This is a genomic window from Siccibacter colletis (assembly GCF_000696575.1).
GTDB lineage: Bacteria > Pseudomonadota > Gammaproteobacteria > Enterobacterales > Enterobacteriaceae > Siccibacter > Siccibacter colletis.
Genome location: NZ_JMSQ01000039.1, coordinates 1 through 56,107, shown reverse-complemented (window position 1 = coordinate 56,107; position 56,107 = coordinate 1). Strand labels below are relative to the sequence as shown.

The 56,107-nt window shown below is 55.0% G+C and carries 60 protein-coding genes (1 of these 60 cut by a window edge); 16 read left to right on the top strand and 44 right to left on the bottom strand.

All coding sequences use genetic code 11. The annotated features are described in order from the left end of the window. Both fepG and fepC read left to right on the top strand, forming a co-directional pair. A protein-coding gene (gene fepG / locus ET34_RS0119185) for an iron-enterobactin ABC transporter permease (RefSeq protein WP_031524759.1) crosses the window boundary here: on the top strand, window positions 1-639 show its 3' portion. The gene continues 351 nt to the left of window position 1, outside the view; the window shows 639 of its 990 coding nt (coding positions 352-990); its start codon lies off the left edge, out of view; it ends in the stop codon at window positions 637-639. Continuing rightward, on the top strand, window positions 636-1,421 hold the full coding sequence (fepC, locus tag ET34_RS0119180; RefSeq protein ID WP_031524757.1) for an iron-enterobactin ABC transporter ATP-binding protein: 786 nt from the start codon (window positions 636-638) through the stop codon (window positions 1,419-1,421). Before fepG ends, fepC begins: the two co-directional genes overlap by 4 nt. A gap of 116 nt (window positions 1,422-1,537) precedes the next feature. On the opposite strand, the gene ET34_RS0119175 is transcribed toward fepC, so the two are convergent. From ET34_RS0119175 to fes, 3 genes are read right to left on the bottom strand one after another with little or no spacing between them, the layout of a single operon-like run. After that, window positions 1,538-5,401 (bottom strand): enterobactin synthase subunit F, encoded by a 3,864-nt coding sequence (locus ET34_RS0119175; protein ID WP_031524755.1) that lies wholly within the window; start codon window positions 5,399-5,401, stop codon window positions 1,538-1,540. A gap of 25 nt (window positions 5,402-5,426) precedes the next feature. Then, window positions 5,427-5,660, bottom strand: a complete 234-nt coding sequence (locus ET34_RS0119170; RefSeq protein WP_031524753.1) for an MbtH family protein — start codon at window positions 5,658-5,660, stop codon at window positions 5,427-5,429. A 17-nt stretch (window positions 5,661-5,677) separates the two neighbouring features. After that, window positions 5,678-6,907 carry an enterochelin esterase gene (gene fes, locus ET34_RS0119165; RefSeq protein WP_031524752.1) on the bottom strand — a complete coding sequence of 410 codons (1,230 nt, stop codon included), beginning with the start codon at window positions 6,905-6,907 and terminating at the stop codon, window positions 5,678-5,680. Between the two features lie 277 nt (window positions 6,908-7,184). On the opposite strand from fes, the gene ET34_RS0119160 reads away from it, so the two are divergent. From ET34_RS0119160 to ET34_RS0119145, 4 genes are all read left to right on the top strand, one after another. Then, window positions 7,185-9,452: a TonB-dependent siderophore receptor gene (locus tag ET34_RS0119160; RefSeq protein ID WP_031524750.1), complete on the top strand. Its 2,268-nt coding sequence runs from the start codon at window positions 7,185-7,187 to the stop codon at window positions 9,450-9,452. A 36-nt stretch (window positions 9,453-9,488) separates the two neighbouring features. Continuing rightward, window positions 9,489-10,154: an enterobactin synthase subunit EntD gene (gene entD / locus ET34_RS0119155; protein WP_031524748.1), complete on the top strand. Its 666-nt coding sequence runs from the start codon at window positions 9,489-9,491 to the stop codon at window positions 10,152-10,154. 132 nt (window positions 10,155-10,286) lie between these two features. Further along, a complete protein-coding gene (locus ET34_RS0119150) occupies window positions 10,287-11,408 on the top strand; it encodes a YbdK family carboxylate-amine ligase (RefSeq protein ID WP_031524746.1) in 1,122 nt (373 codons plus the stop codon). 82 nt (window positions 11,409-11,490) lie between these two features. Next, the gene (locus ET34_RS0119145; RefSeq protein ID WP_031524744.1) at window positions 11,491-11,745 is read left to right on the top strand and encodes a DUF1158 domain-containing protein; all 255 of its coding nucleotides are present in this window, start codon (window positions 11,491-11,493) and stop codon (window positions 11,743-11,745) included. Window position 11,746: 1 nt separating this feature from the next. On the opposite strand, the gene ET34_RS0119140 is transcribed toward ET34_RS0119145, so the two are convergent. Then, the gene (locus ET34_RS0119140) at window positions 11,747-12,685 is read right to left on the bottom strand and encodes a LysR family transcriptional regulator (RefSeq protein WP_031524742.1); all 939 of its coding nucleotides are present in this window, start codon (window positions 12,683-12,685) and stop codon (window positions 11,747-11,749) included. Window positions 12,686-12,786: 101 nt separating this feature from the next. Here ET34_RS0119140 and ET34_RS0119135 point away from each other — a divergent pair, with 101 nt between their 5' ends. Continuing rightward, a complete protein-coding gene (locus ET34_RS0119135; RefSeq protein WP_031524740.1) occupies window positions 12,787-13,221 on the top strand; it encodes a DMT family transporter in 435 nt (144 codons plus the stop codon). Between the two features lie 9 nt (window positions 13,222-13,230). Continuing rightward, window positions 13,231-13,689, top strand: a complete 459-nt coding sequence (locus ET34_RS0119130) for a DMT family transporter (protein WP_031524739.1) — start codon at window positions 13,231-13,233, stop codon at window positions 13,687-13,689. A gap of 71 nt (window positions 13,690-13,760) precedes the next feature. Here the strand turns inward: ET34_RS0119130 and ET34_RS0119125 are convergent, their stop codons facing one another. Next, complete coding sequence (locus ET34_RS0119125; protein ID WP_031524737.1) at window positions 13,761-14,408, bottom strand: response regulator transcription factor; 648 nt, start codon at window positions 14,406-14,408, stop codon at window positions 13,761-13,763. A 70-nt stretch (window positions 14,409-14,478) separates the two neighbouring features. Continuing rightward, window positions 14,479-15,009 (bottom strand): fimbrial protein, encoded by a 531-nt coding sequence (locus ET34_RS0119120; RefSeq protein WP_031524736.1) that lies wholly within the window; start codon window positions 15,007-15,009, stop codon window positions 14,479-14,481. A gap of 585 nt (window positions 15,010-15,594) precedes the next feature. Here ET34_RS0119120 and ET34_RS0119115 point away from each other — a divergent pair. From ET34_RS0119115 to ET34_RS0119105, 3 genes are all read left to right on the top strand, one after another. Then, window positions 15,595-15,774, top strand: a complete 180-nt coding sequence (locus ET34_RS0119115) for a con-10 family general stress protein (protein ID WP_031524735.1) — start codon at window positions 15,595-15,597, stop codon at window positions 15,772-15,774. Between the two features lie 291 nt (window positions 15,775-16,065). Beyond that, a complete protein-coding gene (locus ET34_RS0119110; RefSeq protein WP_031524734.1) occupies window positions 16,066-16,572 on the top strand; it encodes a ferritin-like domain-containing protein in 507 nt (168 codons plus the stop codon). A gap of 33 nt (window positions 16,573-16,605) precedes the next feature. Next, a complete protein-coding gene (locus ET34_RS0119105) occupies window positions 16,606-17,487 on the top strand; it encodes a manganese catalase family protein (RefSeq protein WP_031524733.1) in 882 nt (293 codons plus the stop codon). A 75-nt stretch (window positions 17,488-17,562) separates the two neighbouring features. On the opposite strand, the gene ET34_RS0119100 is transcribed toward ET34_RS0119105, so the two are convergent. From ET34_RS0119100 to eitA, 4 genes are all read right to left on the bottom strand, one after another. Further along, window positions 17,563-18,174, bottom strand: coding sequence for a hypothetical protein (locus ET34_RS0119100; protein WP_031524732.1), 612 nt, complete (start codon window positions 18,172-18,174; stop codon window positions 17,563-17,565). 184 nt (window positions 18,175-18,358) lie between these two features. Further along, on the bottom strand, window positions 18,359-19,117 hold the full coding sequence (gene eitC / locus ET34_RS0119095; RefSeq protein ID WP_031524730.1) for a siderophore ABC transporter ATP-binding protein EitC: 759 nt from the start codon (window positions 19,115-19,117) through the stop codon (window positions 18,359-18,361). Continuing rightward, window positions 19,114-20,151, bottom strand: coding sequence for a FecCD family ABC transporter permease (locus ET34_RS0119090; RefSeq protein WP_051640582.1), 1,038 nt, complete (start codon window positions 20,149-20,151; stop codon window positions 19,114-19,116). The genes eitC and ET34_RS0119090 overlap by 4 nt, the downstream gene beginning before the upstream one ends. After that, entirely contained in the window at window positions 20,151-21,155 is a 1,005-nt protein-coding gene (eitA, locus tag ET34_RS0119085) for a siderophore ABC transporter substrate-binding protein EitA (RefSeq protein ID WP_031524727.1), read from the bottom strand. Before eitA ends, ET34_RS0119090 begins: the two co-directional genes overlap by 1 nt. Before the next feature lie 311 nt (window positions 21,156-21,466). On the opposite strand from eitA, the gene ET34_RS0119080 reads away from it, so the two are divergent. The 5 genes from ET34_RS0119080 to ET34_RS23055 all read left to right on the top strand — a co-directional run bounded on the left by ET34_RS0119080 (window position 21,467) and on the right by ET34_RS23055 (window position 28,617). Continuing rightward, window positions 21,467-22,708: an MDR family MFS transporter gene (locus tag ET34_RS0119080; protein ID WP_031524726.1), complete on the top strand. Its 1,242-nt coding sequence runs from the start codon at window positions 21,467-21,469 to the stop codon at window positions 22,706-22,708. A gap of 118 nt (window positions 22,709-22,826) precedes the next feature. Continuing rightward, window positions 22,827-23,387, top strand: coding sequence for a diguanylate cyclase (locus ET34_RS0119075; protein WP_081826956.1), 561 nt, complete (start codon window positions 22,827-22,829; stop codon window positions 23,385-23,387). Window positions 23,388-23,626: 239 nt separating this feature from the next. Further along, window positions 23,627-26,164, top strand: a complete 2,538-nt coding sequence (locus ET34_RS0119070; protein WP_031524722.1) for an autotransporter outer membrane beta-barrel domain-containing protein — start codon at window positions 23,627-23,629, stop codon at window positions 26,162-26,164. Window positions 26,165-26,609: 445 nt separating this feature from the next. Further along, window positions 26,610-27,245 (top strand): hypothetical protein, encoded by a 636-nt coding sequence (locus tag ET34_RS0119065; protein ID WP_051640581.1) that lies wholly within the window; start codon window positions 26,610-26,612, stop codon window positions 27,243-27,245. Window positions 27,246-27,375: 130 nt separating this feature from the next. Next, a complete protein-coding gene (locus ET34_RS23055) occupies window positions 27,376-28,617 on the top strand; it encodes a hypothetical protein (protein WP_031524719.1) in 1,242 nt (413 codons plus the stop codon). A 204-nt stretch (window positions 28,618-28,821) separates the two neighbouring features. On the opposite strand, the gene ET34_RS23050 is transcribed toward ET34_RS23055, so the two are convergent. The 34 genes from ET34_RS23050 to ET34_RS22170 all read right to left on the bottom strand — a co-directional run bounded on the left by ET34_RS23050 (window position 28,822) and on the right by ET34_RS22170 (window position 56,074). Beyond that, window positions 28,822-29,208 (bottom strand): HumD family translesion DNA polymerase, encoded by a 387-nt coding sequence (locus ET34_RS23050; protein WP_035891793.1) that lies wholly within the window; start codon window positions 29,206-29,208, stop codon window positions 28,822-28,824. Window positions 29,209-29,210: 2 nt separating this feature from the next. Continuing rightward, complete coding sequence (locus tag ET34_RS0119055) at window positions 29,211-29,450, bottom strand: hypothetical protein (protein ID WP_031524717.1); 240 nt, start codon at window positions 29,448-29,450, stop codon at window positions 29,211-29,213. Between the two features lie 275 nt (window positions 29,451-29,725). Then, window positions 29,726-31,456 (bottom strand): tail fiber domain-containing protein, encoded by a 1,731-nt coding sequence (locus ET34_RS23045; RefSeq protein WP_051640580.1) that lies wholly within the window; start codon window positions 31,454-31,456, stop codon window positions 29,726-29,728. Between the two features lie 56 nt (window positions 31,457-31,512). Next, entirely contained in the window at window positions 31,513-31,740 is a 228-nt protein-coding gene (cor, locus tag ET34_RS22185; RefSeq protein ID WP_031524714.1) for a phage exclusion lipoprotein Cor, read from the bottom strand. A gap of 112 nt (window positions 31,741-31,852) precedes the next feature. Continuing rightward, window positions 31,853-32,554: a hypothetical protein gene (locus ET34_RS22640; protein WP_031524712.1), complete on the bottom strand. Its 702-nt coding sequence runs from the start codon at window positions 32,552-32,554 to the stop codon at window positions 31,853-31,855. 311 nt (window positions 32,555-32,865) lie between these two features. Next, on the bottom strand, window positions 32,866-36,069 hold the full coding sequence (locus ET34_RS0119030; RefSeq protein ID WP_031524709.1) for a TipJ family phage tail tip protein: 3,204 nt from the start codon (window positions 36,067-36,069) through the stop codon (window positions 32,866-32,868). A gap of 12 nt (window positions 36,070-36,081) precedes the next feature. Further along, a complete protein-coding gene (locus ET34_RS0119025; protein ID WP_031524707.1) occupies window positions 36,082-36,696 on the bottom strand; it encodes a tail assembly protein in 615 nt (204 codons plus the stop codon). Continuing rightward, window positions 36,674-37,408, bottom strand: a complete 735-nt coding sequence (locus ET34_RS0119020; RefSeq protein ID WP_031524705.1) for a C40 family peptidase — start codon at window positions 37,406-37,408, stop codon at window positions 36,674-36,676. The genes ET34_RS0119025 and ET34_RS0119020 overlap by 23 nt, the downstream gene beginning before the upstream one ends. A 2-nt stretch (window positions 37,409-37,410) precedes the next feature. Beyond that, window positions 37,411-38,148 carry a phage minor tail protein L gene (locus ET34_RS0119015; protein WP_031524703.1) on the bottom strand — a complete coding sequence of 246 codons (738 nt, stop codon included), beginning with the start codon at window positions 38,146-38,148 and terminating at the stop codon, window positions 37,411-37,413. A 52-nt stretch (window positions 38,149-38,200) separates the two neighbouring features. Then, on the bottom strand, window positions 38,201-38,542 hold the full coding sequence (locus tag ET34_RS0119010; RefSeq protein ID WP_031524701.1) for a phage tail protein: 342 nt from the start codon (window positions 38,540-38,542) through the stop codon (window positions 38,201-38,203). Window positions 38,543-38,553: 11 nt separating this feature from the next. Beyond that, complete coding sequence (locus ET34_RS0119005) at window positions 38,554-41,379, bottom strand: phage tail tape measure protein (protein ID WP_051640578.1); 2,826 nt, start codon at window positions 41,377-41,379, stop codon at window positions 38,554-38,556. Between the two features lie 59 nt (window positions 41,380-41,438). Further along, a complete protein-coding gene (locus ET34_RS0119000) occupies window positions 41,439-41,657 on the bottom strand; it encodes a hypothetical protein (RefSeq protein ID WP_152548422.1) in 219 nt (72 codons plus the stop codon). A 117-nt stretch (window positions 41,658-41,774) separates the two neighbouring features. Further along, on the bottom strand, window positions 41,775-42,302 hold the full coding sequence (locus ET34_RS0118995; RefSeq protein ID WP_031524695.1) for a KilA-N domain-containing protein: 528 nt from the start codon (window positions 42,300-42,302) through the stop codon (window positions 41,775-41,777). Between the two features lie 233 nt (window positions 42,303-42,535). After that, the gene (locus ET34_RS23040) at window positions 42,536-43,351 is read right to left on the bottom strand and encodes a hypothetical protein (RefSeq protein ID WP_236633901.1); all 816 of its coding nucleotides are present in this window, start codon (window positions 43,349-43,351) and stop codon (window positions 42,536-42,538) included. 421 nt (window positions 43,352-43,772) lie between these two features. Beyond that, the gene (locus ET34_RS0118980) at window positions 43,773-44,222 is read right to left on the bottom strand and encodes a hypothetical protein (RefSeq protein WP_031524690.1); all 450 of its coding nucleotides are present in this window, start codon (window positions 44,220-44,222) and stop codon (window positions 43,773-43,775) included. 49 nt (window positions 44,223-44,271) lie between these two features. Then, entirely contained in the window at window positions 44,272-45,444 is a 1,173-nt protein-coding gene (locus ET34_RS0118975) for a phage tail tube protein (RefSeq protein ID WP_031524688.1), read from the bottom strand. A gap of 26 nt (window positions 45,445-45,470) precedes the next feature. Further along, a complete protein-coding gene (locus ET34_RS0118970; RefSeq protein ID WP_031524686.1) occupies window positions 45,471-45,863 on the bottom strand; it encodes a phage tail terminator-like protein in 393 nt (130 codons plus the stop codon). Then, entirely contained in the window at window positions 45,860-46,240 is a 381-nt protein-coding gene (locus tag ET34_RS0118965) for a hypothetical protein (protein ID WP_031524684.1), read from the bottom strand. The genes ET34_RS0118970 and ET34_RS0118965 overlap by 4 nt, the downstream gene beginning before the upstream one ends. 198 nt (window positions 46,241-46,438) lie before the next feature. Continuing rightward, window positions 46,439-46,822 carry a hypothetical protein gene (locus ET34_RS0118955; protein ID WP_031524680.1) on the bottom strand — a complete coding sequence of 128 codons (384 nt, stop codon included), beginning with the start codon at window positions 46,820-46,822 and terminating at the stop codon, window positions 46,439-46,441. Next, complete coding sequence (locus ET34_RS0118950; RefSeq protein WP_031524678.1) at window positions 46,822-47,214, bottom strand: hypothetical protein; 393 nt, start codon at window positions 47,212-47,214, stop codon at window positions 46,822-46,824. Before ET34_RS0118950 ends, ET34_RS0118955 begins: the two co-directional genes overlap by 1 nt. A 36-nt stretch (window positions 47,215-47,250) precedes the next feature. Then, window positions 47,251-47,463 (bottom strand): hypothetical protein, encoded by a 213-nt coding sequence (locus ET34_RS0118945; RefSeq protein WP_031524676.1) that lies wholly within the window; start codon window positions 47,461-47,463, stop codon window positions 47,251-47,253. 43 nt (window positions 47,464-47,506) lie between these two features. Beyond that, entirely contained in the window at window positions 47,507-48,520 is a 1,014-nt protein-coding gene (locus ET34_RS0118940) for a hypothetical protein (protein ID WP_031524674.1), read from the bottom strand. An 11-nt stretch (window positions 48,521-48,531) separates the two neighbouring features. Further along, window positions 48,532-49,233, bottom strand: coding sequence for a hypothetical protein (locus ET34_RS0118935; protein WP_051640577.1), 702 nt, complete (start codon window positions 49,231-49,233; stop codon window positions 48,532-48,534). A 105-nt stretch (window positions 49,234-49,338) separates the two neighbouring features. Further along, window positions 49,339-49,599, bottom strand: a complete 261-nt coding sequence (locus tag ET34_RS0118930; RefSeq protein WP_031524671.1) for a hypothetical protein — start codon at window positions 49,597-49,599, stop codon at window positions 49,339-49,341. Between the two features lie 65 nt (window positions 49,600-49,664). Further along, the gene (locus ET34_RS0118925) at window positions 49,665-50,708 is read right to left on the bottom strand and encodes a minor capsid protein (RefSeq protein WP_031524669.1); all 1,044 of its coding nucleotides are present in this window, start codon (window positions 50,706-50,708) and stop codon (window positions 49,665-49,667) included. A gap of 9 nt (window positions 50,709-50,717) precedes the next feature. Further along, entirely contained in the window at window positions 50,718-51,092 is a 375-nt protein-coding gene (locus ET34_RS0118920) for a Gp49 family protein (protein WP_031524668.1), read from the bottom strand. A gap of 2 nt (window positions 51,093-51,094) precedes the next feature. After that, window positions 51,095-52,555 carry a DUF4055 domain-containing protein gene (locus ET34_RS0118915; RefSeq protein WP_051640576.1) on the bottom strand — a complete coding sequence of 487 codons (1,461 nt, stop codon included), beginning with the start codon at window positions 52,553-52,555 and terminating at the stop codon, window positions 51,095-51,097. Window positions 52,556-52,561: 6 nt separating this feature from the next. Beyond that, window positions 52,562-54,046 (bottom strand): hypothetical protein, encoded by a 1,485-nt coding sequence (locus ET34_RS0118910; RefSeq protein ID WP_031524664.1) that lies wholly within the window; start codon window positions 54,044-54,046, stop codon window positions 52,562-52,564. Window positions 54,047-54,048: 2 nt separating this feature from the next. After that, window positions 54,049-54,648, bottom strand: a complete 600-nt coding sequence (locus ET34_RS0118905) for a hypothetical protein (RefSeq protein WP_031524663.1) — start codon at window positions 54,646-54,648, stop codon at window positions 54,049-54,051. Window positions 54,649-55,128: 480 nt separating this feature from the next. Then, window positions 55,129-55,302, bottom strand: coding sequence for a heme exporter protein CcmD (locus ET34_RS22815; protein WP_169738137.1), 174 nt, complete (start codon window positions 55,300-55,302; stop codon window positions 55,129-55,131). Continuing rightward, window positions 55,299-55,439, bottom strand: coding sequence for a hypothetical protein (locus tag ET34_RS22810; protein ID WP_169738136.1), 141 nt, complete (start codon window positions 55,437-55,439; stop codon window positions 55,299-55,301). Before ET34_RS22810 ends, ET34_RS22815 begins: the two co-directional genes overlap by 4 nt. A 7-nt stretch (window positions 55,440-55,446) precedes the next feature. Next, window positions 55,447-55,716, bottom strand: coding sequence for a hypothetical protein (locus ET34_RS0118890; RefSeq protein ID WP_031524661.1), 270 nt, complete (start codon window positions 55,714-55,716; stop codon window positions 55,447-55,449). Next, the gene (locus tag ET34_RS0118885; protein WP_152548421.1) at window positions 55,713-55,997 is read right to left on the bottom strand and encodes a hypothetical protein; all 285 of its coding nucleotides are present in this window, start codon (window positions 55,995-55,997) and stop codon (window positions 55,713-55,715) included. Before ET34_RS0118885 ends, ET34_RS0118890 begins: the two co-directional genes overlap by 4 nt. Next, window positions 55,967-56,074 (bottom strand): putative peptidoglycan-binding domain-containing protein, encoded by a 108-nt coding sequence (locus ET34_RS22170; RefSeq protein WP_413783775.1) that lies wholly within the window; start codon window positions 56,072-56,074, stop codon window positions 55,967-55,969. The genes ET34_RS0118885 and ET34_RS22170 overlap by 31 nt, the downstream gene beginning before the upstream one ends. Window positions 56,075-56,107: the final 33 nt, after the last annotated feature.

Sequence of the window (56,107 nt, the reverse complement as noted above, 5' to 3'; positions counted from 1 at the left end):
GCCCTGGCGGCAATGGCGGGCGGCATTATCACCTCGCTGCTGGTGTGGCTGCTGGCCTGGCGCAACGGCATCGACACCTTCCGGCTGATCATTATCGGTATCGGCACCCGCGCGATGCTGGTGGCGTTCAACACCTGGCTGTTATTGCAGGCTTCGCTGGAGACGGCGCTCTCCGCCGGACTGTGGAACGCCGGATCGCTCAACGGCCTGACCTGGAGTAAAACCCTGCCCGCCGCGCCGATTATTGTGGCGATGTTTATCGCTGCCGGACTGCTGGTGCGCCGCATGCGGCTGCTGGAGATGGGGGATGACACCGCCTGCGCGCTGGGCGTGCCGGTGGAGCGCTCGCGTCTGCTGCTGATGCTGACGGCGGTGCTGCTCACTGCCGCTGCCACCGCCCTTGCCGGGCCGATCTCATTTATTGCCCTGGTGGCCCCGCATATCGTGCGCCGCCTGTCCGGCACCACGCGGCTTGGGCTGACTCAGTCGGCACTGTGCGGCGCAACACTGTTGCTGGTGGCCGACCTGTGCGCCCAGCGTCTGTTTATGCCTTATCAGCTTCCGGTGGGCGTAATCACCGTGAGCATCGGCGGTATCTATCTCATCGCCTTGTTGATTCAGGAGTCCCGCAAGAGATGACGCACTCTCGTTTATACGGTCGCGATTTAACCCTCGGCTACGGTAAGCACGTGGTGGCTGATGGCTTAAGCGTGGCGATCCCCGATGGCCATTTTACGGCCATCATCGGCCCGAACGGCTGCGGCAAATCGACGCTGCTGCGCACCCTGAGCCGCCTGATGCAGCCGATGCGTGGTGAGGTGATACTCGATGGTCAGGCGATCGATCGCTACGCCACCAAAGAAGTGGCGCGGCGCATCGGCCTGCTGGCGCAGAACGCCAGTACACCGGGGGATATCACGGTGCAGGAGCTGGTGGCGCGCGGGCGCTATCCGCACCAGCCGCTGTTTACCCGCTGGCGTAAAGAGGATGAAGAGGCGGTGAACCGGGCGATGCAGGCTACCGGCGTGGAGGCGCTGGCAACCCAGAGCGTGGATACCCTCTCCGGCGGGCAGCGGCAGCGGGCGTGGATCGCCATGGTGCTGGCCCAGGAGACCGCCATCATGCTGCTGGATGAGCCGACCACCTGGCTGGACATCAGCTATCAGATTGACCTGCTGGAGCTGCTGCGTTCCCTGAACCGCGAACAGGGCTACACCCTGGCGGCGGTGCTGCACGATCTCAATCAGGCCTGCCGCTATGCCACCCACCTGATCGCGCTGCGCGACGGGAAAGTGGTCGCCGAGGGAGCACCAAAAGAGATCGTCACCCCCGAACTGATAGAGGCGGTCTACGGAATGCGCTGCATGATCATCGACGATCCGGTCGCACATACCCCGCTGATCGTGCCGCTGGGTCGTTGATCACCGTTGTCTTCGCTCTGACGGCGGGTGCGCAGGCTTACCCGCCCTACGCGCTGGGGCGTCAGTAACCGCGCGCCCCGCCAGGGTGGGTTAGCGTAGCGCCCCCACCCCACCGGTCACCCCAGAATCTGCCGTAGCACCGGCCCAATCGACTCAAACGCCTGCGGGGAAATAATCTCCACGTGGGCGCAGTCCTGCGGGTAAACCTCAAGCTCGCCGATCCACGGCGCCCAGGTGGTGTGCGGGTCCATGCCCGGCTTCAGGGTTTTCGTCGCGACAAACAGCGTTGCCTTGCCATCAAACCGGGCGCTGTGCGCGGTACTGAGCAGCCGCACGGCATCGGTGTAATTTCCCTCGATGGTATCGAACAGGCGATCCGACCCCTGCCCCTGCTGGGCGGCAAGAAACGCCTCGCGCTCGCGGTTGATCTCCGCCAGCACTTCCGGGTCGCGCTGGTCCGGATCTTTCCCGGCCCAGTTCTGCGACTCCGGCGGCCAGGTGTCGAGCAGCCCGAGAAATGCCACCGTCTCCCCGGCCGCCTGTAGCCGGGCGGCAATGCCCTGCGCCAGCGTCCCGCCCAGCGAGTAGCCAAACAGGTAATACGGCCCCTGGGGCTGCAACGCCCGCAGCCGTGCCAGATGGGCGTCGCACACGTCATCGAGCTTGGCGCAGGTCATCATCGGCCCGCCCGGACGCGGCGACTGGATACCGGTAATCGACCAGCGCGGGTCGAGGTAGCGCTGCAGAATGCTGAACTGCCAGGCGAACCCGGAGGCCGGGTGGAAGCAGAACAGCGTCGGGCCACTGCCCTGACGCAGCGGCAGCACCGCGTCAAAGCCAGCGCTGCTGGCTTCCTCCTCGCTGTGCGTCTCACTCAGCAGCGCCGCCAGTTTTTCTACCGTCGACGCCACCATCACCTGCCCCACCGTCACCGGACGATCGAGGGTGCGCTTCAGGCTGGCGGCAAGCCGCATCGCCAGCAGCGAGTGGCCGCCGAGGGCGAAGAAATCCGCCGCGGCGTCGGTGATGTCACTGCCGAGCAGCGCGGAGAAGGCCTGCGCAATGGTCTGCTCCAGCCCGGGTTGCGGCGGGCGGCCATCGGCGCGGGACGCCACCTGTGGTAGCGGCAGCGCTTTGCGATCCAGCTTGCCGTTGGCGCTGAGCGGGAAGGCATCCAGCGTCACCAGCGCCACCGGCACCATATGCGCCGGAAGCTGCGCAGCGAGCTGCTCACGTAGCGCCTGCGCGTCGAGCGCGACGCCAGCGGACGGCACCAGATAGCCCACCAGCTGACGCGCATCGCCGCCGCTGGCGGCTGCGGCATTGAGCACACAGGCGTTAGTCACCGCCTGCGCCACTCCAGGCAGGTTAAGCATCGCCTGGTCGATTTCGCCCAGTTCAATACGCTGCCCGCGAATTTTCAGCTGATCGTCACTGCGTCCGAGATACTCCACCGCCCCGTTTTCCAGCCAGCGCGCCACGTCCCCGGTGCGGTACATACGCTCGCCCGGCGCGAACGGATCGGCGATAAAGCGGCTGGCGGTGAGATCCGGCCGCCCGAGATAGCCCTGGGCCAACTGGATGCCGGTCAGGTAGAGATCGCCCGCCACGCCCGGCGGCACCGGACGCATCGAACCATCAAGAATGCGCAGGCCGGTGTTCCACACCGGGAAACCGATCGGTACGCTGCTGCCGCGCACCGCCGCCAGCTCCGGGCCGTAAGCCGGATACCAGCTCACGTCCACCGCGGCCTCGGTCGGGCCATAAAGATTATGCAGCGGCGCGGCGGTGAGCTGTTCCCATTCCCGGCACAGCGCGGTGGGCAGGGCTTCACCGCTGCAGAATACCCGCCGCAGCGTGGCGCAGCTGGCGATAGCGTCCGGCGTCGAAAGCGCGCCGACAAAGGCCGCCAGCATGGAGGGAACAAAGTGCGTGGTAGTGACGCGATAGCGGGCAAACAGCTGCTGCAGCGCCTGCGGATCGCGGTGCGCCTCCGGGGGAGCCATCACCAGCTGTGCGCCGGTGATAAACGGCCAGAAAAACTCCCACACCGAGACGTCAAAGCTGCACGGCGTCTTCTGCAACACAACATCATCATGGCGAAGCGGATAGTGGTTCTGCATCCACAGCAGGCGGTTAACGATGGCGGTCTGGCCGACCATCACCCCTTTCGGGCGGCCCGTTGAGCCAGAGGTGAAGATTACGTAGGCGGTATGTTCCGGACGGGACGCGCAGACCGGCGCATCGGCCACTGGCGGCAGCGGCGCGGTGTAGTGCAGCATCGGCTGCCCGGTGAAGCGCGCAGCCTGGCCCGGTTCGGTGATCAGCAGCCGCGGGGCGGCATCTTCCAGCATCATGCGCAGGCGCTCATCCGGGTAACCGGTATCGAGCGGCAGCCAGGCGGCACCCACTTCCACAATGGCCTGCAGTGCCAGCGACAGGAATACCGAGCGCGGCAGCGCCACGGCAACAACGTCGCCCGGCTGCACACCGCGCTGGACCAGCTCTGCGGCCAGGGCCTGCACCTGCTGGCGCAGCTCGGAATAGCTGAACTGATAGCGCTCATCCGCCAGGGCTGGCGCGTCGGGCGTCAACGCCGCCTGACGAGCAATCAGGCTGCTCAGCGTGGCTTCAGGCAGCATCATCGCGGTGTCATTCACCTGCGTCAGCAGCGCCTGTTCATCAGCGTGAAGCAGGTCGACATCAGCACAGCGCATCTCTGGCCGGGCAGCGCACTGGCGCAGCAGCAGCGGCAGGCGATCGAGGTGACGCTCCAGCTCGCGGGCGTCGTAGCGCCCGGCATTCGCCAGCAGCTCCAGCGCCAGACCGCCCTGCTCATCCGGCAGCAGCGCGATCTCCAGATCCTTCACCGGGCCGGTGGTCAGCGTGTGGGTGATGCCAGCGATGCCGTCCAGATCGAGCTGATAGTCGAACATTTTCAGGTTGATGACCGCCCCGTAGAGCGGCTGGTCGCCGGTGACGCGTCCGGCGTCGCGCAGGATCTGCTCGGCATCATAGCGCTGATGACGGCGCATCTTTTTCAGCTGTGCGCTGAGGCTGGCCGCCAGCTGCGCCAGCGTCGCGCCAGGGTCGAGGTGCACGCCCAGCGGCAGCACGTTCAATACCGGGCCGGTGGCGCACAGCGCGCTGGAGCCGAGACGGCGCATAAAGATAAACCCGGCGCTGAAATCGTTGCGTCCGCTGAGACGGCCGATCCACAGCGCGGTTAGCGCCAGCGCCATATCCGCCAGGGTCTGGCCGCCGCTGTGGGCGACCAGCCGGGCGAGATCCTGGCTGTCAAACCGGCGCTTAAAACGGTGCAGTGCGGTAGTGGAGAGATCCCCCGACAGGGGTTCGCCCGAGAGCGTGGCGGCCGGCGGCAGCTGGCTCAGCTGTTCGCGCCAGAAGGCGGCATCGCGGGTAAAGGTGTCGCTGTGCTGATAGCGCTGATACTCCTCCACCACCTCACTAAACGGGGTAAAGGGTGACGGCTCCGGCGTCTGCTCATGCCGCCATGCGGTGTAGATAGCCGCGATGCGGCGGGTGATGGCCGGGAAGCTAAAGCCGTCCACCGCCACGTGATGGTAGCGCTGATACCAGAACCAGCGCGCGTCACCGAGACGCAGCAGCGCGTGATGGTACAGCGGCTGGCCGCTTTCGAGCCGCAGATCCTGGCTGAGATCCGCCTGCATCACGGCATGGGCTGCGGCTTCCGGATCTGCCTGCGCCCGCAGGTCATGGATCACGGGCGCGGTAAGAATAAGGCTCTCATCCACCCACTGATACGCCTCGCCGTCCTGCTCCTCAATACGCAGCTTCAGGGTGTCGGCATCGTTCATGCCCGCCACAATGGCACGGGCCAACAGCGGCGCGTCGATCTCGCCGTGCAGCTCCACATAGTGCGCCACGCTCCAGGCACTGAGCTGGCGGGTCAGTTTGTCCGCCATCCAGATCCCCGGCTGCGCCGCGACCAGCGGCATCAGGCCGCTACGATTGTTTGATTGATCACTCACCGCCGATACCCTTTTGCTGTTGGTTTTTCACAAAGTTGCCCGGATGCAGGTTCGCCCGGTGCTGTTCCAGCCAGCGGTAGCATGCCTCCTGCGACTGTGGCTCGCACACCACCTGCCAGCCTGCGGGCAGCGCGCAGTGCTGCGGCCACAGGCTGTACTGCTGCTGCGCATTGACCAGCACCGCGAAGCGCCCGTGGGTATCGTCGAAAGGGTTACTCTGTTCCATGCCAAACTCCTGTCGAATTACGCGCCGTGCGGCGCGGTGAGCGGACTCCAGAGGGTTATCAGCCCCTCGGTGAGACCGCCACGCCAGCACAGCGCATCGTGCCCGCCGTCAACCTGACGCCAGAAAACCGGCTGCTGTGTCTGCTGTAAGAGAGAATAAAGCTGGGTATTGGCGGCGTGGATCAGCGGCTCGCGCACCCCAGCCTCCAGCCACAGGCGCGGCGCGGGCCAGGCCAGTTCGCCGCTGCGCAACTGCTGCACCAGTACGCCGCCCTGATCGCCGTGCTGGCGGTCCGGCCACCAAAAAGAGCCAGACTGGCTGAGCACGCAGCCGAAGCGTTCGGGATAGTGCAGCGCGGCATACAACGAGGCCAGGCCGCCAAAGCTCTGGCCGGCGACCACGGTAGTTGCCGGATCGTCCCGCCAGCGGGCAAAGCGCCGCACCTGGGGCAGCAGTTCTTCAATAATCGCCTGCCAGAACGCGGCATTGCAGGGCAGCTCATGGCTGCGGTGCACGGTGTCGATGGCGTCCACCAGCACATAGACGGCGGGCGGTAGTTTTCCTTCCCGGGTGAGCTTCGCCAGCGCTGGCCACACCGGCATGCTTTCCGCCCAGAACTGTCCGTCGAGCAGCAGCGCCAGCGGGCGCGTGTCGGGCTGCGCGTCGCCGGTGGTATAGATCCAGACCCGGCGCTTGTTACCCAGCACCGCGCTGTGCCAGGTGATGCACTGCGGCGGAATAACCGGCTCATCGCGGGCGTCCCACCCCGGCTGCGGCGGCGCGTCGGGCAGGTGGAGTGCCGAGACGGCGTGACCGCGTCCGCCTCTCCAGCTGTGCGGGTTGAGCGGGTCGGCAATGGCCTGCGGCAGCAGCGTGCGCCAGCCGGTGCGCAGCCCGGCGCGATCCGGCCCGTCGGGGCTGAACACCGAGGGCGGGAAATCATCAATGCGAATGCTGGGAGCCAGGCAGTAACTGCCGCGCCAGGTGGAAGGCAGTACCGTCTGCCAGCACCAGACGTCGGTGCCCGGCAGGCGGTGGAGTGACTGTGGGGTCGAGCGGTTGTGGTGATCGGTGACGCCGGTGATGTAGATCCAGACGCGCTGAATGGGTGAATCCACGTCGCTGCCCTGCGGGTCGCGCCACCAGATGGTGATGTGGCATGTGCCGTCGTCGCGCGGAATGACGGTCGGGCCGCCCTCTGCCTGTCGCGCCTGCCACCAGGCTTCACTTCCCGTTGTCAGCTCCATCGCAGCTCTTTAACCCCATGTTTTACGTGTAAAAATGCGTTTCCGTTCGGAAAACGTCGATAATATTATTGATAATTATTCGTATTTGCAATAGCGTATTGGCGCGCTGTGGGAAGCGCAACACGTATGTGTTCACTCACCCTCCTTTTGGTCGCTGCGGTCGCCGTCCTCTTTTCGCGCGCATACCGGCACTGAAATGGCGGACTGGCATGCCGCTTTTCCTCCCTCTGGGGCAGGATTGCAACGGGATAAGCGGCGGGAAAAGCAGGATATTACAATGAATAAAAAGCTCACTTACTCCCTGGCAATGATGGTGCATCTGGGGATTATCGGCGCAGCCGCGCCAGCGTTTGCGGCAGAAACCGCAGCGGTTAATGATGGCAAAGAGACGGCAGCGGACGACACCATTGTGGTGACCGCCGCCGAGCAGAACCTGCAGGCACCGGGGGTATCCACCATTACCGCCGATGAAATTCGTAAAAACATGCCGGCGCGCGACGTGTCGGAGATCATCCGCACCATGCCGGGCGTCAACCTGACCGGCAACTCCAGCAGCGGCCAGCGCGGCAACAATCGCCAGATTGATATTCGCGGTATGGGGCCGGAAAACACCCTGATTCTGGTGGACGGCAAACCGGTCACCAGCCGCAACTCGGTGCGTCTGGGCTGGCGCGGCGAGCGCGACACCCGCGGTGACACCAACTGGGTGCCGCCGGAGATGATCGAGCGTATTGAAGTCCTGCGCGGCCCGGCGGCAGCACGCTACGGTAACGGCGCGGCGGGCGGCGTGGTGAACATCATCACCAAAAAAAGCACTGGCGAGTGGCACGGCTCGTGGAACAGCTACTTCAACGCCCCGGAGCATAAAGCGGAAGGCGCCACCAAACGCACCAACTTCAGCCTCACCGGCCCGCTGGGCGGCGACTTCAGCTTCCGCCTGTTCGGTAACCTGGATAAAACCCAGGCCGACGCGCGCAACATCAACGAAGGTCACGAATCGCTGCGCACCGGCTCCTACGCCGATACCATGCCCGCCGGGCGCGAAGGCGTGATCAACAAAAACATCAACGGCCAGCTGCGCTGGGACTTCGCGCCGATGCAGTCGCTGGAGTTTGAAGCGGGCTACAGCCGCCAGGGTAACCTCTACGCGGGCGACACCCAGAACACCAACAACGACAACAGCACCAACGGCCTGGTGGACAAGTACTACGGCAAAGAGACCAACCGTCTCTATCGCCAGACCTGGGCCCTGACCTGGAACGGCGGCTGGGATAACGGCATCACCACCAGCAACTGGGCGCAGTACGAACACACCCGCAACTCACGTCTTGGTGAAGGCCTGGCGGGCGGCCTGGAAGGGTTGTTCAACAGCGATAAGTTCACCGACACCAACCTGTCGGATGTGATGCTGCACAGCGAAATTAACCTGCCGTTCGACATGCTGGTTAACCAGAACCTGACACTGGGCGCCGAGTGGAACCAGCAGCGCCTGAAAGACATGTCCTCAAACGGACAGGCGCTGCAGGGTGGCGCGCTGCCGGGCGTCAGCGATGAGCGCAGCCCCTATTCGCAAGCTGAAATCTTCTCGCTGTTCGCGGAAGACAATATGGAGCTGACCGACAGCACCATGCTAACCCCGGCGCTGCGTTTCGATCACCACAGCGTGGTCGGCGACAACTGGAGCCCGTCGCTGAACCTGTCTCAGGGATTAGGCGATGACTTCACCCTGAAAATGGGTATCGCCCGCGCCTATAAAGCGCCGAGCCTCTATCAGATCAACCCGAACTACATCCTCTACAGCCGCGGTCAGGGCTGCTACGCCAGCGCCAGCAACGTCGGCTGCTACATGCTCGGTAATGAGGATCTGGATGCGGAGACCAGCATCAACAAAGAGATTGGCCTCGAGTTCAAACGCGACGGCTGGCTGGCAGGGGTTACCTGGTTCCGCAACGACTATCGCAACAAGATTGAGTCCGGTTACTCTCCGCTTTACCAGACCGGCACCAGCAGGCTGAAAACCGATATCTACCAGTGGGAAAACGTTCCGAAAGCGGTGGTGGAAGGTCTGGAAGGCACCCTGAACGTGCCGGTGAGCGATACCGTCACCTGGACCAACAACCTGACGTACATGCTGCAGAGCAAAAACAAGACCACCGGCGACCGCCTGTCGATCATCCCGGAGTACACGCTGAACTCGACCCTGAGCTGGCAGGTGCGTCAGGACGTGGCGCTGCAGTCCACCTTTACCTGGTACGGCAAACAGCAGCCGAAGAAGTACAACTACAAGGGTGAACGCACCACCGGGTCAGAAACCAACGAAGTCAGCCCGTACAGCATTGTCGGCCTGAGTGCGACCTGGGACGTCACCAAAAACGTCAGCCTGACCGGCGGGGTGGATAACCTGTTCGATAAGCGCCACTGGCGCGAAGGCAACGCCCAGACCACCGGGAATGCCACCACCGGCGCGTACATGTACGGCGCGGGTGCCGCGACCTACAACGAGTCGGGCCGCACCTGGTATATGGGCATCAACACCCAGTTCTGATAGTCTCACCCTCCCCCCGGGGAGGGTTTTTCATTTATGCACACCACGCACACCACATTTCAGCTTGCCGGCCTGAGGGTACAGCGCCTCGATTTTCAGCCGCACAGCGTTTCTCCCGCCGATCTGCTGGCGCTTCCCCATGCCGCACTGCTCAACCACGCCGTGCCGACACGCCAGGCTGAACACCTTGCCGGTCGCCTTGCTGCCGCCATCGCCCTGCGCGACGCGGGTGCACAGGCCGTGATACCCGGCATCGGTGCGCACCGGGAGCCGCTGTGGCCCGCCGGATTTATCGGCAGCATCAGCCATTTTCAGCGCACGGCGCTGGCGGTTGCGGCCCGACAGCGCGCCTCGCTCAGCCTCGTCGGTATTGACGGCGAAGCCCTGCTCGATGCGGCCAGCGCGCAGGAGATCGTTGACGAGGCGCTCAACCCGGACGAACACGCGACGCTGCGGGCCAGCGGCCTGCCCTTTGCGCTGGCGGTAACGCTGATTTTTTCCGCCAAGGAGAGCCTGTTTAAAGCGCTGTTTCCGCAGGCGGGTGACTGGTTTGGCTTTGACGCGGCAAGCGTTGTGGCGCTCAATGCCGAACGTTTTTCACTGCGCCTGAACTATCCCGTGGGTCCTTTTCCTGCCGGGGCATGTTTTGAGGCTCATGCCTTATGCAGCGAGGCACACCTCGTTACGCTGGTGCGCGGGTAAAACCAGCGCCTGGGCAAAAAACCATCAGGCAAACGTTTACCAAGTGCGGCGATCGCATTTCCGGCAATATCAAAACGCCCGCAGAGGCCGCCGCTATACTTACTGACACCTCTTTATCGCAGTGAGCTAATTATGTCGTTAACTCCATTCCATCTCTCCGACCCCTTCACCCTCGGCGTTGAACTTGAGCTGCAGGTGATCAATCCGCCGGTATTCGACCTGAGCCAGGACTCCTCTACGCTTATCGATGAAGTGCAGGGCGTGCTGAAAGCGGGTGAAGTGAAGCACGACATTACCGAGAGCATGCTGGAGATCGCTACCGGCGTGTGCAAAGACATCAATCAGGTAGCGCATGAGTTTGCCACGCTGCAGCAGGCGACCCTGATGGCCGCCAGTAAACACCATCTGCAAATCTGCGGCGGCGGCACCCACCCGTTCCAGAAATGGCAGCGCCAGGAAGTGTGCAGCAATGAGCGCTACGCCCATACGCTGGAGCTGTTTGGTTATCTGGTGAAGCAGGCCACGGTCTTCGGGCAGCATGTCCATGTGGGATGCAGCAGTGGGGATGACGCAATTTACCTTCTGCACGGCCTGTCGCGCTATGTGCCGCACTTTATCGCCCTCTCCGCCTCGTCGCCCTATATGCAGGGGTCCGATACCAGCTTCGCCTCGTCGCGACTCAATATTTTCTCGGCCTTCCCGGATAACGGCCACGCGCCCTGGACCCAGAACTGGCAGGAGTTTGAAGGGCTGTATCGCCGCCTCGCCAGCACCAGCATGATTACGTCCATCAAAGATCTGCACTGGGATATTCGCCCCAGCCCGGGCTTCGGTACGGTGGAGGTGCGGGTGATGGATACGCCGCTCACCCTCGGTCATGCGGTGAACATCGCTGGCTTTATTCAGGCCATCGCTCACTGGCTGCTGGCGGAGCGTCCGTTCCAGCATCAGGAGCGCGACTACCTGCTCTATCGCTTTAACCGCTTCCAGGCCTGCCGCTTCGGGCTGGACGGCGTGCTGACCGATGTGCACAGCGGCAAGCAGACCACCATTGCGGCGGATATAGAAAAGCTGCTCGACCGCATTCAGCCCTACGCTGACAAGCTCAAGGGCGGTAGCGCGCTGGAGGAGATCCATCTCTGGCTCCAGCGCGGCGAAAACCAGGCCCAGCGTATGCGCCATTTCATCGCCGACGGCGGCTCGCTGACCGAACTGGTGCGTCGCCACTGCGAAATCTGGGCCGCGCCGATGTAAGCCCCCGCGCCCGCCCGGCGGCGGGCGGTTGCACTCCCCGGCCCAATCCCGGACAATGCCCCTTTTTTACGGCGAGCCCGCGATGAAACATCCACTTGAATCCCTGATGAGCGCTGGCGGCATCCTGCTGCTGGCCTTTTTCTCCTGTCTGCTGCTGCCCGCGCCCTCCCTCGGCCTGGAGCTGGCCCAGCGGCTGGTGACGCGTTTCCACCTGATGGATCTCAATCAGCTTTACACCATCCTGTTCTGCCTGTGGTTCCTGCTGCTGGGCGTGATTGAGTACGCCCTGATCCGCTTTGCATGGAAACGCTGGTTCTCCCTCGATCGTCACGACTGATCTACTGCGGATGCTGCCAGTAGAGCGGCGTCCCGAATGCTTCCCGATAGTAATCAATCACCGCCCTGACGTTGAGCGGCGGATGGCGGGCGTGCGGGTAAATGGCAGCAATATGCTGCGGCCCGGCGTTAATCGCTCCCTCGTACTGCGGCAGCAGGCGCACCAGCTCGCCGCTCGCCAGCCGTTCGGCAATCAGCCAGTCGGGGAACAGCACCACGCCCATGCCGTCGAGCGCGGCGGTGAGCAGCGTGTCCGCGTTATTGGAGGTCAGCAGCGCCGGCACCGGATAGTGCACCCACTCCGCTTCGCCGCGCCGGAACAGCCAGCGGTTTGGCCCGGACGAGCCGCGATAGATCAGGCATTTATGCTGATGCAGCGCGTCCGGCGTGTCGGGAGCACCGTGGCGCGCCAGGTAGGCTGCCGAGGCGGCCAGATAATAGTGCTGGGTGCCGAATACCCGGGCATGCCACGAGGCATCGTTCAGGGTACCGATACGAAACACCACGTCCGCCGGATCGCGATGCGGATCGATGTAGTCATCGGTCAGCGACAGCTCAATGGAAAGCTGCGGATAGCGCGCCGTCAGGCCGGTTAACCCTGGTGCAATGTGGCGCTGGCCAAAAAATACCGGGGCGTTGATGCGTACCAGCCCGGCCGGCTCGGTGGCCCGATTCTGTAACTCCTCGCGCGCCTCACCCAGCCGCTCAGCGATAGCGCGGGCGTAATCGACAAATACCCTGCCCGCCTCGGTCGGGATTACCGCCCGGGTATTGCGGTAGAACAGCTGCTGTCCGAGGGCATCTTCCAGCTGGTGAATCACCCGGGAGATCATTGATGCCGAGACGCCTTCGCGCCGTGCCACGATGGAAAAGCTCTGGGTTTCAAAAACCGCGAGGAAGAAGCGCAGCGCGCGCATCGAAATTGCGTCGGTGGTGGGCATTGATGCAAATCCTGCAAAGGTGTTTCATGAATTATATCGTTTTTCTGCATCACGGCCTGCTCTATGCTGCGTCCCCTCTCTGATAAATGAGTGATAAAACGATGCAGGTGTTATTGATATTGCTGGTGATTGCCGGCGGGATGGGGTTGTCGATTGAAGCCGGGCTGTTAGGGCCGCTCGGGCAGCAGGTAGGGGATCTCTGGGCCACCCTGAGTATTTTCGGGGTCGGGGCGGCATTGACGTTTCTGCTGATGCTGTTTTTCAGCCCGCGCAACGCGCCGTCCTTCTTCGCCCAGCCAGGCTGGCAGCTGTGCGGCGGCGTGCTGGGGGCGGGCTACGTGATTATTCTTACCATCGCCACGCCGGTGATTGGTATCGCCATGACCATGATTGGCATTCTTGCCGGGCAGGTATTTAAGAGCCTGATCATTGACCACTTCGGGCTGTTCGGTACGCCGCATCGCAGAATCGATGCCAGACGCATTTACGCCCTGATTTTCATTATTGCCGCACTGGCGCTGGTTGCACTGGGATAAGGAGACCACATGATCCTGTTAATGATTATTCTCGCCGTGGCGGGGGGTGCGCTGTTAAGTATTCAGGCGGCGATAAACGGCCAGCTGGGCAGCAAAGTGGGGGTGTTCCGTAGCGCGTTTCTCACCTTCTCGGTGGGTGCGCTGGTGACCGCCCTGCTCATCTTCTTCTTTGAGCCGAAACAGACGATAACCCTGATGGACATGCCGAAGTGGCAGCTGATCGGTGCGCTGTTTGGTGTACCTTACATCGTAATTATGGTGCTGGCCGTGCAGCGTATCGGCACCGCAGTGGCCACGGTGGCGGTCATTTTCGGCCAGCTGGCGATGAGCATGCTGATCGATAACTTTGGCTGGCTCGGCAATGACGCCATCCCCTTCTCGCTGACGCGGCTGGGCGCGGTGATCTGCCTTGGCATTGCACTGTACTTTATTTATTCGGGTAGCACGGCGGGAAACAAACGCGCTTAAGCTTCACGTCCCGCTTCCAGGCGGAGCGAGCCCCTCGCACCGCCTTTTTTCTGTTTTTGCATTACCGCCAGTTATTCCAGCGTTAACGCCGCCACACTATTTTTACGACGCAGAAAGTTTATAAACTGCTGGTTACTGCGCAAGCGCATCTTTTCCATCAAAAAGTATTTATGCACGCTGACTGTCTTGATATTAATTTTTAACAGACGGGCAATATCATGATTGCTGTAGTCACGAATCATATAATACGCGATTTTACGCTGCTGCTCGGTTAAGCGCAGACGACTACAGCGTGTACAGTCACGCATTTCCGTATCGCTACTGCCAGCCAGGACATCACGCCAGGCCAGGATTAGCTTCTGAACGACAAGCGTGAGGGGGCTGCACTTGTGCAACCATAGTGCCTTATTTAAGCAAAACAGGGGCTTGCCCGTACTTTCCGTCGGGGAATGTTCGCAAAAGCCAACCACAAGGCTGCGCAATTTTCGGTATGCCAGCGCTGGCCACATGCAGTCAATTTTATCTCCCGGATGTAACGTGAGAAAAATAATATCCATCTCTTTCACGTTACTGTCTTGCAAACGATGAAAATATAACGTCAGGTCCGGAAAACGAGCAGTGAATATATCAGTAAGCACGGCTTCGAGGCCCAGAATAAAAAAGCAATCCTGGTCATCAATGGCAATATTAAGCGTTGTGTTATTTATATCAGGATGCATAGTCTTTTCACGGAAGAGAAAGGTAATAAAAAGGGCCGCTAACGGCCCTGATATTCATAGCGATACGCTATCAGTTGTAATCCACAGTAAAGGTAGCAACCGCGTTCGCTTTACCAGCAACGACGGTATCTGATGTGGAGCGATAGGCAGCATAGAAGTCGAGGCTGTTTTCCTCCGTTGAACTCAGGGTATAGCTGTAGTCGTTCACCGCATCAAGGCCCAGCGCCGCTTTATCTGCAGTGCGCAGCGTCACGCCAATACCTTTTGCCACGCCGGTTTCCTGAGTCAGCGCCAGAAGTCCGGAGTTAGTAGCATCGTTAGCGCCGTCAAACTTCACTTTGGCGGTGGTAACTGTTTCCGGACAGCTTTTCAGCTTCAGAGAAAACTTGGTTTCCGGCGCTTCGTCACCGGAGGCTTTGAACGACGATTTCGCTACGCGCCCAAGATCGACGGTCATGGTGTTATCGGCCCCGATATCAACCACGCAGGCTTCATCAATGATCTCACCGGTGAAGTTAACGGTGCCATCGGCGGCCCAGGCAGACGAGGCCGCAAGGGTTAAACTGGTCGCAAGGCCAGCAATAATAGAGTGTATTTTCATCATATTTATCCTGAGTGAAAGAAATTGTGCCACTGACGCAACCGCGCGCCGAATCGTTACTCGTCGTTTATCTCGTCGTTAAAAAAACAGCAGCGCAACGGTAAAACCATCCGGTAACGAAACGTCAATAAGCGTTATTTAACGTCATGTTTATGGCCGGCAGAAATTTACGTTTCGCCGCATAAAGGTTCAATCATTAATTAGTCCAGAATTGGATCGCTTGATTCAGAGGGAGGTTATTTCCCTACGCGCTGCAATAACCTGTACAAAGAAAAACTGTATGTTCATATTTGCACGCTAAATGCTGTAACCTTACCGCCTGGCTGGGCGGAAATATTCCAGGACTATTCCCACAATTGTATTGCGCATTATTTGGGCGACCCGTTATTTAACTCATTGATTCATGCCTGATTACCGTATCGTTATCGCCGCTTAAGCGAAGCGCGAGCATCACTAAAATGTCCTGTTCATGCTGCCGCGTGCATTTGACGTCTCGCCGTAATCGACTAGATTTAATTACCGTAACAACGAAATATGAACATTATCATATTTGACGGTAATCTAACGAAACGTGAGGGCAATATAATGGCTGATCAACATCGTGGCGGTTCCGGTAATTTCGCAGAAGATAAGAAGAAAGCGTCCGAGGCAGGTCGTAAAGGCGGCCAGAACAGCGGCGGCAACTTCAAAAACGACCCTGAGCGCGCATCAGAAGCGGGCAGCAAAGGGGGCAAAAACAGCAACAGCGGCGGTCGTAAATCCTGATAGCCCTGGCTGTTTATTTGGTTTCCTAAGGCAACTGTAATAACTATTTCTGTATAAACATGCAGAAGTTAGTGCTCTGCGGACTATGATCCGGTCCGCAGAGTTATTGGCACCTTCATATTCATACAAGCAAGATTGAAATCGCTTAATTAGTATTATCGCGGCGCCTATTGCCACGCTTGAAATATTATTTTGAGTGAGCAACAGATTGCGAACGGCTTAATTTTATAAGCCAGGCTTCATGTTGTTATATTTACTCTATTTATCGATGTATTCCGGGAGGCAATAATCATGACATACGAAGAAAACTATCATGACTGGTTGCGAGATGCTCACGCCATGGAAAAACAGGCTGAGTCAATGCTCGAAGCGATGGCGGGTCGTATTGATAACTACCCAGATTTGAAAGCACGCATTCAGCAACATATCGATGAAACCAAAGGGCAAATTCAAGTCCTTGAGACGGTCATCGAGCGCAACAATATTTCTAACTCCATGATGAAAGACACCATGGGGAAAATGACGGCTTTCGGTCAGTCTATGGGCGGCATGTTTACCTCTGACGAAATCGTCAAAGGGGCTATCAGCAGCTACGTTTTTGAGCAGTTCGAAATTGCCTGCTACACCTCGCTTATTGCGGCCGCTGAGAAAGTGGGCGATGTGGAAGGCGTTGCAGCATTCAAACAGATCCTTGAGCAGGAAAAAGCCATGGCGGAATGGGCAATTACCCACCTGCCTGACGTTACCCAGCAGTATTTAACGCGCTCTGAAGCGCCGGGTGTTGAAGCAAAAAAATAACCCGACTGCCATTCCCTGAATCGAGGAGAAACTATGTTTCGACACGTAAAACAACTGCAATACACAGTGCGCGTGGCAGAGCCTAATCCGGGCCTTGCTAACCTCCTGCTGGAGCAATTCGGTGGGCCGCAGGGCGAGCTGGCAGCAGCCTGCCGCTACTTTACCCAGGGCCTTGGCGATGACGATCCGGGCCGTAAAGCGATGCTGATGGATATCGCGACCGAAGAACTGAGCCACCTTGAAATTATCGGTACCCTGGTAGGGATGCTGAACAAGGGCGCGAAAGGTGCACTGGCTGAAGGCACCGAGAGTGAGGCCGAACTGTATCGTTCCCTGAGTAGCAACGGTAACGACAGCCACATCACCTCTCTGCTGTACGGTGGTGGGCCGCCGCTGACTAACTCTGGTGGCGTGCCGTGGACCGCAGCGTATATCGATACCATTGGTGAAGTGACGGCCGATTTACGCTCCAACATTGCGGCTGAAGCGCGTGCCAAAATCATCTACGAGCGCCTGATCAACGTGACTGACGATCCGGGCGTAAAAGATGCGCTGAGCTTCCTGATGACGCGAGAAGTCGCGCACCAGATGTCGTTTGAGAAAGCGTTGTATTCGATTCGCAATAACTTCCCGGCGGGTAAACTGCCACCGGTGGAAGAGTATGCGAACACCTACTACAACATGTCGCAGGGTGATGACATTCGCGGCAGCTGGAACAGCGATGAACACTTTAATTACGTAGCCGATCCGCAGCCTGCGGTTGATGGCGGCGATGGCTCTGCCTCGGTTGGCCTGTCCTCTGAACAGATGGCGATGCTGAAAGCGATGGCGGACCGTACCAAATCCGATGAAACCATTGACCCGATTACCGGTGTCGATCTCGGGATTGGCGAGCCGCAGGAATATAAACGCTAAGCGTTGTTCCTGTAAAAAAACCCGCGCACGGCGCGGGTTTTTTGTTATTCAGGCATGACGCTGTGCGCTGCCTGTTTAAGAATGAACCGCACGTTTTTCTCGCGCCAGCATGGTACAGACGATAATAAACAGCCCCACCATAAACGGAATTTCATACAGCTCTTCAATCAAATCCTGATACTGCGGGTTATGCAGAAACAGCGGCGCCAGCAGGCGATGATGCTCCACTGCATCAGAAATCAGGAATGAACACACCACCAGCGCGGCCGTCCACAGCGGTAACGTCTCGCTGCGCAGACGCGCCATCACTTCCTGACGCAGCGCCTTAGAGAAGACCAGCCACAGGACCAGGGTTCCGATCAACACTACCGAAATGATGCGAAACAGCAGCTTCGGCCCTTCCGGGAAATACTCCCTGCCCCAGCTGACGCTGCGACCAAACAGAACCAGCCACCAGACCACGGCCCACAGCCAGAACGTGCGCGGACGTTCAGCCAGCCCGGCGGAGCGCGCATAGCACAGGGTGAAAACGGCCCCAAACAGCAGCCATGCAGCCTGTGCATCTTCGACCACGGTCACCACGCGCTCGCTGAACAGCGCCAGATGCAGATCCGGAATAAAGGGAAATAACACCGCCAGCACAATCAGGCAGGCGGTAACAGGGGTAAGTCGGGTGTCGAGCTTCATATCAGATTGGTGCCACTAAAAATGCGAAGCTGAATATGGTATGGCAACACCCCTTGCCGGGCTTAACCTTGCGTGTGTTTATTATTAAGAAATGATTAATTTATTGAGAATTCGTATGCGCCAGGCACGTTATGCCAATCAGGCGCAGCGGCGACCGCGCATAAATCGCGTCCGCCGCTTTGCTTCAGATGAAGTGAATATGTTTTTTACCGTGATATGGCGAGATTTCGATTCTGGCGTCCACCTGGAACACGTCGTGTAGCAACGCTTCGGTCAGCACCGCCTCGGGGGTACCGCTGGCAACGATCTTTCCCTTCTGCATCACGATCAGCGCATCACAGAACATCGCGGCATGGTTGAGGTCGTGCAGCGCCACGATACTGGTGACCGGCAGCGCGCTGATAAGGCGCATCAGCTGGATCTGATGATGAATGTCGAGATGGTTAGTCGGCTCGTCGAGCAGGATCTCGGTCGGCTGCTGCGCCAGGGCGCGCGCAATATGCACCCGCTGGCGTTCCCCGCCGGAAAGGCTCAGCCAGCCCTGATCGCTGCGATCCCGCATCTCCACCCGCTCCAGCGCCTCATTGACGATGCGTTCATCCTCCGGCGTCCATGAAGAGAGCGGCGAGTGGTGTGGGATGCGCCCGAGCTTCACCACATCGCGCACGCGAATGTTGGCATCTGTTCCGCCATGCTGCTCAACAAAGGCCACGCGGCGTGCGACCTGCTTTTTTGCCATGCCGCTGATGTCATGCTCATCGAGCAATACCCGGCCCGCACTGGGGCGGCGCAGCCCCGCCAGCACGCGCAGCAACGAGGATTTGCCAGACCCGTTCGGCCCCAGCAATCCCAGCGTCTGCCCCTGCGCCACACTCAGGGAGACGTCATCGACAATCACTTTTTTGCCGACGCGCCAGCAGATGTTTTCCGCGCTGATACTCATAGTTGCCTCCGTGCACGCCAGAGAATGGCAGCAAAGAACGGTACGCCAACCAGGGCGGTCACCACCCCCACCGGCAGGCTCTGCGGTGCGATTACCGTACGCGCCGCAATATCTGCCAGCACCATCAGAATGGCCCCCATCATGGCGCAGGCCACCAGCAGCGTGCGGTGCAGCGGGCCAAAGAAGTAGCGCATCACATGCGGTACTACCAGACCCACGAAGCCAATGGAACCGGCCATGCTGACAATCGCCGCCGTCATCAGCGCGGTCACGGTAAACAGCATCAGCCTGACATAGCCCACCGGAATGCCCAGCGAGGCCGCCGCGTCATCCCCAAAGGTGAAGGCGTCCAGCGCTTTGGCATACCACAGGCAGACCGCAAGGCCGACCATCACGACCACCAGCACCAGCTGGAACTCGGGCCAGCGCACGCCGCTGAAGCTTCCGAGCAGCCAGAACATTACATCCCGCGCCTGCTGAGCGCTGGCGGAGGTGCTGATGCTGTAGGCGGTAATGGCGTTGAACAGCTGCGAGGCCGCGACGCCGGCAAGGATGGTGCGCTCGTTACCGCCGCGCGCACCGTTAGTCAGCAGCGCCACGAAAGCAAACGCAGCGAACGCGCCGGTGAAGGCTCCCGCAGAGAGCGATACCGCGCCGGTGCCAATCCCCAGCACCACCGCCACCGCACCGGTGGAGGCGCCAGCGGAAACGCCGAGCACGTAGGGTTCCGCCAGCGCGTTTTTCAGCAGGCTCTGCAGCACTGCGCCGCAGATGGCCAGCCCCGCGCCGCTGCAGGCAGCGACCAGCGCACGGCTGAGGCGGAAATCCCAGATCACGGTTTCATGGATACGGTTCAGCGGCTCTGCGGTCAGCCCCAGCTTATTGGTGACCGCATAGAAAATGGTTCTGAGGGGAATGGCCAGCTCACCTGACCCCACGCCGATCGCAATAACCAGCAGAAGAAGCACAACCGCAGCGGAGAACAGCGCCAGGCGCTGCCACAACCCGCCCCGGTTGCGTACCGGGCTTGTCATCAGTTCAGCCCCAGTTTCTCAAGCTGCGCCGCCACCTGCTCTGCGCCATAAATGGTGCGGATCGTCGGGTTCATTGCCTGGCCGTCCATCACCACGATATGGCCCTTTTTCACCGCTTCAAGCTGGCTGACGGCCGGGTCGCTTTTGAGGAATTTGATCTTCTCTTCGGCGCTGTCGAGCGCCCAGCGGTTGCGATCGAGGCTCGACACCACAATCACATCCGGGTTGGTGGCGATAATGCTCTCCCAGCCCACCGTCGGCCATTCGCTGTCGGAGCTGATGGCGTTATGCCCGCCCAGCACGCTGGCAATAAAGCCCGAGGCGCTGTTTTTGCCGCCCAGATAGGCATCGGATGAAGGGGAAGCACTGGAGAACCAGAAGACAAACGACAGATCGCGTTTGCTGTGGCCAAACGTCGTGCGCAGCGCGTTTTCACGCTGTCGGAAGTCGTTTACCAGCGCTGCGCCGCGGTCTTCGACATCAAAAATCGTCGCCAGATCCTCGATCTCTTTATACAGCAGCGTCATGTCCCATAGCTGGCTGCGGCTGCCGTAGATGTCGCCGGTGTTCTTTTTCGTGGCGCAGACGCCCGGTGAGAGATAGCTGTTGATGCCCACCGCGGCAAAATCTTCGCGCTTCGCAACTTTGCTGTCCGGCCCCAGTAGCAGTGGAAGCTGGGCGGCAACGAAATCCGGCTGGCGGGCAAGAATCGACTCAAGGGTCGGGATCTCAACGGTCAGCACCGGCACCTTTTCATTTTTGCCTGCCAGCGCCGGCAGCACTTTAGTCGGCCAGAATGCGCTGGCGACCATTTTATCCTGCAAGCCGAGCAGCAGCATGATTTCAGCGGTGTTCTGGCCCAGGGCGACCATACGCTGCGGGCTTTTTTCAAACACAACCTTCGTACCGCAGTTTTCCAGCGTCAGCGGGTACTGCGTCGCGGCCGCCATCCCGGAGAGGCTCAGCAACCCTAAACCCCATAACGCCTGTTTAACATTAACCATCAACATCAACCTTTCTTTATCGTTATTTTATGCGCGTGCACGCTGTGACCATGGCAGTGCCGCGTCGTTACCGCAGCCGCGGGCTCGCCCCGCCGCCGGGATGCTGCACTTCATCAGCCCCCGCCGATGTAAATGCAAATCATTCTTAAGTTGTCGGTTTATACCGGGCGCTCCGGGGGTTGTCAATACAGGTAATTGCCCATAACAACTATATGCGCCGTTAATGATTTGCCGGGCGCAACGATTTGCCAGCGGCGGTGGCTTCATCCATATTAGCCCTCTGTTTTTAACCTCACGCTGATGGATAACGCATGCTTTCCCTGTTCGCCCGCCGTACTACCCGGGTCTACCCGCCGCTGCTGCTCGGCAGCCAGCTGGTCTTTAATATCGGCTTTTATGCGGTGGTGCCGTTTCTGGCTATCTTCCTGCGCGATGACATGCTGCTCTCTGGCTGGGCGGTGGGGCTAATCATTGGTTTGCGCACCTTCTCGCAGCAGGGCATGTTTCTGGTGGGCGGCGCGCTGGCAGACCGCTTTGGCGCGCGAGTCATCATTCTGTGCGGGTGTATGGTGCGCATCAGCGGCTATCTGCTGCTGGCACTGGGCGACAGCCTGGTGCCGATTATTCTCGGTGCCTGCCTCACCGGGGTCGGTGGCGCGCTGTTCTCCCCCGCTATCGAAGCGCTGCTGGCCCGAGCCGGCAATGAAAGCGAGCAGGCCGGAAAGCGCAGCCGCGCGGAATGGTTCGCGCTGTTCGCCGTATGCGGTGAACTGGGCGCGGTACTTGGCCCGGTACTAGGGTCGCTGCTGACGGGCTTCGGTTTTCAGCGCGTGGCGCTGGCCGGTGCCGGCGTGTTTATCGTTGCGCTGGCGATTTTGTTTTTCTGTCTGCCCCAGACCCCGCGCCGCAGCGGCGAGCTGCGGATCAACCCGTGGTGGAAAACCTTCCACCAGCCGCGTTTTGTCGCCTTTATCATCGCCTACAGCGCGTATCTGTTCAGCTATAACCAGCTCTATCTGGCGCTGCCGGTGGAGCTGCACCGCTCTGGTAGCAGCGAGAAAGCGTTAGGCCCGCTCTTTATGCTGGCGTCGCTGCTGGTGATCGTTCTGCAACTGCCGCTGGCGCGTATTGCCCGCCGCATCGGGGCGGCGCACATTCTGCCGCTCGGTTTTTTCCTGCTCGCGAGCGCCTTCTTCAGCGTGGCGCTGTTTGCCGCGGCTCCACCACCGGAAGGGATAACCCGGCTGGTCCCGGCAATGCTGATGGTGACCCTGTTGACGCTCGGGCAGATGCTGATTATGCCGGTGGGAATGGACCTCATCCCGCGTTTCGCCGATGAACACAACCTCGGGGCGCATTATGGGGCGCTCTCGTCGATGGGTGGCGTGGCGGTACTGCTGGGCAATTTCCTGCTGGGCGGCCAGCTCGACCATGCGCTGACGCCCTCCCCGCAGGCGGCCACCGCCTGGGTGATGCTTGGGATCGTCCCGCTGTGCAGCGCCTTTGCCATGATCGCCATCTGCCGTCCGTTCCGGCGTGGTAATCGCCTGTAGTTTCCCGATCCTTCTCGCTCTTCCTCAGGCTGCAATAGCCTGAGGATCTCCCGAACGCGATACCCCTGCTAAAATTCAGGTCTATGCTTAACGGATGAGACATTCCGGAGGGCTACCTGTGACACCCAACGATCCCACGCTGCTGTTACTGCTTTATTTTATTATGCCGCTCTGGCTGCTGGCCGGCGTCTGCGACTGGCTGTGCCACCGTAAAACCCACATTGAGGAAAACGCCGGGCTAAAAGAGGCCTTTATTCATATTCTGATGTTCAGCGAGATGGGAATTCCGCTGCTTGCCGCGCTGTTTCTTGAAATCAACGCGCTGATTATCCTGCTGATGGTCGTCGGTTTTTTGCTCCACGAAGCCACTGCGCTGTGGGATGTGAGCTACTCCTCGACCGTGCGTTATATCTCGCCGGTTGAGCAGCATATCCACAGCTTTCTGGAGATGGTGCCGCTGATGGCGCTGCTACTGGTGGTGACGCGCCACTGGGATCAGGCGCTGGCGCTGGTCGGGCTGGGAGCCGCAGCGGCAGATTTTAGCCTGAACCTGAAAAGCGAGCCGCTGCCGGTGCCGTATATTGTTACCCTGCTGCTGGCTATCGTACTGCTGGAGATCCTCCCCTTCGCCGAAGAGTTTGTGCGCTGTTTTCGCAAGCGCGGCGCGACGGAGAAATAACCTCAGCTGCTCCCCGCCACCGGGGAGCATCAACGGCTATCAACGTTACTCACCCTGCCTCATTGCCCACCACAATTCCTCACTGCCGTATCCCACGCCCGCGATTTCCGTTGCGCGATGAATATGCTTACCCCAGCCGTGTCATTGCGTTTAAAGCCGGGCTTACATTTGCACCCTTACGTTTTGGGTTCGGTTAGCCGCTTATTTTCCGCGCGTTGATTGCCTCTGGAGCCATACCTATGTTTAAGACGCTTAAGCTCGCCCCGTCCGCGAAAGGCATAGCATTAAGCCTGCCGGGTTTACTGATCGTGACCGCGACCTTATCCCCGGCGCGGGCCGCACCGTGCCCGGCCACGCCTGCCGCTACCTGCGGTATGTCCCCGTATAATGGTCAGGATCTCTATCTCGATGCCCCCTCCGGTACGGCATTCACTAACGTCCCCACCTCCGGGGCCACCATTTATATGGACGGACGCCAGCCAGGCAACACGCAGCAGCTCACGGTTTTTGGCACGGATATGTCCGGGAAGTATATTCAGGCCAGCCACACCGGGGCGGCAGCCATTACCCTGGCCGGGGGAGCGCGTGCCGATATGATTGAGGGGGGCAACGCGGGGTCTGCAACCGATATTACCGTGGTGATGGATAACGCGGTGCTGAACGGTGCCAACGACAGCGTGCAGTACCACACCGCGCCGGGGGATAAAGCGTACATGATGGGGTCGGCGATATTTATCGATCAGGCCGATGCCGGGGTGCATAACCTGACGGTGCAGAACGGCAGCCAGCTGTCCGGCAGCATCATCACCGGCGGCGCAGCGGCCCAGCGCATCACGGTCAACGACAGTACCCTCGACAGCGGCAGCCTGTTCTCCCTGAGCCGCAGCGCGGACAACCAGGTGACGCTGAACAACGCCCGGCTCGACGCCAGTCAGAGCGCCACCGCCGGTCAGTTCGCGGCATTACTGCCAGCCAGCGGGTTGCCAGTGTCGTCAATTCCCCCCGCGCTGGACCGGGTCGCCATCGGTCTGGCGGGTAACAACACGAATCAGCTCACGCTCAATAACGCCACCGTTACGGGTGATGTCGGCCTGCTGAACAGCCAGGGCGTTAACCGCGCCGACATCCAGAAGAGCACGCTGCGCGGCGATCTGGTGCTGGTGGGCAACGGCAGCGCGCGGGTCACGCTGACAAACAGCCAGCTCAATGGCAACCTTGACGCCGCGGCACAAACCGGGGCCACCACGCTGGTGATCGGCGATGCATCCACCGTAACCGGCAACGTCACCACCGGTGCCGGGAGCGATCGAATCGCCGTCATCAACGGCTCGGAAGTAAAAGGCGCTATTGACGGCGGTGCCGGGCAAAACAGCCTGCTGCTTGACGGCAGCAGCGCCATCGACGGTCAGCTCATCAATATCAACAGCGTTCACGCCACCGAGGAGAACACCATCGTCACGCCGCATATCGGCAGCGACACCGCCTGGAACCTGATGAACCGCTCGATGCTGGTGGGCAACACCATGTCGGATGCCAGCATCACCATGAGCACCGACAGCATGGTGATCGTCACCGGTGCGGTAACCGGCGTTAACACGCTGGTCATCAGCCAGATGGCGACGCAGGGCAGTGAAGGCCAGGCGGTGATAGGCTCCTTTGCCGATTTGTCGCAGGGCTCCGTCAACTACCGCTTTGCCAACGGCGCCCGTCGCGTCGCCGCCCGGGCCGGAGCATGGAACTACGATCTCAGCGCCTTTACCGTGCCGATGAACAATGCCACCCAGGGCGCAGAGCTGATCCTGAGCCAGCGGCAGATCGGCCTGGCGCATGACGTTAAGGGCGCGATTGCGGGTCTCGACGGTGCAAAACAGTCGGGCCAGACGGTGGCGGCTAACCTGGCGAGCCGTCTCGACAGCCTGCGTAACCATTTTCTGCTGCACGTGCAGAGCGAGGGGGCGCATGTCTGGGGAGATTACCTCTACCACACCGGGGATTTTGCTGATGACGTGGACTATCACAGCAACCTGCTGGGTGCGCAGGTCGGTGTGGACTGGAGCCATCAGTTAACCAATGGCGATCTGCTGACCGGCGGGTTCGCGCTGGCCTGGGTACGCAACCGCGTCAGCGACAGCGACAACCAGGGCAACTTTAATAATGCGGTCTACGGTGATTTTTACAGCCTGTACGGCGGCTGGCAGCAGCCCCTGCACGATAACCGCTGGAGCCTGTTTGCGGACGGCAGCATCAGCCTCGGCGACATCCGCTATACCCTGAAAGTACATAACGTTCCGACCACCACCACCGGCATCAAGGAAGCGCTGAACGGTTCCTATGATGGCAGTATGGTGGATGTGGAGACCCGCGCGGGTATCACGCTGCGCACCGGCGGCGCTCTGCTCCAGCCCTACGCCGTGCTCGGCTGGAACAGCGCGCACAGCGATCGCTTTTCTGATGCACAGATCGAAATCGCCAAAAATGAAACCTCGGCCTGGCACACCGGCGCGGGCGTGCGCTTATCGACGGAGCTTGAGGCCGGCAAGGTTCGCGTGCTGCCGTGGATAGATGCCCGCTACGTCACTGAATTTAACGACGACACCGCCATCACCGCAGCGGATTACACGCTTCATGCTGGTCATAATCAGAAAATGGGCCTGCTGGGGATGGGGGCGAATCTGGGTATTACCCGGGATCTGTGGTTTTCCAGTGGAATATATACTGGCACCGGCGACGTGGATAACAGCGTCAGCGTGCAGGCGGGGCTGAATTTTAACTTCTGATAAGTGATACCCTCCTTTGCAGTGTGGGAAGGAGGGTATGCCGCGTTGCTCGTTGAGGTAAAACCTCCAGCGGTTGGAAAGCAATATCAGAAGCAGTGGTGTAAAGAAATATATACCTGGAAAAATAGCGAGGACGTAAAGCCACACCTGCATTTTCTGGCACTAGGAAATCTTCCGGCGAATACCACTGCTCTGTTTAACGAGCTTAATGCACTGTTTAATGATGTTTCATATTATGGTCTCGAATGGCAGCAGTTCAGAACGAAACTACACTACCCCGAGAGAGCATGGCCGAGCCGACAGGATCAACGCATTATTGATGATTGTCTCCAGGCACTTGCCTTATATGACGTTCATGATCCGTTACGCCCCTGGCCATTGTTTTTGCGATTTCTGTCTTCCCAAACGCTACCCGATGATATCTCATTTCTTAAGGAAAATTATCATGACCGATCCCTTTAGCGTGGTGCGCCAGGCACACCGCATTTACGCAGCTTACTATCAGCAAATTTTACCGCTCATTTATGCCACAGCGCAGGATATGAATACGACATTTATCACTTGGGATACATGGAGTTTTTGCAAACCGCCGCAGCGAAACAAAAATCCATTCGAGGCATGGAAATGGGATTTTCTTCCCATCATGGATCTTTCATTTGCTTTCAGCCGCCAGAAACAACCGGGTGCCAGTATGACTACGGATGATTTCGTACTCGATTTTCACCTGGTGACAGATAGCGAACTTAGCAGCGATCAGCGCGTCAAGCAGTATGGTGAGAATGTTGAACCCGACGCGACAGCATTAAATACTTCTGCTGAACGTGCCGAGAGTTACCTTTGCGTCTATCTGTTTGCTGCAGCCAGGGACAAAATTTACGACTCGCCTTATAACCTTTGGAACAGCTATAGCGGCTATCCCATGACCGACTCGGCGATACATCTTTCAGACGATAAAAATATTAAAGGCATTGGTTTCAGGTTAAATTTGCATGAAATTGCACATGATGAGGGCAGGCAGCTCCTTCTGAACAAAATCAACGAAAACCTGACGATACTTCAAATCCCCCTGTCCATGCATTAAGCCATATGCCTGGCTACGCTTACCATTCCGTTATAGGGTTCGGACTTTAGCCAGGTACTAAATAAGGTAGTTGGATCTACTCGTCTATTAAGGCATAACACACTATCGCCTTAAAAAATTGAGTTAAGAAATGAATAATTCCTTCCTGAAACTAATCAATAAAAAAGTCATTTTTACAATTATCACCTCATCCGCTTTTATTTCCGCCTGTACTTTTACAGTCATTTGGCTTTATCTTTCCAATATCGAAAGGCTTGATATTCTATATGATGCAATCAGCTTTACGAGTGCAATAGGGATAATATTTGGTTTTACGCTGGTCTCCCTGCTGGCTTTTAGCCTGTTAATATTTATTTCGTCTTTTATTTTATATCTTATCTACAGTGCCAACGAAAAGGAATATGCTGGCTATAATGGAATGGCAATGAGTCTTTCCACGACATGCTGTATCAACAGTATTGCACTGTGCCTGGTGCTGATTGGTGGATTTTGCCTGAATTACTTTTTAAAAATTAATGGCTATGTCGTCTTTGTAATATCATTGATAGCGATGCCGGGATTCAGTTTTTGGATAACCCGTAAAAATATACTGCGCAAATCCACATACTTGATTGAGGACAATCAGCGTTCAGCACCATTCCTGCAGACGAGGATTATGAAAATATCCTTACCGCTACTGCTGATTATACCTGCTTTTGTCCAGATATTCCCGATACTGTTTATTACCCGACAACTTGACTTTGTTAACGGTGGCAGTGAACCCATGCAAGTATTGCTGTTCACGTTTATGACCATTGCATTGATTACGCTTGGAATTTTTCCAGGCATGATCATTATCAATGAAAAAAAGAACAAAGGTCTTATCCAGGTCATTGCCTATACGTTGATAATTATCCCAGTGGGGATACTGATTCTTTCTCTGGTGTTCCGTCCAACGCCAAATATGATCCTCAATATGACTATGAATTTATCGGGCATCAGTGACTGGCGAACACATCAATATTACATCAAAACGACAACGCACCCACATGCGATGTTTGATGGAGCTCTCTGGAACACACGCTATCATAACGATATTCCGGATCGCTTTTTTATCACAGGAGTTAATATTTTTTCACTTGGTGATATTCGGTTGATTTGTCCTACAGCTATTACGCACGCAAGATCATTCAGTCTGAAATTCGTTGCCGATCGACTGGATGAGTATGATGCGCGTTTAAATGATCTCAAAAATACCGCAATGAAGTGCATAGTTTTTAATAAAGAAGACATCCATACATGGGATTCCCCAATTTCCGAACCGATTTTTTATCAGAAAGTGAAACTGAGCCACGACACCGGGCTGATCCAGTTACTGCATTTGCTTAAATGAAAGATTATTGTCCACGAAAGCTTTGCGGATACTTAATGGCGCGCCCTGCAGGATTCGAACCTGCGACCCACGGCTTAGAAGTTCCTAGAACTACCTGAGTAAACAGCAACATACCGTGTCACTACTGCGCTCACACGTCCCATGATGCGAAAACATGCAAAGCTATGCAAACCTGTGCAAAGCCTTGCGTGTCTCATTTCTGTCTCACATCACTGGGCAGTCATCGAACTCGCCAGTACGTGCATCGTTAAGGATGTAAGTGATAACACCCCTCACAACTACCTCGCTTCCATGCTCATCAGATCCGAGCATATTGACTCGCGTCGAATCATCCAGGCATTCAAGTCTCGGCGCTGGCAATATCCGATACCGTCTCACCTTAATCACGCCATCGATGTTACAAAGGACGAGCGATCCATCGCATGGCCGCAGCGAGCAATCGACGATAAGCAGAGCGCTGTGCTTTATTCCCTCGCGCCACGAATAGAATCCCGCACGGATAACATACGTCGCTGATGGAACCTTAAAGCAAAGCGCATCTAGGGAGATTGGCGCGTCGGAGTAGTCCTGTGCCGGTGATGGAAATCCCATGGCTATCGACCCCCATTAGGGTTGTAAACCATGAAGGTACGGTTATCCCCTTCCTCAGTAGAGATGTCCTTGAACGTGCTGACACTCATCTCTATCCAGTCGTTAGCCTGCCGGCGCGTCCAGTCCCAGTTAACCTTTGCCAGCTCGCGCACAAAGTCAGCTGTGGTTACCGTCTTCTTACCCTTCTGGTCTATCTTCACCGCTCTGTCGAACGCATACCCGATTTCGTAAATTCTGCCCATAACTCCTCCCACCAAATACAACTGTGTATACATACAGTAGTTTTACTTGATGGGGAGATCAATACGAAGCGGCCTATCAATCAGACTCGCTGTACATGGCTTGCTTGACTATGTTGGTGCATTTGGGCGCTCATTTAGCAATTAATATCACTTTTATATATTTCAAATCTTCTTATCATCATTTTTGAAATTTTTACTGCTCTCAGAGTAAGTTTTATTTTTTGATAATATACGCCCTCACTAAATGAAGGCGACATCTTCAAGCTTTTAAAATGCTAACTACTTTTTAGTGTCTCAATTTCTTTTTTAAGCTCTTTAACCTGTGATGATAAATATTTTATTGATGCCAGCGCGTCCAGTAACATCGGTGTAGTATCCAGATGTTTCATGCCACCAACATCTCTTATGTATTCTGGATCTATTTCTTCAATTTGCTGTGAAGTGACCCCCCTTCTTGGGGATTTCTTCTCATCTTGTTTAAATGTGAAGTTAATAAACTCCATCCTTTCAACATTAGAAAGAGAATCTTGCAAATCGAGTTTCTCTCCGAGATTTTTAAGTCTCTCATCAGATGGTGATACTTTCTGTAGCTCTGACCATCCGGAAAATGATGTTCCGGAATATGCCCGAATAAATAATCTGCCACCTCCTCCATCTTGGGCCGCCAGCTGGCATCTATAAGAAGGGAAATTTCCTGTAAGCTGGACTAGTCCATAACCTCCTGTACCACCAGGAGATCCAATATCCGAACCGTTTGCGTAGTACATTCCTGCAACTAAATCGGCTTGGTTTTTTGCCTGTAGTCCTTCGGGGCCAGCAATAACCCCCCATCCAGAGTTTGCAACTGTCAGTACCTTAGATCCGCCGGAAAAAGAAGTGCCATTTTCGTCAAAATCAAAAATTGCGAGCTTTCCTGATCTATTGTTTTGGAGAGACATGCGACAAAGGTAGCTACCTCCAACTTTAGCAATAGCCCTCATTGAAAAAGTACATTCATCCACTCCATTTATCTGATACAGGGAAATGAAACGCCCGCCATCAGCCTCGGTCCCTTCGGGAGGCAACAAGGAAGCATTAACCGTAGATTTGACCTGCGTATCAAATTCATTTCTGGACTTAACCTGTCCGAGTGTGGCGGCATCTGTGTCTGCTACAGCTGGGGATGCAAGTGGTAATGGCTTCCCGTCCAAAAGATTCTGAACGGCAGTAGCTTTGTTTTCTAAGTCATTTAGATTTTCGGACTTAATGAGAGCATTAGCCGGATTAGAAGCTGCGGCACGGTCAGCCTCCTCTTTTGCTCGGTCCGCCTGAGTGGTAGCAAGGGAAACCTGTGCTGCGCCGCGAGTTTCTGCATCGTCGGCGGCCTGCTCTGCCCGATCTGCCTCGGCGGTGGCATCGGTGGCTTTCTGGCTTGCCGTGCTGGCGCTCCCCGATGCGGATTGCTCATGCTGAGCTGCTGCCTGCGCTGATGCGGCTGCTTCTGATGCTTTAGTCTCAACAACGCCCCGATCCGTCGCCACGGCGGCTTTATCTGCGGCCACGGCATTTTGTGACTGGCGGATCTGATCAGCTATTTCTTGCACCTGTTCCAGGTCCACCGTCTTAAGCAAATCAACAATCTTCAGCCAACTGGGCCCGGTGAACTGCGAGCCATCTTTCAGCGTTACCGTGATGTCATCGCTCACGCTGAAAACCTGCTGCCAGTTATCTTTGTCCAGGTTCTGCCCGCGTAACGCCTCGGTTGTCTGTGTTGCCAGTGCTGCAGTAATGAGGCTTTGCGCTTCACGCGGCACCTCATACCAGGCCAGCCCACTTTGCGTTGGACCGGTGAAATTACTGATGAGCGTCAGCTGCGTATCGCTGGTGATTGATTTGACCGTCAGCGTGTAGGGTGTGCCGCCAATGCTCACCACAATAAAGTCACCGGCCTTCATTGCAGTGAAGGTGGTGCCAGTTCCTTTTACGGCGTCAGATTTGTTCGTAAGCGCGAGAGTTCCTGCCGACATGGCAATCTCCTGATAATAAAAAACCCGCATAAGCGGGCTTGTTTTGAATGTATGCTTTATTCACAAGTGGAGCTGATAAAGTTTGATTTATTTACCCAGCGCCAGTTGAAAGGATATCCAGCTTTGAATTCTGTCTGTTCTGATATTTTCCGTACACCATAGATATTAACTGAGTATTCTGCCCCACCAATACTTGCAGTGGCAGTACAAACTGGGTTTTGTTTTTCAATTCCAGAGCATGCAGCCAATGAAAATGCGCAAAAGGCAATTATTAATCTTTTCATTATCGTCACCGGGTTTAATTTTCATGGTGAACATAACAGCAAAAACTGAGTAGCGATAATTGATAAAGTGGATCGATTTATGGATATTGATCGATTTCATCGATCGGTCTCATCAAATATATTTTGAAACATCAATTGCTGTAATAGTATTCCCAGCATTTGTTGCGCCTACCATCTGTGCTTGCCCGCCCGGATATGAAAGTAGGGTTGCGTGCATCCGCGTGCTTGAACCGTTGTATTCAGCACCAAAGGCAGTATTCAAGGATATAACCGCCCCGCCCGGCCCTCCCGTAGAAAACTGCCACTGCTGCTGTCCCGAGCAATCAGGAACTATGGCCCACCTTCCCGGCCTGGTGATGTCTATGCTTGTTCCGCCGCCTGAGCCTCTGGTCCCAATCGTCACAAGGTCGGTTAGCACTCTCGACTCATGGGTAAGGATTAGCTTGCCTGCTTCATCCCATATTGCCATCCCCCACGGCGGATTTGGCATAGGCTGCTCGAAGAAAGTAAACACCAGAGCCGTCATGCTGAAAGATCCGTTTCCATTTACATTATTTCCAGTAAACCTCATCCCGGAAGATGTCCTTTCAGCAACAAAAGCCACCGAACCTGTAGAAGGCCTGGAGCTGTATACAAACGGGATGATAGGTTGTGACATATCAGGCATGGCTATAGTTCCAACAGCCTGCTGCAATGTGTCATTCACTTTGGATGAGTTAAATGTCCTGACCGCATAAAGGCATAGCGGAGTTGACTGAGGTGTTACAAATGCCTCCCCGCCCGGGGTGGTTAACAAAGCTCCAAATTCTGCCACTATACAACCTCAAGGAAAACAGTCAGATTAGCCGCCCCTGACTGGTATTGGTTAAGAGAGTTATCAGTACCAGCAGAGATAATAATACTATTACCTGATATGCTTATAATCCTCCTCCCCTGGATATATGTATCTGCACCCAAAGGCACGTATACAAAACCTAAACGATAACCGTTGGGCACGTTAAAAGAATAACTCCCCGACTTTTGCCCATTGGATAATAGTATGTTGCTAATAACGGAAACGGGTTTTATCCCATAGTTGTTTGGGACGCCATTGGCATCCCACGATTGAAAGCCCCAGTCAGACATTTACCAGACCCCATCAATATAACCGAATTGACACCTTACCCTTTTATTGGCATCCCTGACGGTGATTTTTGAGTTTGTCTGCTTCATTGAGCCCTGGCTGTTGCTTCCGAAGTTAACAAACGTTCCATTTTTATCCAGCCTCCATCCTGTGCTATCTGCCACATAGTTATTGGACTGGATGAAGTTTCCGATTTTGGCATTTGTAATGGTGCCATCCTGAATAAAAGCCTGGCTGATAAACACCTGACCATTTACTACTGCAAAGGGAGAGTATTGAGTTGAACTACTACCGCTTAACAGCACGAACTGATTCGCATTAAATGCCACTCGGGTAACAGTTGGCTTTCCTGCTTCAGATATTGCTGCCACGGACATTCCGGCTAGCGACTCTACACCATTAACCCTTACGCCTACCTTAAGTGTATAAATGGCTGAGGCACCGTCGCTATCGACCATTGCGGTCAGCTTTTCCTGAAGTTGAGCAGAAACATCGCCAATCTGCGCCCGGACATCGGTTTCCAGATCTGCCAGTCCTTTATCGACTTCTGCGATGGTTGTCCTGACCGTAAGTATTTCCGCCCGCACGTCGCCGAGTTGCCGCCATTGATGGTCCACTGTGGCGTTATTGGCAAGCGCGTTCTGCAGCGCAGCTTCAATGCTCTGGTCGAGACTGCTGGTAAGGCGCTCACCATCCTGAGAGTTAAGAAAGTCGCCGGTTATGTCATCCAGATACTCATTCGCCTGCGAACTCGTCTCCCCCATAACCCATTCAGTCCAGTCGCCTACGTTACCGATGCGGTCGACTAGTCTTGCGCGATACCACTGCCTGACACCAGCCGGCATCATGCCATGCTGATAACGCGCAGAAGGGTAAGGGACCATTGCCAGCAACTCAGGGTTGGCATGGTCATCTGTGGTTGCTCTCTGAATCTCTGTATGCGAGGTGTCACCAGATCCATCAGGGAAAGACCATGTGATATCAATATTCCATGTCACATCATCAGTGGCCAAAAGATTCTGAGGCGTCCCCGGCTTGCCTACTTTACCTGACAAATATGTAGTGTCGGCGTATCCCCATGGTGAGCTGGTTTCCTGAGCATTCAGGGCGCGAACGCGTACATCATAATATCCAGTATATATACCCTGAATAGAGAAGCCCTGCGCACTGGTAACGGCAACGTTAACCCAGTCTCCGTTATCCTTTCTCCATTGCGCCATATAGCGAATGGCACCCTCAACTTTATCCCAGGAAACGTCCATCGAGGCCACCGTTAACCCCTGAGACACGTAATCCACTTCTGAAACCTTGATGTTTGCAGGAGCTTCCAGAACATTGATCGGAGTTACTGTAACTGGAGGGCTGTCGATGCGAACGCCATCATCAATGAATCTATATTTGTTAGGGTCGTGCTGCACAGCAGTAATCGTGAATCCACCGCTGCCGTCATCATTCTCACGCACCGATGACACACGGAAGTACTGTATGGCGAGATTGTCGCTATCTATAGCCCATACGGCGCCGGGAACCGGAGCTTTTGTGAAGGCAGTGGAGACTGTGACAACCTTTTTATCAGCGCTGATACTGCTGATTGTGCGTGTCTGCGCGGTTCCATCGGGAAGATTAACCACCAGGCGATCGCCGGCACCATAGCTGACTTCCCGGTCAAGCGTCACATTGCGACCACTGACCGCACTGATTCGCCCGCCGTTTTGCTGACCGGCGCGGAAAGGATCAGCAATGCCAACTATCTCTGCTGGTAACGGGATGTACCCATCAAGGCCTACCGCAAATGACACTGTTCCGTCCCGGGCGTTGGAAAGGATTGCCCAGCGGCCACGGCGGTGGGCCTCACTTTGAGACGTGCATCCTATGGCTGTTAAAGACATCTGATTTACGCCGTAGCGCTCAACCAGCTCCTGGTCATATACGCCCTCAACAGTATCGGAGTAGTGATTCTGCGGGTCTGACCATGACACCATTGCAGATGAGTAGCGGTTTTTATAACTGCCGCTGCCGTAGGTGAATAGTCCATCGATAACATTCGACGCGTGGTAGATGAAATCAACATCATCCTGCGGAACATCAGCTCGAACATAAATCTGATCGTTTCCCCAGAATGTTATTCCTCTGAAAACTGCAGCGAGGTCGCTCAGGACGGTATATGCATCCTGCTGATTCTGGATAAAGACGTTGCATGTGAATCGCGGCTCAGTTCCGCCGGCGCCATTTGAAACTTTCTGATCGCAATACTGTGCGATGGCATAAAGTTCCCATTTATCAATCATGCTGGCATTTACACGGTTGCCCATACCGTAGATTTCATCCAGTACCAGATCGTAGAAAATCCATGCCGGGTTATTGGTGTAGGCCATTTTGAAACTGCCTGACCATGTTCCGCTGTAAGTCCTGCTTACAGGGTCATATGTGTCAGGAACGCGAACCAGCTTACCCTTAGGCTTACACGTCACCTTCGGGGCGCTGCCAGAAAACTGGCTGCTGTCTACCTCGATATAAAGAACAGCGGTGTTTGGATATCGCAGTTTATTATCGATAACTTCGGCGAAAGAGAAGACCTTAAAGCCATTTACGAGTTTTGCAGATGAAGAGTCTGCGGTAATTCTACGGACACGAACAGACCATCCAGTGGTTGCGGATGGAAGGTCAATACGATGGTCACGCTGATACTCAGATGTTGTTTTGCCATCGAAACGTCCATTTACCACCGTTTTCCACGCGGCACCATCAGTCGACAGGTCAATAGCGTACTGAGTAACCGTGCCAACCATGTCTCCATTGTCTTTATAGGCATACTGGGCCGGAAGGCTAAGTTTGATGCGTACTGCATCCAGTGTGAGATTGGAAAACTGACGAACCCACGGCGTGGTGGTAGTCACAGCGACATTGGCAGATAGCTCATTATCTACTTCAGGCAATCCCTGAATGTATGTCTGGTCCTGAGTGCCCTTACGATATTCCCATTTCACGCCGGTGAAGTTATATGAGCCGTTGTCATTAGCCAGGGGCGTGTCGTTGAGGAAAATACGTTGCGCAGTCAGATCGCCCTTAATCTCACCCTCTGAGATTGCAATCAGCATTTTTAATTTTGCTTCAGACAGCAGGTCGTCCGGCTGCTCTACTGGTGTGCGAGCCTTTTTGCTTCCGCCTTTACTGCCCTGAATGGTGCCGCCTTCCAGTAAACGCATACTTCACCTTTCTTATTGTTGGTCGCTGGAGAACATGCCAGCACTTACGATGGCTCCGCCGATCTCACGCTCGCCGAACAGCACCGGCACCGGGTAGCCCATTGCTACAGTGTTCACCGGGGCACCAAACGCGTAGTTTGGCTTGTTGTCTGTGCTGGAAGATGCGCCGACACTATATTTAGGCTGAGGGGTTAGCAGCTGAACGACGCCACCAAGCATCATGCTTAACCCGAGACCGGTAAGTGCTGTGGTGGTGGCTGTCGCTGCGGCCGTACTGAGGCCTATAGCAGTAAGAGACGCACCGGCGGTAAAATATGCAGCCACAAGCGCAACCGCACCGATGACAATCTGGAGGACACCACCCCGCTTAGAGCCTTCGGTGATAGCCGAGATTCGATAAACATCACCGCCACGCGTCATGTCGAATTCTTCTATCCCGATGTTGTGCTTGCCATTGAAAAAAGCGAACCGGATGCCTTTCATATGGCCCTCGGAAAGGTAGCGTTTGAATCCGCGAACCTGGCTACACATTGCTCTCAGCATTTCCGGCAAGTCATCAACCACGAATTTATGCTCGCGGCCAAATTTCTTTGCCATCCGGCCATCAAGAATCAGCGTTTTCAACATGCATAAGCTCCTTATGACGCACTACCCGGACGGTGCGATCACGATAATATTTCCCGTATGGCACGCGGGCAGACAGGCTGCCGAAGTTGTGGTGAAGCATCAGGTTTTCACCGAGATAAATTGCGGCATGATTGGTAACAGGCGCTTGAACTCTCATCATTATCATGTCGCCTGGCTGCATGTTTTCAGGGGCAACCATAACGAAACCCTCACGCTCCCAGTTGTCGTCGTAGCGGTTCTCTTTTCCTTCCACCCACCACTCGTAATCAACCGAGTAATTCCCGAGGACTACGCCGTGCTCCCGCTGATACCACTCACGAATAAGTGACCAGCAGTCAGCGAACCCAAGCACCCACTGCCGGCCAACATAATCACGATCTTCTCGTGGCGAGAGGGTGCAAAAGTCACCATCAGGCCAGGACATAATCCCCCACTCCACTCCAGACCAGTCGCACTGCACACGGTCCAGCTCTGATGGGATCAACTGAACAACGTCAGGGTGAGAATGTATAACCATGATGATTTCACCCTTCTCGGAAGCAGCGAGCTTATCCTCAGGCGAAATCGTGAACGCATCGGATGGGGTTTCTGATATGTTCCGGCACGGTATGTACTCCTGTGAGCGACCAGCCTGAATCACGACTCCGCACGCCTCTTTTGGATATTCCGCCGCGACGTGGGCGCTAATAGCTGCCATTAGTTTTTTGCGCATTTTTATTTACCCTGGAGGTTGGCCGCCGGGAATCCACCGAATGGCAAAGGATTTCCCTCACCAAATCTCGCCTCACAGTCAGGAAGCCTTCCACCGCAGACATCCAGCGCCGGATTACTGGTAGGCGTCCCATCCTTCTGAAAGTAACGGTTCCCTGCGTAATCACACCCGTTTCCTGTCCGGTACCAGCCGCGCATACACCACGTGCAAACCGGGGTAATCTGCCTGGTAGGAAGTTGCAGGTTTTGAATATCGAATGGTGAGCACAGCTCGAAATCAACCTGGACTCTCGTCTCGGCTGTTTTGGCGTTGATATAAAATAACTGCACCCGCTCATCAGAAGGGCTGGCGCTTGGATTACCTGAGGTCCAGTTTGCGGCATCGAGGTATTTAGCCAGTGTTGTGTGAATCTTTACTTTGGCTTTCACCATGTCGTCATACTCTAAACAGAGTGCAGTGACATAGTTTCCGATGTTTGAAACAGAAAGGGTCGGCGTCGGCTGAGCGCCGGTACTGGAAAGCTCCAGGCCTTTAATCTCATAGGGGTAAGGCTCGTACTCCTGCCCTTGCCAGATGATTGAAGGCATGTTTTCAGCCGCAAACGCTGACCATCCTTCCTGATTGATGTTATGCGCATGGAAGCGCAGGATTTTATCCAGCCCGAATGCTGTGCCATCAATCTCTACCAGCTGAATAAGCTGGCCCGGCTCGAGCTGTTGAATGTCTGATGTGAAGCTCATATTCAGCCCATAAAAAAGGACCGCCATAGCGACCCTGTGTGGTTTTGTTTGGTTATGGCGCGAATGCCTGTTCGAAGGTGAATGAGAGCTCTACAAAGCTCTCAGTGATCCACTTCGTAGCTACAGAGTCGGCTCGCACGCGGAACAGCTTTTTGTCACCCCACGGGTCTGTCCACCAGAATGAGACGGTCACGTGAGACGCCAAAAACGTTCTCACCTCTGCAATATCGCTGACGTTACCTCTTCGGCTAAGCGTCCATGTTGCTGCAGCAGTGTTAATACCTGCAGATGACACCTGCTTATAGCCATCACCAAACTGAGACTGAAGAGTGGCAACATTAATACTTTCGCTGCCACCCACCAGAACACCCCAGGTGAATGTATCAATAGCCATATTCTGCTCCGTCAGGCCGGTCTGTATAGCATGCCGCCCGGTGATATTTCTTTCTTAAGACGGTCAGTGATAACCGTCTGAACGATGCCGGAAAGCTGCTGAGCGGTGTTAGCAGTGCTGGTATTGTTGGCCTCTCCAGAGTTACTTCCGCCTTCCTGAACAATTGTGACTGGCGCGTTAACTGTGATGTTGGCACCTGCGCCATTACCACCGCTCAGCATGCGAACCCCGAGTGAACCATCAGAAGAACGCGCAAGCGGCATGATCGCCTCAGGTCCAGCCTCACCAAACACTCCTGCGCCTTTGGCAAAAGCAAAGAACTGAGGCTTGTCATACACCCCGTTGCTGTAGCTGCTGAGAGAAGGCGAATCATAAACCCCGCCCTTGGCATTGAACTTCAGTCCTGCAGCGGCATTGTTATAAGCGCCTGAAGGGGTTGAGCCAACGGAGCCCGTAGCAGCAGATACCCCGGCAGAAAGCACCGATCCAAAGATACTTGAGCCAATTCCGGCTATAGCCTGCCGGGCCGCGATACGAGCCAGGTCGGATATTACTGAAGTGGCAAAGTCTTTGAATGACGCTTTCCCTGTGGTGGCAAACTTCACAATAGCATCTTCCATGCCGCTGAACGCGCTTGAGAACAGCTGCTGAGACATCGCAGACACGTTAGAAGCGCTATCCAGATATTCACGCCATGCTCGACTGGCTCCTGCAGAGAATGAACCACGAGCTTCATTCATGCGCTGAATGTGCTCGTCGTAGTTTCTCAGCTCTGTGGCTAGCCCTTCCTGCTGCAGGCGGATTTCCTCATCAATCTGCTGACGCGCAGCCTCACTCATTGCCATCGCCCTGTTCTGGCGCAGCTGAGTGATTTTGTCGTTGTAGGATTGCTCCAGAGAAAGCCGCTGTTGATACTGCTGCTGCTCATACTGGCTCATCCCTCCGGATGCCATGAACTCTTCGGCGCCGTACTGATTTGCTCTGTTAGCAATAGTGCGCTCGATATCAGCACGCGCACGCTCGATAGACAGGAGACGCTCACGGTTGGAAATTTGCTTTTCTATGGCGGCGTTCTGCTGGAGCTGGGCGGTGATCATCTCAGAGTTAGCCAGAAGCGACTTCTGGTCAGCGGTGAGTGTCTGCTTGTTCTTGATGTCGGCTAACTGCTGCTCCCACTTAATCAAGGCCTGCTGCTGGGTTCCTAATTTATCCGTGCTGCGAGACTGGTCCAGAAGCACCTGCTGCTGCTGGCGAAGGTTATCCAGCATCCGGGTGCCTGCATCTTCCGTGTAGGCCCTGCCTTTTGGTTTGGCTGGATCTTTGAAAATTTCATTTATACGGGATGTTCTTTTCTCATAATCGCTTAGGCTAATTACGCCAGCATCTAGGTATTTCTTCTCCTGTGCTAAGGCTTTTGCTCTCTTTTCAGCTGCTGTGGTTAATTTTTCACCTTCCCTTTCCGCCTGTTGCCTTAACGAAATTCTTTTTTGCTCTGATTCGTTATATTTGCTTATCGCCTCATTAAGAACGCCTTCAGTTGTTATTTGAGACTGAAGAGCGTCTCTGCGTTTTATCATGTCGGGAAGGTTGTAACCGTTAGAGTTAGCTTTAAATCTATTCCAGAGGCCACCTTCAGCTTGCATTTTTTGGGCTTCTTCAATGCTTCCATTTAATGTTGCAAGTTTATCGGAATCTGTTTGTGGCCTGCCAACATCAAGCATCGCATCCCATGCGCTTTTTGCTGCGCCTGTGACGCTATTCCATGCTCTCTCAAGCGCTCCCAAATTCTCTCTAATATCTCTTGCTCGTTGCTGCATAGTGGTGGCATAGGCTTCGGTTGCTATTCTTGAAGCTTCTTGCTGATTCCCTTCGTCTTGCAGTGCCTTTATCTGGCTGTAGGTTGCCAGTGTAAGAAAATGGTACTGGTCATTGAGTTTGGAAATAGCAGCAACTGGATTTGAGGCAATGCTATTGAAATCATCAACTAACTTATCAGTGGCTATCCCTGTGGCTTTTCCGGTTTCAACAATTGAAGAAGTAACTCTCTCCAGTGAGTCACTGGCCACCTTCCCAGATGACACCAATAAATTCAGAGTTGATGCTGCCATCCCTGTGGTTGAATTAGTCGCGACAGATACTCTGGCAGCGATATCAGCCAATTGATCAGCAGTTTTCCCGGCCAGATTACCATTCAAGGTTAAAGACTTATAAAACTCATCCTGCTCTTGAGAACCTTTGTAATAGGCCAGCCCTAATGTACCTACAGCTGCGGCTGCCAGCGTGAATGGGTTGATAAGGCCTGTAACATATGTGCCAAGAGCTTTTGCTGCAGGGACAATTCCCCCGAACATATCCTTTAGCTGCCCGCCCTGCTGAAGAAGGACGGTCAATGGAGCCTGGCCACTTGCAAGGCTGACAACAATATCTGTCATTTGAGCAGGGACCATGCGCATGTTAGCGGCGGTTTGTTTGGCGGTCATACCGGTTCTGCTCAACTGCTCATTGAATCCGGTAAGCTTGTTCCTCGTGTCCTCAATTTGCTTTGAGTAAACAGCAAATGTATCGGCGTCTATCATGCCTTTACTTTTGTAACGAGCTAGATCTTGCTGTTGTTTATCAAGCCTATTGAGAGCTGCGTTGACAGGGTCGATTCGGTCAAGAAGCTCAGACAATGCCTGTTTTTCCTGATCCGTTGCTTTTGTCACCTTGCCAGCAGCTGCAGCGGCCCTCTCTCCTGCTCCAGTCATTTTTCCCAGCGCAGTAGTTAAACTATCAGCGTTTTTTTCCGCTCCAGTGCTGTCGATGATGATTGCTAACCGGGATTGCTGTTCTGGCATTTATCTTTCTCCGGGCAATAAAAAACCCCGCCGGAGCGAGGTTATTTTTATAAATTAGGTTATGGCGATACGTGATACCGCTCTTTGAAGTCAGACTCCATTTTTTCACACGCGCCAGCAATAAACCTTTTGGTTGCTTCGTCCACAGACTTTCTGTCGTAATCTTTCCAGCAAAGTTTTATTGCGTCACGTTTATCGTTTTTTTCCTGCTGCTCAGGCGATTGATCGCACCCTGTAATCAACAGTGCAATTGCAGTTGCAAATAATAATTTTTTCACTTCGCACCCCATCTGAGATATTTCCTGACATCGTATCAGGAACCGATCAGTTATCAACCGATGAGTTGGAACGTTGCGAGGAGTTGCGTGTTATGCCCTCCGAAGCGGGCAGAGTCTTTAAACGCCCGGGAGATAAAGCTGAACTTCCTTCGCCGCTCTTTCTCTTGCCGTGTGCAGTAGCTGCTTGCGTCCACCAGAACCCCATTTAGCCATCTGGCTGGCACAGCTACTGATGGCTTTTGTTTCGGTGTTGATGATGTGGTCTATTTTGTTGAGTCTTGACATAGCGCTAATTCCAAGTCTAACCACGGTGCGGAATACTTCGTAGACTTCAATCTCAAGCTCAGGCTTAATCCATGAGGCATAACGAATAGCCAAAATCTCGACGCCCCATACCCCTGACTCATCGCCACCCTTTGTAACCTTAAGTGGTTGATTTTGTTCCGAAGCACTTTTTAGTGCTTTGGCCTGCAACGCTTTGATAAAGCGCTTAACCTGCGCACTACGCAAAAATACGCTAGGCCTTTGTGATTCAGTGGCCTCTCCATTAGCAACTGCGGCTGCGTGAAGGTCGTTGAGGCTATATCGACCATCATTATCTACACGGACGCAAACACCATTTACGGATACGGTCGGGTATGTCATAGCGGGCTACCTTAAGAAAGCGAACCTGTCACACAGAAAAGCCGCCCCAAGAGGCCCGCCGGCACTAGCGGCAGTTCTCAGGATCGCTTTCTGTAAGGTTCTTGGATTATACAATGCGCGTGTGAAGCGCGGGGATTTGTGTTGCTATAGTGGGTGACGAAATAAAAAGCCCCGCGATTGCGAGGCTGATGTTGCCGCTATGAGCAGCGGCATTCTTCTTGGGGGTTGTGCAGTTATTGACGTTTTATGACCGAGTGCAGCAGGCCGCCGGGCTTCAGCGCGTTGCGGATGCCATCGTTTACTACTTCGTTTAATGTCTCTCGAATATCATCAGAAAGACGTGTTTTTGTAGCAGATGCGTTTGAGGTAGATATGCCTTCAGCGTGTGATTTACCATTGTGATTCACGTTCATCTTCACGGTGTAGTTCGCGGATGCTGCGCCATTTTCAATGAAGGCATCCTTGATATATATCTGCCCGTCCTTTACAGCAAATCCCGAGATATCTTCCATGGATTCTTTTATCTTTTTCGATAATCGGTGGAGCTTGATGCATTCAACGGCCTCAATAATTTCTTCAGGCGTGTAACTACCCTCGATTGCTACCCAGCGATCCTCCAGGAAGATAACGGCCTGCTTTTCACGTTCTGCATTGCCAAACTGTTCATAATGGCGAGCCAGCGCAGTATCGAGTGCATCTGCTATTTTTTTTTGAATAGCGTAATCACTACCGATTTTGTATCGGGGCAGATCTGCAATTTCATCCAGCGCATCTAAAGGGCTACCGATGTAATCACCAGCAGGAACACCAAAGCGCGTATTTACCAGATGCTTAATGGCAAACTTCTGCCCTTCAGAAGTCAGGAAGGTGAAGTAATTTTCCTTTTGATACTCCGTCGCGGTATGGCGTGTTTCAGCAAATCCCAGCTCTCGAAGCTCAGCAGCACCAGATTTAGCTGGCAGCTCACCAGACTGAAGCGCGCCACGGAAAAACAGCGCATACAGAACATCCGTCGCCGCACCGGATAACGTAATGATTTTCTGACCCATGATTTATTTCCTTTTAGATGTGAGCCTGTCGCACGGGACAGCCGTCCGAGAGAAAGCGACTCTCCCCAGGCTCACGACTGAAAGACTCTCTTTATTGCGCGTGCGATGCGCGGGAATTACTTCTTCTCTTGCTTCTCGCTGAACGCCTGCAACTCTGCGTCATCCAGCGCAAATATGGCCGCATCAAACTCTGAGCGGTCGATTAGTACGGGGCGGGAGGAAAGGTATTGCTCAATATCCCCCAGTGAGAGTGGCAGAGGTGATGCGGCCACGCCTGCGTAGTTGCGGGAACGTGATATTACTCGGTATGCCTCAATAATCTCGCCGGCCACAGAGTTAAGCTGAGGCTCCGGAGGTACGGGCTTCTTTAGCTTCTCGTATGTCCACCTCCGCTTTTCACCCTGTTCTCCGCCGAACTCAATCAGCCAGGACTGCGCTTCGAGGACTTTTTTACGGTGTCTTTGACTTGCTCCGCCTTCCCTTCGGCAATCTCTGCTGCTGTTGCCAGAATCTGCCAGTACAGCTCGGGTTGCTGCTTAATCAGCGCCACGCCTTTCTCAGGGGTATATTCGATCGCCTGTTCCTTGCCATCTACCACTTCACCCACGCCTTCCCATGCTCTCAGCAAATACCGGGCGCAGTTTTCAATGAGCAGGTCATCTACTGAATCGATGTCGCCTACTTCAGCCAGGCTAAAGTCAGGCGTTCCTACCTTCAGGGATGAGTCCATTTTGTCGATGTGGCGGCGAACCAACGCATTACGTGAGCGATACTGGTGATTATCCGCACTTGCCACTTTCAGGCGCAGGCCTTCAATGGGTTCAATCCAGCGTTCGCCGTTCAGGTCAATTCGGGGGTTAAGGATTAGCATTCATTCCTCTGAATATGAAAGCGGCCCACCATGAGGCAGGCCGTCAGGTTTAAGGAGCGGTTACGGTGATTGCAGTTGACCCGCTATATTCACGAACACGGGCGGTGATGGTTGCCGTGCCTTCTTTAACGCGAGTCACCTGAGCCGCTTTCTGACCGGTAGATGCAACGGCCGCTACCGATGGGTCCGAGGACTCCCACGTCACAGTGTCGGTGGCACCTGCCGGGGTAAGATTGGCAGTGAGCGTAACCGTTGAGCCTTCAGCGCCTGAAGATGTGGCAGGCGTTACCGTCATAGCAGTAGTTGGAATCGTTTCTGCTCGTGTGATGGTAGGGGGAACATCTGCGCCGGTAATGTTAAGCGTTACCTGAATGATTTCCGTGTTACCACCGTCCGGCCAGTCTCCATCCACCTGAACGGATGGCAGATTGAAGGTGTAGCTACCCTCATCGTTTTCCAGGGTGAAGCTGAACGGCATGGTTTCTCCAGATAACGACTTCTTCCATGCGATATAGGCCTCTTTGGACCACGACAGCGTGACGCTTCCTGATGGCGTGAAAGTAGTCGGAATATTAGCGCCAGCAAATGGGTTGCCAGTGCCAATACAGCGCTGCGTCTGAAGGTTGTTGTCGAACTGCAGGTTGAATGAATCAACACAGAATCCATCACCACCGTTTACGCCGTTCAGGCTGATGTTGGTCACCTGCTTGAAGGAGTAACGCATTTCGCCAGCGTTATCGACCGGGTCTGCGAAGTAACTGGTGCTGTCAGATTTCGAATCCCAGCCAAGACCCGCAAAGGTCACGGTAGCGGTAATATCTCCGTCGTTCGGGATTTCAATCTGGAAGGTGCCGACCTGAGCGCCCCGGGCAATGGATGCAACGCCGATATCCTCTGCGTAGGAAGCGACAGAAAAGGTGATGCGGTCATTGCCCATGGTTAGGGCGTTGTTGTTCCACTCAGCACCAAAACATGATGCAAGGAAGTCATCATGCTGACCCCAGCGGAACTTAGTGGACACGTCGCCGGTTACATCGACGGTACCGACTGACCGGCCCTGCGCCATGCGGGAGCCGCCAATCTCGTCATTGTCGATCATGCTCTGAGATGGGCCGAGGCCGAAGCTGCTACGCTTCAGTAGCTGCCAGTCTCCAGATGTCGGCGTGGTGCCGGGTGTTGTTTCTCGTTTATAGGCCGTTACGACCTTTGCGCCTGAGCTCACTTGAGCCTCCTTAAAGGTTAAGCGCCCTACACGGCGCGGTAAGGGATCTGGATATTCATTTGCGCCCATCCATCCGCCTCTCCGGCGTCAATGGCTGAGACTGCGAAGTAGTCAAGACGGCCGTCGGTTTTGAACTCGAACAGTTCACGAAGCTTGTCAGCCGTCTGCGTTAGAAGGAGTGAGCCAGTACCAGTGGGGACGAATATCTGAATGATGAGCATCCCTGTTCGATGAACTACCGGTCCGTTGCCTATCTCATTAGCTCCAGCAAGGCCGGGAATGTTTGTCAGACGCGCCCAGATGGATTTACCAGTCGGGTCATACGTCTTATCGTTCTGGTATCGCACATCACCAGAGGCAATAGCCGTCTGCGCCGTCATGCGTTTGATGACAGCGTTTCTGATTTCTTCGAGGGTCATTTGTAGGCCTGCGTTACACCGTGGAATGAGTTGGCATATACGCCGGTAGGCGCTTGTTTGGAGTGTCCGTTCTCCAGCCTCTCTGCATAAGGGAGGTTGTTCTGGATGTAGATGACTGAGTAGGGCTTACCTTGCGCTATAACAGCACTACCCTGCTGTATAGTCACCGCTCCTGATTGATCAATGGTTGAGAGCTGGCTGTAATCAGCGCCCCCTATGCTCACCTGATTGTTAGCGCGAAACCTTCCAGTATCGACTGGAGAGCGCTGCACAATATCAGTAAGAAGCGCCATTGAGATAATGCGCAACTTCTTACCTACCTCTTCCTCAATCAGCCCGGCAAACAAAAGCGGATCGTTATCCCAGGACTTAGCCATGTCACGATCTCCGCCACTTGCAAAGAATCCGCTCAGGGATGAATAGCACGGCGAAGATTAGCGGCCATAAAAGCGCGGCGATTACTCCGTAAATAGCCTTAAGCCATGCCGAGCCACCGTCCCTGATAAACAGCACAGAAATGAACTCGACAAGTCCGATAGGAAGTCCGCAAATTAAATAAAGCAAAAGAAATTGCATCACGCCCTCCGCAACTGAATGGAAAAAGTGGCCTGCGCCGGATCTGTTGCCGCCGTAATGACTTTGTAGCGTTGCTGTTCACCGGTAACTAGGTCAGGCGCGGTGATGATGTGATCGATCGTCGGCTTATCGGTAACTTCATTCGTCAGCGCGGTTAATTTCAGGTCGCCATGCAGGATGTTGACACCATCAATACGATTGAGGCTGTATTTCGACAACACGCCGCGCCCGGTGTAGGTCACTGCCGTCTCGCCGCCTGTCTCGGTCACGGGGTCCCAGCCTGACTGGATGACGTAGCGTCCGGTGAAGGCGTTAACAGCATCGGCAAGGTCGGTATCGAAAGCCTCGGCAATGTCGGTCTGTAGCTCGTCACGAATGCCCATCAGCGATACACCCTGAATGCGAGAGGATTGATGCGCCACTGCCCAAGCAGGGAGAGCGCGAGCTGAACATCTGCGGGAAGCAGCGATGTAGATGTTGCCTGCCCTGATGCATAGGTTTTGGAGACCTTAACGCCGTCGGCATCTACCGTTTTGCTCGTCAGCGAACCTGATTCAGTCTGCTGCTTATAGAGCGTGCCATCAGCTGCAGATTTAGCCAGGTAAGCACCGGCGGCAATGACATCTTGAGGGATAGCGTTGAGGTCAATGCCCTGCAGGTTCAGGCTGGTCATGTAGGCGTTAGCCTGAAGCACAGCAGCAGCCTTTTTATCCGGCGTCGTCCATTCGGTGCCAAGCACCCCGTCAACGTCTTCAACTGTCACGTAGGTTGTCATCTTGACTCCAGAATTAAGGGGCCGAAGCCCCCTTCGTTACTTGGTGGACTTAGTCGCTTTCTTGGCTTCGGAGTTTTCACCGCCGCCATTGTTCACCGCGCCTTCGTCTTTCGGTTCGCTGCGGACGTGATCAACGCCGCCTGTTTCGCCGACTGTTTCTGGGCCAACGGTAATATTGCCGTCACTGCCACCGAATCCCCACCTGGCTTTCTGGTTTGGGTCGATATAGTTGTCTTTTGCTACGGCCATAATGACCTCCTCATTAAGCCCCGGTTATCCGGGGCATGGTTGATTAGGCTGCGACAGTAGAAGTCACAAATGCCAGCGGAACCTGTTTACGGTCGAACTTGCGGTCCCAGTTGGTTGCCAGGGCCAGGTCAGCCCAGTTAGCAGATACCGGACGGGTAGTGGTCGGCGTTCCGGTAATCGTGGTGCTCAGGAACGAGTAGCCCAGAGGATGAATCACGAAGTTGCGACGTGTCCACAGGGTTTCGGTGCCGCCACCGTTACCGCGTGCAGGTTCGCGATCGTACTCAACGTCATCCTCACCCTGCTCTTCGGCATAGCCAAGTGCACCCGGACCGAAGATAACGGAGAGGTACTTAGCGTCTTCACCAGTGCCAATTACCGGCATGGAGTCGTCAACCACTACGCGCATACCCTGGAAGCGGCCAAACTCAGGAATCTGGTCAGCCAGCGGGGTAAAGTCGATCAGGTTGAGAATCTGAAGCTCGGTCTGCACGGCGGAGTGCATAGCGATCACGCTCAAGCCGCCCAACTGACCGGAGTAATCACCCATAGTAGCCTTGGCGCGGATGATTGCGGCTGCGTTGATAGTGCCGCCGGCATCAATGACCATGTCGCCGCCATCGTTCGCTACGTTGTCGTTGTAGATGCCGATAGTGGTTGCGATTGCGCGACGCTGTGCCTGACGCTGCCAGTAACTGGTCAGGCGAGAGGCCACGAATTCCAGCGGGTCCTGGTTGGTGATGTTTTTCACCAGATTCATCGCGTTCCATCCTTCGTTCAGGTATGCGGCGCGGGCCTGCATGCTGGCAGACGTTACAGACAGCGGAACAGCGATATCGGTGTAGACGTCGTTCGAGTAGTTAGGCTCGATAGACGCGTCCAGATCAACCCACCACGGAATGGTGAAGGTGTTTGACGGCGACGCCAGCAGAGTGCTCATATCGCTGTTATTGGTCAGGATGCCTGACTCAAAGAATGCGGTACGCTCAGCGGTGTTAACGCGCATGTAGTCGCGCAATTCGTCGCGGAATACGACGTCAGAAAGAATGGTTGGCATTGCTTAAATCCTTATTTAGATGCCTCATGCGCTTTCTTAAGGCGCTCATATTCGGCAGGGTTATCTTTGCGGAGCTGTACTCGCTCCATACCACGTAATTCCCCGAATGATTTGGTAACCCGGTCACCACTCTTAGGCGCGGCCCCGCCGCCACCTGCCTGACTGCCGCGCACGAGGGATGCGTAACGCGGTGAGGTTTCGAACTCACGCTGGAGATCGGCTAATGCGCTGACCGTCAGATTCCCTGAATCGTCAGTAACGCGCACCTGGCCTTCTGCCACTTTCAGTCGCTTAGCGATGAACTCTTTGAGGATGTCTGCGTTGTCACCATCTGCGATCGCCGTAGCAATACGTGTGGCTGCGAGATTGATGTCGCGCTGCTCGATGGACCGGCGAAGCTCTACCAGGCTGCTACGCTCGCGCTCAAGCTCAGCCTGAGAGCTTTGGAAGAGTTGTTGATAATTGCCTTCTGCTGCCAGCCGTTCTTCTTCTTTGCGTCGGGCTTCTTCTTCTGCAGCACGGCGACGCTCCTGCTCGGCTTTCTTTTCGGCCAGCAATTCATCACGCTGGCGCTTGAGACCGGAAACATCTTCCGGCTGCGGCAAACCTTCGATCTGGCAGATATAGACATCGCCCTGCAGCGCATACAGCGCCTGTTTGGCTTCATCGAGCTGAGCGAATTCCTCAGCGGTAAGCTGATACTTCAGAGTCATACATTCTCCTGAATGGATGTGTGCTGGCCCGGCCAGCGTTTAGATGTGATTTTTAGGCAATAAAAAAGGCCGCCTAAGCGACCTTGCAGGGTTCACTGCGATTGATTAGAGATCTAGAACACGTTTCTTTGCATATTCATAATATGCTCTTGCTTCTAAGAACGAATCAAAATTAGCCGCAACACCATCTTTATCAGGTGTTTCTGTCATGTAGGTCCTCACAGAGAATCCAACGACTGGATGGTCGCCTAATCCTTTGTCGTACTTACCAAGCAAGACGGAGAAGTGGCAGGTGTAATTACCAATGCTCTCGGCCTCTTGTATTTCTTCTTTCTCGATCCTTTCATCTTGCATTTCAAATAACATAAAAGCCCCTATTCGTTTCTGATTACAGCATTTCCAGAAACCAGAATAATGACTTTGTAAGGTTGTTACAGCCCTCCCAACTCAAAAGCATGGGGCTCTAGCCCCCTAAGTTGGTCGAGGGTGTACTCTTTGCCGTTGTCATCGACAAAGCGGTCGAGCGTCAGATCGCCTTTGCTGAATAGCTTGTAACGCGCTGGGCCAAGCACCTCTTTCTGGAATGCTGCAGGCTGTCTGGCAAGCCAGTCACCGTAGCTCGTCTTGCTGCTTACCTGCTCTACCCCATCAGGGCCGACAGATGGCCGAGTGCTGCCGGGAATCTCTCGCTGATACTCATCTTTGAGCACCGGCACTATTGACGACCGGCATCCCCAGTGAGCGGGCGGCTTAGGTCCATCCAGTGGGTAAACCTTCCTGTCACGAGCGCGGCATACCGGTGTGGTCCTGCTATCAAGCGTGGATATCCAGCGATGACCTTTGAGGATGTCTTCATTCTGCTTCAGCGTTTCCGCCCGGGCTGATGAAGCGACATGGTTGGTCACCGTGCGAACCAGTGAGCCAACCTGCTCCTCATGAGACACGCCGAGAGATGTCAGCCGCCGGACGATTTGACGCTGCGTCTCGCCAAGCGATGAGCCGATAGCAATTTCGCTCAGGATGTCCGCCGTTTTCTTACTACCAAACTGTGAGAGCGCCCCGGCAATGTTAATAGCCTGCCTGCGAGAGCCGACAGCAAGCTCCAGAGGGTCAGCTAGTACAGCAGCGGCTATCATCTCAGGCGATGGCTCAGCGAGCTTTACAGATGCCTTAACGATGCGACCAAGTAATTTGCTGTTGAAGCTGAACTCGTACTGTGCAAACTCGCCGAGGTCCAGCCATTGCTGCTCGCTCATCTCGCCATAAATCGCGCCGAGGTCTTTCCTGAGCGTTTCAATCTGGCGCTGATATCGAGCGGTGGCGTACTGGCTTAACCCCTCGTTAACGGTCTCTTTGGCTCGCTTGATGGCCTTGCGGATAAACTTTGTTGCTTTACCTGCAAGACCAGACCCAAAGCGCTGAACATAGACCTGATGGCGCGTGGCGGCGTCTGTGGTGTAACCGTCTGCGCTCATGGTAAGTCCTTACGCATTGCTTTCAGAGAGTTTCTGCTTCAATAGGTAGCCTTCAAGCGTCCAGATTTTATTGATGGCGTTCTCGCGAGCAATCTTTCGGCCGATTTCTGCATCGTAATTTTCCGGGCTAGCGCAGGCACTCTCACCGGTTACGGTAAAGCCGTTTCGAAGTACGATGACGCAAATGGTAAGAAGGCTCAGTGACTGAATAGTTAACTCATGCTGTGCATTGCCTTGCGCCGCTAAATGGTCAGTCCAGTGAACGCTATCGCCTGGCACAATATACATTTCTTCGGCAATAAGGCTCTCGATGTGGCTTGGCGTGACTCGCGGCGCAGTTTTTCCTTTATCCTGAATTTCCTGCTCTATATCTTTGTCGCTCATAGCTATCCCTCAGTGACGGAATTGGTTTCGTTTGATATTTCTTCACCTTCAACTGGCGGCTCATTCTCTCGGTCTGCGTCAATGTCATCATCGTTACGGTCAGCCTCAACCCAGCCGGTCTGGCGAAGCTTGGTGCGGACGTCTGCTTTCGCAATAATGCCCTGCTGCCATGCCTGGATAAGTGCCAGCACATCCTGAGAGGTCAGCGTTGCGTCGAAGAACTCCTGATTCAGCCAGAAAACTGTGCCTTCTTCGTTTGCTGTGCCGGTCATATACAGCTCAGCATCCAGAATCGCCAGTTTCAGCGCCTCGCTGACGTTCCCGGCAATAGTGCCGAGTACGCTGTTGTCGCTGCTGTAGCGGATGCGAGCTGCTTCTGCCGTCTCCTGGCCTGACGTCTGCTGAACGATGCGAGCGCCAATCATCAGCATCTGGTTTTCTTTGTCGATCATCAGCGTGCGGGCCAGCTGCCCCTCTGAAGCCTGGACCATAGTCGCCGATCCGTTCTTGCCAAGACTGTAACCGCGCTTTGAGCCCACCTGAATGCCATTAGGGTTCCATTTCTGGAACTCTTCATGCTCGATATCGGTAGTGAAGAACACCGTTGGCTGACTGCTGATGAATCCTGACTCCTCCACCGTGGCGCTGTTGCCATAGTGGAGGATGTTCACCTCGGCCAGGTCTTCCAGTGGTGCCTTGTCGATGCGGGAATCGTTACTCTCTGCGCCGAAGAAGTGAAAAGGGATATGGTCGAATGCCTTCCCTGAGTAATCGGTGGGCCACACATCCAGAACAGGCTGTTCAGCATTCTCACCTTCACGCCATACACGATGGCGATACTTGCCATCTTCCAGAGTCAATGCCCGGTACTGATTCTTAACCTCAAACACGAACTCATCTTCGTTTTCGGTGTTATAGCATTCAGCCAGCACCACCATAGTGAGCTTGCGAACGCCATCAATGACGTCTTCCCGCCAGTTGATGATACTCAGGGCTTCGTAGATATGGATGTGAGCCCTGTCTCCTGCTGTCTGCGCTCGTGTTGGCCGCAGGCCTTCAGGCATCTCTTTGGTCGGGTAGTCCACGAAGAACCCGCCGCGCCCGGTGTCGAGGTCTTCACCTACAGCCTCTTTTGATAACTGCTCTAGGCTAGTTCCATCACCGCTGGCGTTCTCAATCAGATAGGCAACCGGCTCTGGCAGGTCGATCTCCGCAGTCTTGCGGAATACAGCACCAATCAACCCCTGACGCGTTCGCCCTGTGATGTTAAGGAACATTGCACGAGCAATAAGCGAATCATAATCAGCAAGGTTCTGCTCGCTTTCATTGGTGGGGTCAGGCATGGGTAAATATAACCTTCCCCGCTCTTTCACCGCCCTGCTGCCAGCCACACAGTCTTTGACAAGCTGCCATGACTTTTCGGCGTCGGCGTACTCTTTCCTTACGTTTTTGTAGTTAGCCATAGTCGCTTATCTTTTGAATTGAACCTGTACCGACTTCAGAACGTCGCGTTTTTTCTGTGTGACTGCGAAGTACCGGAAGCCATCGGATCCGTGTGATGTCCAGTCGTGAAGGGGCTTATCTTTCCAGCACCCGCGCTTGTCATCCCATTCCTTGCGGTAGCTCTCGAGAGCGTTCAGGCCTTCTTCGCATTTCACGTCATCAAAGACGCACCGTGGGAGGATTTCACGCACCTGCTCTATGCCGTCGTCAACGCCGAGCTTTGGCACCACCTGGAAGGTGATCGCATATCTACTGCCGTCGATTTCGTACCCTTCACGCGCCAGCTCTCTACGGGTCTTTGCGTCTGAGCCGAACTCACGGTTATCGATATCGTGCGGCCCCCAGTGAGCCGCATAGGTGTAGCCCTTATCCTTCAGCACCTTCATGTAATGGCGCAGGCCTTCACCACTGTTCTCGTAGTAGTCGATGACGTGATATTCCTCACCAACGATGCGAACGAACCAGATAGCTGTGGAGTCGCTGACCCCGATATCCCAGAAGGTGTGGACAGGCAGATGTGAGTTATCAGGCAGCGCACCGATGCGCTTCTGCTCGTAGAGCTTGCGGAACTGCTTCGCGTAGTACGCTCCTTCAACCGACTGCTGGAATGCTTCCGCAGGAATTGAGGGGTACTCACGCTTCATGTCATCGCCTAGCGTTTTCTCTTTGGCGTAATACCAGGCTCTCTGGCGATCGTTAAGATTTATGTCGTACTTCGCCTCAAGTTCAGCAAAATAATCGCTCAGGCGCTGCGGTAGCTCCTCTACGGGGTCAATTGCATAGAGGGCGTTCTTCCACCAACTGAAAAAGAAGAATTTCCAGTCTAGAGATGAGAGCAACTTGCCCTGTAGTTGTGCTTTCTCAGCCGACTGGCAGTAATCGAAGAAGTAGCCAGCCCGGCCTTCCGCAGTGCTTTCAATCGTCGTGAAACAGTCGCTTGATACAGCTTCAAAAGCGCCTGTGACAATCTCTCGCGCTTTGTCAGGGAACTTGGCGCAGATCTTCCCGAACTCGGAAACGTGCAGATAGCGCAGCGTACCGCCACGGAAAGATGTGCTGATATACAGCGAGCCGCCTTTCTTAAATACCAGCTCACCCGCTGCATCATTGCTCGCAGGGTTAGCAGCTTTGATTTCATCAGGGAGTCGGTCATAGGCGTATTTTATCTTCTCGCGGAAAAGACGTTTGGCGTCGTTCAGGGTATGGGCTATCAGTGCGCACTTCGCAGCTTCAAACAGCGCCGCGTCGAGCTGAATGATGCAAACCTCTGTGGTGAAGCCTAACTGGCGTGCTTTCAGAATCAGGTTGCGGGTATGCATGCCATCGAAGTATTCGAGCTGCTCCGGCGTCATCTGGAAGCGTACTGGCTTACCTTCTTTGTTGGTGATCCAGTAGAGGTGATTTAGTCGCCAGAGTTTATCTCGCAGAAGCTTGAGATGTTCTGGCCTCATGCTTACCCCTTCGACAGATCATCCATCAGGTCAGAAAGTTTCTTGGTGGCATCATCACCGGCAGGGCCGTCAATGTCGTATGCCTGACGCTCCAGGCCAATGAGTGTCTTCAGCGTGTCAGACAGGTCTTTCATCGACTTCACTCGCCCGGGCATGCTGATGACCTTTTGATAAATTTCATTGAGGCGATCTTGGCCTTTATCATCGGGCCGAAGCATCAACTCGCCGAGCTCATCCAGTGCGCCTAAATCTGCGCATTGCGCTTCAAGCTCACCAAAGAGCGAGCTGGCGATATTACGCGCTCTGCGAATGTCTCCGCGATGCTCCATGCGGACAGTGGCAATGACCTCAGCATTGGCCTCAATGAGTATCCGCTCGTTGGTAGCCGTTTCAGCGGATACCGCCCTGGATACCTCTCGTTTGGATACCAGTGCATCAGCCTTCGCCTTAATCTTTGCTTTAAGGTCTCGCTCCCATCCATCACGCTTAGCTCGCTTGTTGATAGCTCCGTGCGTAATGCCGTGCTGGGATGCGATTTCACGGATGGACAACAAGCCGGCACGGTAAGCCGACTCGATGGCCTCCCAGTCAGGCTTTGCCATATATTTCTCCTTTAACCATTATCAAGCGCCCCGGGAGAGGCGCTTTGTAATGGCAATAAAAAACCGCCCGGAGGCGGTTATTCGTAATGTTTTGACCAGTGTTTACTGCACTCTTCTATAGCTGAGCTTACATCTCTTGCCGCAGGGCGCCTCCGTGCTACAGCCGTCTGGAATCCGCCATTCATCTGCGGACCCAAGTGATTTAATGACACTTCATCACCAGTCCTGTGCCAGACACGATTCCCGTCAACCACTTTTTCGCGATAAACGTGGATGGAATCTATATTATTAGCCTGGCTCCCATCCGTCCTATATATTTCATAGCGAGTCAATTCCCCATCCTCGCCGCGGTAAATCAATGTTCTTTCCAATGTTAACTTGTCCATTTTCTGTCCTCTTTTTTTAGGTGAGGATCCAAATTAACATCAGATTTTTTTTGTCGGAAATATGTAACCAGTTTCGTGATGACCATCCAGGCATTTAGCAAATCTTGTGCGCGTTCTTTATCTCCATCACAACCTCACGCTGCAGCTTCCTGATTTCGTCGCGATGCCGGCGTTCCTGCTTCCAGTAAATCCAGAAGAAAAGCCACGTCATAAGCAGCGCTGCGATGCAGCCGCCGGAGATGATGTTGTAGATGGAGTAAGCACTCATTTGGCTTCCGTCGCGCAGTTAGCTTTCCACGTTTTGTTGTGGGTGAGGATGGCTCGCTTGGTGCGTTCATCCATGGTGAGAATGTCGGCCTCAGTAACAAGGATCGGCTTCACCCAGTTACAGGCAGTGTCGACCACAACGGTGTTATTTGTTGAGCCAGTCGGAGCGCAGCTCGTCGTCAACAGCGCTGCCAGGCATGCGAGTAACGGTGTCCTGAACATCAGCGGCCTCTTTGCTGGTTTTGGTCTGGCGCTCGGTAGCGGCCTGAGCCTGTTCGATTTTGGTTTTGGTTTCACGCTCGGTCGCGGCCTGTTCGGCTTTTCCCTTCCCCTTTGAGTGACCAATACCAAAGGCACCGGCAGCGATTGCTACCACTGCAAAGAAACCGGCGATCAGCATTTCAATGAAACTCATGATTTCTCTCCCGGGTTCATACCCGCGTCGATTTGCTGCTCTTTGATGTCTTTGTCGGATGCGAGCTTTTTAGCCCCAAGGTAGCCGGCAGTGCAGAAGCCGAAGTACAGTCCGAAAATCACGTCCGATAGCGTCCCCTGGTATGCCTGCCAGCCTACTGCGCAGCTGCACACCAGGAAGCCTAATGCGGCCTGCGTTCTGCTAAGAGATATTGTGCCGGCGCTACCACGCAGCATGCTGAAGACGTCCATCAGATTTCCACCCTGTCCAGCCAGCCCCACAGGAATTCCTCCTGCGATTGGTCGGCTTCCGCTATTTCAAGATAGCGCTGACCCTGAGTGCAATTGAGCGCCTTCAACAGCTTCGCTTCTGCTGCTGCATACCCGCGAAT

What these genes read in the sequence shown, in the direction of transcription:
- fepC (WP_031524757.1), top strand. Translation starts at nt 636, where the DNA reads ATGACGCACTCTCGTTTATACGGTCGCGATTTAACCCTCGGCTACGGT.
- ET34_RS0119175 (WP_031524755.1), bottom strand. Translation starts at nt 5,401, where the DNA reads ATGCCGCTGGTCGCGGCGCAGCCGGGGATCTGGATGGCGGACAAACTG.
- ET34_RS0119170 (WP_031524753.1), bottom strand. Translation starts at nt 5,660, where the DNA reads ATGGAACAGAGTAACCCTTTCGACGATACCCACGGGCGCTTCGCGGTG.
- fes (WP_031524752.1), bottom strand. Translation starts at nt 6,907, where the DNA reads ATGGAGCTGACAACGGGAAGTGAAGCCTGGTGGCAGGCGCGACAGGCA.
- ET34_RS0119160 (WP_031524750.1), top strand. Translation starts at nt 7,185, where the DNA reads ATGAATAAAAAGCTCACTTACTCCCTGGCAATGATGGTGCATCTGGGG.
- entD (WP_031524748.1), top strand. Translation starts at nt 9,489, where the DNA reads ATGCACACCACGCACACCACATTTCAGCTTGCCGGCCTGAGGGTACAG.
- ET34_RS0119150 (WP_031524746.1), top strand. Translation starts at nt 10,287, where the DNA reads ATGTCGTTAACTCCATTCCATCTCTCCGACCCCTTCACCCTCGGCGTT.
- ET34_RS0119145 (WP_031524744.1), top strand. Translation starts at nt 11,491, where the DNA reads ATGAAACATCCACTTGAATCCCTGATGAGCGCTGGCGGCATCCTGCTG.
- ET34_RS0119140 (WP_031524742.1), bottom strand. Translation starts at nt 12,685, where the DNA reads ATGCCCACCACCGACGCAATTTCGATGCGCGCGCTGCGCTTCTTCCTC.
- ET34_RS0119135 (WP_031524740.1), top strand. Translation starts at nt 12,787, where the DNA reads ATGCAGGTGTTATTGATATTGCTGGTGATTGCCGGCGGGATGGGGTTG.
- ET34_RS0119130 (WP_031524739.1), top strand. Translation starts at nt 13,231, where the DNA reads ATGATCCTGTTAATGATTATTCTCGCCGTGGCGGGGGGTGCGCTGTTA.
- ET34_RS0119125 (WP_031524737.1), bottom strand. Translation starts at nt 14,408, where the DNA reads ATGCATCCTGATATAAATAACACAACGCTTAATATTGCCATTGATGAC.
- ET34_RS0119120 (WP_031524736.1), bottom strand. Translation starts at nt 15,009, where the DNA reads ATGAAAATACACTCTATTATTGCTGGCCTTGCGACCAGTTTAACCCTT.
- ET34_RS0119115 (WP_031524735.1), top strand. Translation starts at nt 15,595, where the DNA reads ATGGCTGATCAACATCGTGGCGGTTCCGGTAATTTCGCAGAAGATAAG.
- ET34_RS0119110 (WP_031524734.1), top strand. Translation starts at nt 16,066, where the DNA reads ATGACATACGAAGAAAACTATCATGACTGGTTGCGAGATGCTCACGCC.
- ET34_RS0119105 (WP_031524733.1), top strand. Translation starts at nt 16,606, where the DNA reads ATGTTTCGACACGTAAAACAACTGCAATACACAGTGCGCGTGGCAGAG.
- ET34_RS0119100 (WP_031524732.1), bottom strand. Translation starts at nt 18,174, where the DNA reads ATGAAGCTCGACACCCGACTTACCCCTGTTACCGCCTGCCTGATTGTG.
- eitC (WP_031524730.1), bottom strand. Translation starts at nt 19,117, where the DNA reads ATGAGTATCAGCGCGGAAAACATCTGCTGGCGCGTCGGCAAAAAAGTG.
- ET34_RS0119090 (WP_051640582.1), bottom strand. Translation starts at nt 20,151, where the DNA reads ATGACAAGCCCGGTACGCAACCGGGGCGGGTTGTGGCAGCGCCTGGCG.
- eitA (WP_031524727.1), bottom strand. Translation starts at nt 21,155, where the DNA reads ATGGTTAATGTTAAACAGGCGTTATGGGGTTTAGGGTTGCTGAGCCTC.
- ET34_RS0119080 (WP_031524726.1), top strand. Translation starts at nt 21,467, where the DNA reads ATGCTTTCCCTGTTCGCCCGCCGTACTACCCGGGTCTACCCGCCGCTG.
- ET34_RS0119070 (WP_031524722.1), top strand. Translation starts at nt 23,627, where the DNA reads ATGTTTAAGACGCTTAAGCTCGCCCCGTCCGCGAAAGGCATAGCATTA.
- ET34_RS0119065 (WP_051640581.1), top strand. Translation starts at nt 26,610, where the DNA reads ATGACCGATCCCTTTAGCGTGGTGCGCCAGGCACACCGCATTTACGCA.
- ET34_RS23055 (WP_031524719.1), top strand. Translation starts at nt 27,376, where the DNA reads ATGAATAATTCCTTCCTGAAACTAATCAATAAAAAAGTCATTTTTACA.
- ET34_RS23050 (WP_035891793.1), bottom strand. Translation starts at nt 29,208, where the DNA reads ATGGGATTTCCATCACCGGCACAGGACTACTCCGACGCGCCAATCTCC.
- ET34_RS0119055 (WP_031524717.1), bottom strand. Translation starts at nt 29,450, where the DNA reads ATGGGCAGAATTTACGAAATCGGGTATGCGTTCGACAGAGCGGTGAAG.
- ET34_RS23045 (WP_051640580.1), bottom strand. Translation starts at nt 31,456, where the DNA reads ATGTCGGCAGGAACTCTCGCGCTTACGAACAAATCTGACGCCGTAAAA.
- cor (WP_031524714.1), bottom strand. Translation starts at nt 31,740, where the DNA reads ATGAAAAGATTAATAATTGCCTTTTGCGCATTTTCATTGGCTGCATGC.
- ET34_RS0119030 (WP_031524709.1), bottom strand. Translation starts at nt 36,069, where the DNA reads ATGCGTTTACTGGAAGGCGGCACCATTCAGGGCAGTAAAGGCGGAAGC.
- ET34_RS0119025 (WP_031524707.1), bottom strand. Translation starts at nt 36,696, where the DNA reads ATGTTGAAAACGCTGATTCTTGATGGCCGGATGGCAAAGAAATTTGGC.
- ET34_RS0119020 (WP_031524705.1), bottom strand. Translation starts at nt 37,408, where the DNA reads ATGCGCAAAAAACTAATGGCAGCTATTAGCGCCCACGTCGCGGCGGAA.
- ET34_RS0119015 (WP_031524703.1), bottom strand. Translation starts at nt 38,148, where the DNA reads ATGAGCTTCACATCAGACATTCAACAGCTCGAGCCGGGCCAGCTTATT.
- ET34_RS0119010 (WP_031524701.1), bottom strand. Translation starts at nt 38,542, where the DNA reads ATGGCTATTGATACATTCACCTGGGGTGTTCTGGTGGGTGGCAGCGAA.
- ET34_RS0119005 (WP_051640578.1), bottom strand. Translation starts at nt 41,379, where the DNA reads ATGCCAGAACAGCAATCCCGGTTAGCAATCATCATCGACAGCACTGGA.
- ET34_RS0118995 (WP_031524695.1), bottom strand. Translation starts at nt 42,302, where the DNA reads ATGACATACCCGACCGTATCCGTAAATGGTGTTTGCGTCCGTGTAGAT.
- ET34_RS23040 (WP_236633901.1), bottom strand. Translation starts at nt 43,351, where the DNA reads ATGGGTCAGAAAATCATTACGTTATCCGGTGCGGCGACGGATGTTCTG.
- ET34_RS0118980 (WP_031524690.1), bottom strand. Translation starts at nt 44,222, where the DNA reads ATGCTAATCCTTAACCCCCGAATTGACCTGAACGGCGAACGCTGGATT.
- ET34_RS0118970 (WP_031524686.1), bottom strand. Translation starts at nt 45,863, where the DNA reads ATGACCCTCGAAGAAATCAGAAACGCTGTCATCAAACGCATGACGGCG.
- ET34_RS0118965 (WP_031524684.1), bottom strand. Translation starts at nt 46,240, where the DNA reads ATGGCTAAGTCCTGGGATAACGATCCGCTTTTGTTTGCCGGGCTGATT.
- ET34_RS0118955 (WP_031524680.1), bottom strand. Translation starts at nt 46,822, where the DNA reads ATGGGCATTCGTGACGAGCTACAGACCGACATTGCCGAGGCTTTCGAT.
- ET34_RS0118950 (WP_031524678.1), bottom strand. Translation starts at nt 47,214, where the DNA reads ATGACAACCTACGTGACAGTTGAAGACGTTGACGGGGTGCTTGGCACC.
- ET34_RS0118945 (WP_031524676.1), bottom strand. Translation starts at nt 47,463, where the DNA reads ATGGCCGTAGCAAAAGACAACTATATCGACCCAAACCAGAAAGCCAGG.
- ET34_RS0118940 (WP_031524674.1), bottom strand. Translation starts at nt 48,520, where the DNA reads ATGCCAACCATTCTTTCTGACGTCGTATTCCGCGACGAATTGCGCGAC.
- ET34_RS0118935 (WP_051640577.1), bottom strand. Translation starts at nt 49,233, where the DNA reads ATGACTCTGAAGTATCAGCTTACCGCTGAGGAATTCGCTCAGCTCGAT.
- ET34_RS0118930 (WP_031524671.1), bottom strand. Translation starts at nt 49,599, where the DNA reads ATGTTATTTGAAATGCAAGATGAAAGGATCGAGAAAGAAGAAATACAA.
- ET34_RS0118925 (WP_031524669.1), bottom strand. Translation starts at nt 50,708, where the DNA reads ATGAGCGCAGACGGTTACACCACAGACGCCGCCACGCGCCATCAGGTC.
- ET34_RS0118920 (WP_031524668.1), bottom strand. Translation starts at nt 51,092, where the DNA reads ATGAGCGACAAAGATATAGAGCAGGAAATTCAGGATAAAGGAAAAACT.
- ET34_RS0118915 (WP_051640576.1), bottom strand. Translation starts at nt 52,555, where the DNA reads ATGGCTAACTACAAAAACGTAAGGAAAGAGTACGCCGACGCCGAAAAG.
- ET34_RS0118910 (WP_031524664.1), bottom strand. Translation starts at nt 54,046, where the DNA reads ATGAGGCCAGAACATCTCAAGCTTCTGCGAGATAAACTCTGGCGACTA.
- ET34_RS0118905 (WP_031524663.1), bottom strand. Translation starts at nt 54,648, where the DNA reads ATGGCAAAGCCTGACTGGGAGGCCATCGAGTCGGCTTACCGTGCCGGC.
- ET34_RS22815 (WP_169738137.1), bottom strand. Translation starts at nt 55,302, where the DNA reads ATGAGTGCTTACTCCATCTACAACATCATCTCCGGCGGCTGCATCGCA.
- ET34_RS0118890 (WP_031524661.1), bottom strand. Translation starts at nt 55,716, where the DNA reads ATGAGTTTCATTGAAATGCTGATCGCCGGTTTCTTTGCAGTGGTAGCA.